The organism is Streptomyces sp. NPDC088762 (genome assembly GCF_044750905.1).
GTDB lineage: Bacteria > Actinomycetota > Actinomycetes > Streptomycetales > Streptomycetaceae > Streptomyces.
The window spans coordinates 961,143-1,016,444 of sequence record NZ_JBIVKT010000001.1 but is presented as its reverse complement, the minus strand read 5'-3'; the positions used below and the strand labels follow the sequence as shown (position 1 = coordinate 1,016,444).

The 55,302-nt window shown below is 71.7% G+C and carries 56 protein-coding genes (2 of these 56 running past the window's edge); 27 read left to right on the top strand and 29 right to left on the bottom strand.

The annotated features are described in order from the left end of the window. The 5 genes from ACIP5M_RS04695 to ACIP5M_RS04675 form a co-directional block, all read left to right on the top strand. Window positions 1–291, top strand: the 3' portion of a protein-coding gene (locus ACIP5M_RS04695; protein WP_385331266.1) for a SigE family RNA polymerase sigma factor. 270 nt of this gene lie to the left of the window's left edge; 291 of the gene's 561 nt are visible here — the last part of the coding sequence; its start codon lies off the left edge, out of view; its stop codon occupies window positions 289–291. Window positions 292–329: 38 nt separating this feature from the next. Continuing rightward, window positions 330–992 (top strand): hypothetical protein, encoded by a 663-nt coding sequence (locus ACIP5M_RS04690; protein ID WP_401191889.1) that lies wholly within the window; start codon window positions 330–332, stop codon window positions 990–992. 44 nt (window positions 993–1,036) lie between these two features. Next, window positions 1,037–1,750 carry a two-component system response regulator CseB gene (gene cseB / locus ACIP5M_RS04685; RefSeq protein ID WP_401191772.1) on the top strand — a complete coding sequence of 238 codons (714 nt, stop codon included), beginning with the start codon at window positions 1,037–1,039 and terminating at the stop codon, window positions 1,748–1,750. Next, the gene (gene cseC / locus ACIP5M_RS04680; RefSeq protein ID WP_401191770.1) at window positions 1,747–3,063 is read left to right on the top strand and encodes a two-component system sensor histidine kinase CseC; all 1,317 of its coding nucleotides are present in this window, start codon (window positions 1,747–1,749) and stop codon (window positions 3,061–3,063) included. Before cseB ends, cseC begins: the two co-directional genes overlap by 4 nt. Before the next feature lie 103 nt (window positions 3,064–3,166). Next, window positions 3,167–4,387 carry a LamG-like jellyroll fold domain-containing protein gene (locus tag ACIP5M_RS04675; protein WP_401191768.1) on the top strand — a complete coding sequence of 407 codons (1,221 nt, stop codon included), beginning with the start codon at window positions 3,167–3,169 and terminating at the stop codon, window positions 4,385–4,387. Between the two features lie 52 nt (window positions 4,388–4,439). On the opposite strand, the gene ACIP5M_RS04670 is transcribed toward ACIP5M_RS04675, so the two are convergent. Together ACIP5M_RS04670 and ACIP5M_RS04665 are read right to left on the bottom strand one after the other, a co-directional pair. Beyond that, a complete protein-coding gene (locus ACIP5M_RS04670) occupies window positions 4,440–5,081 on the bottom strand; it encodes a M23 family metallopeptidase (protein WP_401191765.1) in 642 nt (213 codons plus the stop codon). Between the two features lie 412 nt (window positions 5,082–5,493). Further along, complete coding sequence (locus ACIP5M_RS04665; protein ID WP_401191763.1) at window positions 5,494–8,019, bottom strand: ATP-dependent Clp protease ATP-binding subunit; 2,526 nt, start codon at window positions 8,017–8,019, stop codon at window positions 5,494–5,496. 463 nt (window positions 8,020–8,482) lie between these two features. On the opposite strand from ACIP5M_RS04665, the gene ACIP5M_RS04660 reads away from it, so the two are divergent. Beyond that, window positions 8,483–9,079 (top strand): SCO3374 family protein, encoded by a 597-nt coding sequence (locus ACIP5M_RS04660; protein ID WP_401191761.1) that lies wholly within the window; start codon window positions 8,483–8,485, stop codon window positions 9,077–9,079. On the opposite strand, the gene ACIP5M_RS04655 is transcribed toward ACIP5M_RS04660, so the two are convergent. The 7 genes from ACIP5M_RS04655 to ACIP5M_RS04625 form a co-directional block, all read right to left on the bottom strand. Beyond that, window positions 9,058–9,393, bottom strand: a complete 336-nt coding sequence (locus tag ACIP5M_RS04655; RefSeq protein WP_215018699.1) for an Lsr2 family protein — start codon at window positions 9,391–9,393, stop codon at window positions 9,058–9,060. The two genes, ACIP5M_RS04660 and ACIP5M_RS04655, sit on opposite strands and share 22 nt — an antisense overlap. Before the next feature lie 165 nt (window positions 9,394–9,558). Next, window positions 9,559–10,089 (bottom strand): amino-acid N-acetyltransferase, encoded by a 531-nt coding sequence (locus ACIP5M_RS04650; protein WP_401191759.1) that lies wholly within the window; start codon window positions 10,087–10,089, stop codon window positions 9,559–9,561. 11 nt (window positions 10,090–10,100) lie between these two features. Further along, window positions 10,101–10,553, bottom strand: a complete 453-nt coding sequence (locus tag ACIP5M_RS04645) for a BlaI/MecI/CopY family transcriptional regulator (protein WP_401191757.1) — start codon at window positions 10,551–10,553, stop codon at window positions 10,101–10,103. A 107-nt stretch (window positions 10,554–10,660) separates the two neighbouring features. Beyond that, entirely contained in the window at window positions 10,661–10,828 is a 168-nt protein-coding gene (locus ACIP5M_RS04640; protein ID WP_401191756.1) for a hypothetical protein, read from the bottom strand. Between the two features lie 13 nt (window positions 10,829–10,841). After that, window positions 10,842–11,513 (bottom strand): hypothetical protein, encoded by a 672-nt coding sequence (locus ACIP5M_RS04635; protein WP_401191754.1) that lies wholly within the window; start codon window positions 11,511–11,513, stop codon window positions 10,842–10,844. Between the two features lie 104 nt (window positions 11,514–11,617). Further along, the gene (locus ACIP5M_RS04630) at window positions 11,618–11,803 is read right to left on the bottom strand and encodes a DUF397 domain-containing protein (RefSeq protein ID WP_393826452.1); all 186 of its coding nucleotides are present in this window, start codon (window positions 11,801–11,803) and stop codon (window positions 11,618–11,620) included. A gap of 804 nt (window positions 11,804–12,607) precedes the next feature. Continuing rightward, a complete protein-coding gene (locus tag ACIP5M_RS04625) occupies window positions 12,608–13,741 on the bottom strand; it encodes a threonine aldolase family protein (protein ID WP_401191752.1) in 1,134 nt (377 codons plus the stop codon). A 97-nt stretch (window positions 13,742–13,838) separates the two neighbouring features. Here ACIP5M_RS04625 and ACIP5M_RS04620 point away from each other — a divergent pair, with 97 nt between their 5' ends. The 5 genes from ACIP5M_RS04620 to ACIP5M_RS04600 are packed head-to-tail and all read left to right on the top strand — an operon-like array spanning window position 13,839 to window position 19,262. After that, window positions 13,839–14,744 carry a Rossmann-like and DUF2520 domain-containing protein gene (locus ACIP5M_RS04620; protein WP_401191749.1) on the top strand — a complete coding sequence of 302 codons (906 nt, stop codon included), beginning with the start codon at window positions 13,839–13,841 and terminating at the stop codon, window positions 14,742–14,744. After that, the gene (gene panC / locus ACIP5M_RS04615) at window positions 14,741–15,733 is read left to right on the top strand and encodes a pantoate--beta-alanine ligase (protein WP_401191747.1); all 993 of its coding nucleotides are present in this window, start codon (window positions 14,741–14,743) and stop codon (window positions 15,731–15,733) included. Before ACIP5M_RS04620 ends, panC begins: the two co-directional genes overlap by 4 nt. Continuing rightward, on the top strand, window positions 15,730–17,478 hold the full coding sequence (locus ACIP5M_RS04610) for an L-aspartate oxidase (RefSeq protein ID WP_401191745.1): 1,749 nt from the start codon (window positions 15,730–15,732) through the stop codon (window positions 17,476–17,478). The genes panC and ACIP5M_RS04610 overlap by 4 nt, the downstream gene beginning before the upstream one ends. A gap of 2 nt (window positions 17,479–17,480) precedes the next feature. Beyond that, window positions 17,481–18,449, top strand: a complete 969-nt coding sequence (gene nadC, locus ACIP5M_RS04605) for a carboxylating nicotinate-nucleotide diphosphorylase (RefSeq protein WP_401191742.1) — start codon at window positions 17,481–17,483, stop codon at window positions 18,447–18,449. A 3-nt stretch (window positions 18,450–18,452) separates the two neighbouring features. Continuing rightward, window positions 18,453–19,262, top strand: a complete 810-nt coding sequence (locus ACIP5M_RS04600) for a type III pantothenate kinase (protein WP_401191739.1) — start codon at window positions 18,453–18,455, stop codon at window positions 19,260–19,262. On the opposite strand, the gene ACIP5M_RS04595 is transcribed toward ACIP5M_RS04600, so the two are convergent. Then, window positions 19,263–19,475, bottom strand: a complete 213-nt coding sequence (locus tag ACIP5M_RS04595) for a hypothetical protein (RefSeq protein ID WP_401191736.1) — start codon at window positions 19,473–19,475, stop codon at window positions 19,263–19,265. 197 nt (window positions 19,476–19,672) lie between these two features. Here ACIP5M_RS04595 and ACIP5M_RS04590 point away from each other — a divergent pair, with 197 nt between their 5' ends. Next, on the top strand, window positions 19,673–20,797 hold the full coding sequence (locus tag ACIP5M_RS04590) for a DUF5937 family protein (RefSeq protein ID WP_401191733.1): 1,125 nt from the start codon (window positions 19,673–19,675) through the stop codon (window positions 20,795–20,797). A 140-nt stretch (window positions 20,798–20,937) separates the two neighbouring features. Then, a complete protein-coding gene (locus ACIP5M_RS04585) occupies window positions 20,938–22,488 on the top strand; it encodes a M20/M25/M40 family metallo-hydrolase (RefSeq protein ID WP_401191731.1) in 1,551 nt (516 codons plus the stop codon). An 84-nt stretch (window positions 22,489–22,572) separates the two neighbouring features. Here the strand turns inward: ACIP5M_RS04585 and ACIP5M_RS04580 are convergent, their stop codons facing one another. After that, the gene (locus ACIP5M_RS04580; RefSeq protein WP_401191728.1) at window positions 22,573–23,568 is read right to left on the bottom strand and encodes an SAM-dependent methyltransferase; all 996 of its coding nucleotides are present in this window, start codon (window positions 23,566–23,568) and stop codon (window positions 22,573–22,575) included. Window positions 23,569–23,674: 106 nt separating this feature from the next. Between ACIP5M_RS04580 and ACIP5M_RS04575 the strand changes: the two genes are divergently transcribed. Together ACIP5M_RS04575 and ACIP5M_RS04570 are read left to right on the top strand one after the other, a co-directional pair. Then, window positions 23,675–24,877, top strand: a complete 1,203-nt coding sequence (locus ACIP5M_RS04575; RefSeq protein WP_401191725.1) for a sensor histidine kinase — start codon at window positions 23,675–23,677, stop codon at window positions 24,875–24,877. A 68-nt stretch (window positions 24,878–24,945) separates the two neighbouring features. Then, window positions 24,946–25,620 carry a response regulator gene (locus ACIP5M_RS04570; protein WP_401191722.1) on the top strand — a complete coding sequence of 225 codons (675 nt, stop codon included), beginning with the start codon at window positions 24,946–24,948 and terminating at the stop codon, window positions 25,618–25,620. Between the two features lie 7 nt (window positions 25,621–25,627). Here the strand turns inward: ACIP5M_RS04570 and ACIP5M_RS04565 are convergent, their stop codons facing one another. Then, entirely contained in the window at window positions 25,628–26,962 is a 1,335-nt protein-coding gene (locus tag ACIP5M_RS04565) for a PH domain-containing protein (RefSeq protein ID WP_401191720.1), read from the bottom strand. Beyond that, window positions 26,959–27,450 (bottom strand): PH domain-containing protein, encoded by a 492-nt coding sequence (locus tag ACIP5M_RS04560; RefSeq protein ID WP_401191718.1) that lies wholly within the window; start codon window positions 27,448–27,450, stop codon window positions 26,959–26,961. The genes ACIP5M_RS04565 and ACIP5M_RS04560 overlap by 4 nt, the downstream gene beginning before the upstream one ends. 86 nt (window positions 27,451–27,536) lie before the next feature. On the opposite strand from ACIP5M_RS04560, the gene ACIP5M_RS04555 reads away from it, so the two are divergent. Together ACIP5M_RS04555 and ACIP5M_RS04550 are read left to right on the top strand one after the other, a co-directional pair. Further along, window positions 27,537–28,679 (top strand): NADH-quinone oxidoreductase subunit D, encoded by a 1,143-nt coding sequence (locus ACIP5M_RS04555; RefSeq protein WP_401191716.1) that lies wholly within the window; start codon window positions 27,537–27,539, stop codon window positions 28,677–28,679. A gap of 136 nt (window positions 28,680–28,815) precedes the next feature. Beyond that, window positions 28,816–29,661, top strand: coding sequence for an arylamine N-acetyltransferase (locus ACIP5M_RS04550; RefSeq protein WP_401191713.1), 846 nt, complete (start codon window positions 28,816–28,818; stop codon window positions 29,659–29,661). Window positions 29,662–29,705: 44 nt separating this feature from the next. Here the strand turns inward: ACIP5M_RS04550 and ACIP5M_RS04545 are convergent, their stop codons facing one another. Further along, on the bottom strand, window positions 29,706–30,566 hold the full coding sequence (locus ACIP5M_RS04545) for an NAD(P)-dependent oxidoreductase (protein ID WP_401191711.1): 861 nt from the start codon (window positions 30,564–30,566) through the stop codon (window positions 29,706–29,708). 117 nt (window positions 30,567–30,683) lie between these two features. Between ACIP5M_RS04545 and ACIP5M_RS04540 the strand changes: the two genes are divergently transcribed. Further along, entirely contained in the window at window positions 30,684–31,322 is a 639-nt protein-coding gene (locus ACIP5M_RS04540; RefSeq protein ID WP_401191708.1) for a TetR/AcrR family transcriptional regulator, read from the top strand. Here the strand turns inward: ACIP5M_RS04540 and ACIP5M_RS04535 are convergent. The 4 genes from ACIP5M_RS04535 to ACIP5M_RS04520 form a co-directional block, all read right to left on the bottom strand. Beyond that, the gene (locus tag ACIP5M_RS04535) at window positions 31,319–32,347 is read right to left on the bottom strand and encodes a hypothetical protein (protein ID WP_401191705.1); all 1,029 of its coding nucleotides are present in this window, start codon (window positions 32,345–32,347) and stop codon (window positions 31,319–31,321) included. The genes ACIP5M_RS04540 and ACIP5M_RS04535 overlap by 4 nt on opposite strands. A 98-nt stretch (window positions 32,348–32,445) precedes the next feature. Then, entirely contained in the window at window positions 32,446–33,429 is a 984-nt protein-coding gene (locus tag ACIP5M_RS04530) for an ABC transporter substrate-binding protein (protein ID WP_401191702.1), read from the bottom strand. 62 nt (window positions 33,430–33,491) lie between these two features. Further along, window positions 33,492–34,160, bottom strand: a complete 669-nt coding sequence (locus ACIP5M_RS04525) for an ABC transporter permease (RefSeq protein WP_401191700.1) — start codon at window positions 34,158–34,160, stop codon at window positions 33,492–33,494. 4 nt (window positions 34,161–34,164) lie between these two features. Continuing rightward, on the bottom strand, window positions 34,165–34,905 hold the full coding sequence (locus tag ACIP5M_RS04520) for an ABC transporter permease (protein WP_401191696.1): 741 nt from the start codon (window positions 34,903–34,905) through the stop codon (window positions 34,165–34,167). A 154-nt stretch (window positions 34,906–35,059) separates the two neighbouring features. Here ACIP5M_RS04520 and ACIP5M_RS04515 point away from each other — a divergent pair, with 154 nt between their 5' ends. After that, entirely contained in the window at window positions 35,060–36,028 is a 969-nt protein-coding gene (locus ACIP5M_RS04515; protein WP_401191694.1) for an ABC transporter ATP-binding protein, read from the top strand. Between the two features lie 67 nt (window positions 36,029–36,095). Here the strand turns inward: ACIP5M_RS04515 and ACIP5M_RS04510 are convergent, their stop codons facing one another. Then, a complete protein-coding gene (locus tag ACIP5M_RS04510) occupies window positions 36,096–37,205 on the bottom strand; it encodes an alpha/beta hydrolase (RefSeq protein ID WP_401191692.1) in 1,110 nt (369 codons plus the stop codon). Window positions 37,206–37,359: 154 nt separating this feature from the next. Between ACIP5M_RS04510 and ACIP5M_RS04505 the strand changes: the two genes are divergently transcribed. From ACIP5M_RS04505 to ACIP5M_RS04480, 6 genes are all read left to right on the top strand, one after another. Continuing rightward, window positions 37,360–39,219 (top strand): phosphatidylglycerol lysyltransferase domain-containing protein, encoded by a 1,860-nt coding sequence (locus ACIP5M_RS04505; protein ID WP_401191689.1) that lies wholly within the window; start codon window positions 37,360–37,362, stop codon window positions 39,217–39,219. 110 nt (window positions 39,220–39,329) lie between these two features. Then, window positions 39,330–40,202, top strand: coding sequence for a dihydropteroate synthase (gene folP, locus ACIP5M_RS04500; protein WP_401191686.1), 873 nt, complete (start codon window positions 39,330–39,332; stop codon window positions 40,200–40,202). A gap of 25 nt (window positions 40,203–40,227) precedes the next feature. Then, window positions 40,228–40,671 carry a nuclear transport factor 2 family protein gene (locus tag ACIP5M_RS04495; protein WP_401191684.1) on the top strand — a complete coding sequence of 148 codons (444 nt, stop codon included), beginning with the start codon at window positions 40,228–40,230 and terminating at the stop codon, window positions 40,669–40,671. A 130-nt stretch (window positions 40,672–40,801) separates the two neighbouring features. Then, window positions 40,802–41,161: a dihydroneopterin aldolase gene (folB, locus tag ACIP5M_RS04490; protein WP_030010912.1), complete on the top strand. Its 360-nt coding sequence runs from the start codon at window positions 40,802–40,804 to the stop codon at window positions 41,159–41,161. Further along, on the top strand, window positions 41,158–41,766 hold the full coding sequence (folK, locus tag ACIP5M_RS04485; protein WP_401191683.1) for a 2-amino-4-hydroxy-6-hydroxymethyldihydropteridine diphosphokinase: 609 nt from the start codon (window positions 41,158–41,160) through the stop codon (window positions 41,764–41,766). Before folB ends, folK begins: the two co-directional genes overlap by 4 nt. Window positions 41,767–41,820: 54 nt before the next feature. Beyond that, window positions 41,821–42,306: a DUF3180 domain-containing protein gene (locus ACIP5M_RS04480; protein WP_401191681.1), complete on the top strand. Its 486-nt coding sequence runs from the start codon at window positions 41,821–41,823 to the stop codon at window positions 42,304–42,306. 49 nt (window positions 42,307–42,355) lie between these two features. On the opposite strand, the gene folE is transcribed toward ACIP5M_RS04480, so the two are convergent. The 6 genes from folE to dacB all read right to left on the bottom strand — a co-directional run bounded on the left by folE (window position 42,356) and on the right by dacB (window position 49,796). Beyond that, window positions 42,356–42,964 carry a GTP cyclohydrolase I FolE gene (folE, locus tag ACIP5M_RS04475; protein ID WP_401191679.1) on the bottom strand — a complete coding sequence of 203 codons (609 nt, stop codon included), beginning with the start codon at window positions 42,962–42,964 and terminating at the stop codon, window positions 42,356–42,358. A gap of 111 nt (window positions 42,965–43,075) precedes the next feature. Next, window positions 43,076–45,106, bottom strand: coding sequence for an ATP-dependent zinc metalloprotease FtsH (ftsH, locus tag ACIP5M_RS04470; protein WP_401191677.1), 2,031 nt, complete (start codon window positions 45,104–45,106; stop codon window positions 43,076–43,078). Between the two features lie 205 nt (window positions 45,107–45,311). Continuing rightward, window positions 45,312–45,872 carry a hypoxanthine phosphoribosyltransferase gene (gene hpt, locus ACIP5M_RS04465; RefSeq protein WP_243339812.1) on the bottom strand — a complete coding sequence of 187 codons (561 nt, stop codon included), beginning with the start codon at window positions 45,870–45,872 and terminating at the stop codon, window positions 45,312–45,314. A 65-nt stretch (window positions 45,873–45,937) separates the two neighbouring features. Beyond that, window positions 45,938–46,981, bottom strand: a complete 1,044-nt coding sequence (tilS, locus tag ACIP5M_RS04460; protein ID WP_401191674.1) for a tRNA lysidine(34) synthetase TilS — start codon at window positions 46,979–46,981, stop codon at window positions 45,938–45,940. 212 nt (window positions 46,982–47,193) lie between these two features. Next, window positions 47,194–48,333, bottom strand: a complete 1,140-nt coding sequence (locus ACIP5M_RS04455; RefSeq protein ID WP_401191671.1) for a zinc-dependent metalloprotease — start codon at window positions 48,331–48,333, stop codon at window positions 47,194–47,196. Between the two features lie 38 nt (window positions 48,334–48,371). Beyond that, complete coding sequence (gene dacB, locus ACIP5M_RS04450; protein WP_401191668.1) at window positions 48,372–49,796, bottom strand: D-alanyl-D-alanine carboxypeptidase/D-alanyl-D-alanine-endopeptidase; 1,425 nt, start codon at window positions 49,794–49,796, stop codon at window positions 48,372–48,374. A gap of 136 nt (window positions 49,797–49,932) precedes the next feature. Here dacB and ACIP5M_RS04445 point away from each other — a divergent pair, with 136 nt between their 5' ends. Continuing rightward, complete coding sequence (locus ACIP5M_RS04445) at window positions 49,933–50,427, top strand: inorganic diphosphatase (RefSeq protein WP_030031597.1); 495 nt, start codon at window positions 49,933–49,935, stop codon at window positions 50,425–50,427. Window positions 50,428–51,200: 773 nt separating this feature from the next. Beyond that, the gene (locus ACIP5M_RS04440) at window positions 51,201–52,850 is read left to right on the top strand and encodes a threonine/serine exporter ThrE family protein (protein ID WP_401191666.1); all 1,650 of its coding nucleotides are present in this window, start codon (window positions 51,201–51,203) and stop codon (window positions 52,848–52,850) included. Window positions 52,851–52,957: 107 nt separating this feature from the next. Here ACIP5M_RS04440 and ACIP5M_RS04435 read toward each other — a convergent pair whose 3' ends face one another. The 4 genes from ACIP5M_RS04435 to mrdA form a co-directional block, all read right to left on the bottom strand. Beyond that, entirely contained in the window at window positions 52,958–53,653 is a 696-nt protein-coding gene (locus ACIP5M_RS04435; RefSeq protein WP_401191664.1) for a VTT domain-containing protein, read from the bottom strand. A 130-nt stretch (window positions 53,654–53,783) separates the two neighbouring features. After that, window positions 53,784–54,542: a MerR family transcriptional regulator gene (locus ACIP5M_RS04430; RefSeq protein ID WP_401191662.1), complete on the bottom strand. Its 759-nt coding sequence runs from the start codon at window positions 54,540–54,542 to the stop codon at window positions 53,784–53,786. Window positions 54,543–54,627: 85 nt separating this feature from the next. Then, window positions 54,628–55,140 (bottom strand): DinB family protein, encoded by a 513-nt coding sequence (locus ACIP5M_RS04425; protein ID WP_401191660.1) that lies wholly within the window; start codon window positions 55,138–55,140, stop codon window positions 54,628–54,630. Between the two features lie 90 nt (window positions 55,141–55,230). After that, on the bottom strand, window positions 55,231–55,302 hold the final stretch of the coding sequence (gene mrdA, locus ACIP5M_RS04420; protein ID WP_401191657.1) for a penicillin-binding protein 2. The gene runs 2,016 nt beyond the window's last position; the window shows 72 of its 2,088 coding nt (coding positions 2,017–2,088); its start codon lies beyond the right edge, outside the window; its stop codon occupies window positions 55,231–55,233.

Genomic DNA, 55,302 nt, shown 5'->3' with positions numbered 1-55,302 from the left:
TCCGTCGAGGACGGCTCCGACCAGCGCGCCGACCGCGCCCTGCTGATGGACATCCTCAAGGTGCTCGCGCCCAAGCAGCGCAGTGTGGTCGTGCTGCGACACTGGGAGCAGATGAGCACCGAGGAGACCGCCGCCGCGCTCGGAATGTCGGCGGGTACGGTGAAGAGCACTCTGCACCGCGCGCTGGCCCGTCTCCGCCAGGAACTGGAGAGCCGGGACCTGGACATGCGGGCGCTGGAGCGCGGTGACCACACCATCCGGTACGAGGGGCGTGAGCGGTGCGCGGCCTGAACGGCCAAGGACTGACCGGCAGACGTTCGCTGGTCCTGATGTCGGCGGGGACGGTCGTCCTCGTCGGCACCGCTGTGTTCGCGGTCGGTTGCGCCACCGGCGGCACCGGTCTGCGCGACGGCGGCCCCGCCCGTACCGAGGCGGTGGCCAAGACCACCCCCACCGCTCCCGCGGCCGCCTCCCGCGACGCCTCCTCCTCCGAGGGGTCGCCGCCCTCGGCGGCCGCCTCCGGCCGGCCGCTGAAGAAGGTCGACCCCGTCGCGCTGCTCAAGGCGGACCCCAAGGTCAGCGCCGAGATCAAGCGGGACCTCAAGCCCTGTACGGGCAAGGAGTACCCCGTGGACGTCAGCTACGGGAGGGTCACCGGCAGCCCCGTCGTGGACATCGTGGTCAACGTCCTGTCCTGCGCGGACGCGCTGGGCCGCGGTTCGTACGTGTACCGGGCGGACGGCGCGAAGTACGAGAACGTGTTCTCCGACGAGCAGCCGCCCGTCTACGCGGAGATCGACCGGGGTGACCTCGTGGTGACCAAGCAGGTCTACGGGAAGAGCGACGCGCTGTCCTATCCGTCGGGCGAGGACGTGATCACGTACCGCTGGGACGGGGAGAAGTTCACCGAGCAGGACCGGGTCCACTCGGAGTACAGCAACGTGGTCGACGGCGGGAGCCAGCCCGCCCCGGCCACGAGTCAGAAGAACTGAGCACCGAACAACCGAGTACCGAGGAACCGAGGCGAGGCTTCCGCATGGCCGAAACCCATGTCCTGTTCGTGGAGGACGACGACGTCATCCGTGAGGCCACGACCCTGGCGCTGGAACGCGACGGGTTCGTGGTCACCGCCATGCCCGACGGCCTGTCCGGACTGGAGTCCTTCCGCGCCGACCGGCCCGACATCGCCCTGCTCGACGTGATGGTCCCCGGCATGGACGGCGTGAGCCTGTGCCGCCGCATCCGCGACGAGTCCACCGTCCCCGTGATCATGCTGTCGGCGCGCGCCGACTCCATCGACGTGGTGCTGGGCCTGGAGGCGGGCGCCGACGACTACGTCACCAAGCCCTTCGACGGCTCCGTGCTCGTGGCCCGCATCCGCGCGGTGCTGCGCCGCTTCGGGCACGCCGGCGGCCCGCAGAACGGCGGCTCCGGCACCTCCGACGACGACCGGGACGGCGAGCGGGGGGTGCTCTCCTTCGGCGACCTGGAGGTCGACACCGAGGGCATGGAGGTGCTCAAGGCGGGCGCACCCGTGGCCCTGACCCCGACCGAGATGCGGCTGCTGCTGGAGTTCTCCTCCGCGCCCGGCACCGTACTGTCGCGCGACCGCCTGCTGGAGCGGGTCTGGGACTACGACTGGGGCGGCGACACCCGTGTCGTCGACGTCCACGTCCAGCGGCTGCGCACCAAGATCGGACAGGACCGCATCGAAACGGTCCGGGGCTTCGGATACAAACTCAAGGCATGAGACGGTTCACCCTGCGTACGGGGATCCGCTGGAAGATCGCGCTGGCCATCGCGGCCGTGGGCACCCTCATCACGGTCGCGCTCAGCCTGGTGGTGCACAGTGCTGCCCGCACGTCGATGCTGGAGAGCGCCCGCGAGACGCAGCTGGACCGGGTGCAGTTCATCTCGCGCAACGCCGAGGCGGGGCGCAAACCGCCGATGGGGGCCAAGCTCAACGACCCCGACCTGCCGGGCGAGCTGCGCGAGAAGGCGCGGTCCGGGCGGCGCGGGACGTACATCCAGGAGAACCCGCGCGGGCTGCCCGAGGTGTGGGCCGCCGTACCGCTCGGCAACGGGCAGGTGCTGTCGCTGCACACCCAGTTCCGGGAGAGCGCCAACATGGTGCGCGACCTGGACCGGGCCCTGGTCGTCGGCTCCCTCGCCGTCGTGATCGCCGGCTCGGCGCTCGGCGTGCTGATCGGCGAGCAGATCTCGCGCCGGCTGCGCAAGGCCGCGGCCGCCGCGCAGCGGGTGGCGCACGGGGATCCCGACGTACGGGTACGGGACGCGGTCGGGGGCGTCGTACGCGACGAGACGGACGACCTCGCGCGGGCCGTGGACGCCATGGCCGACGCCCTCCAGCAACGGCTGGAGGCCGAGCGGCGGGTGACCGCGGACATCGCGCACGAGCTGCGCACGCCGGTGACGGGCCTGCTCACGGCGGCGGAACTGCTGCCTCCGGGCCGGCCGACCGAGCTGGTGCGGGACCGGGCGCAGGCGCTGCGCGTACTGGTCGAGGACGTGCTGGAGGTGGCCCGGCTTGACAGCGCGTCCGAGCGGGCGGAACTCCAGGACGTGGCGCTCGGCGAGTTCGTGAGCCGCCGGGTGACCTCGCTGATGCCGGAGGCGTCGGTACGGGTCGTCGCGGACGAGATCGTCAGCACCGACCCGCGACGGCTGGAGCGGATCCTGGGGAACCTGCTGGCCAACGCCGCCCGGTACGGTCGGGCGCCGGTCCAGGTCGACGTCGAGGGCCGGGTCGTACGGGTCCGGGACCACGGGCCGGGCTTCCCGGAGGCGCTGCTGCGCGAGGGCCCGAGCCGGTTCCGGACGGGGTCGACGGACCGCGCGGGCGTCGGGCACGGGCTGGGGCTGACCATCGCGGAGGGCCAGGCCCGGGTGCTGGGCGCCCGCCTGACCTTCCGCAACGTGGCCGCCCCGGGCGGTGTGGACCGCGAGGGCGCGGCGGCGGGCGCGGTGGCGGTGCTGTGGCTGCCGGAACACGCCCCGACGGCCACGGGGAGCTTCCCGGTCATCCAGGTGCCGCAGGGCTGAGGCCGGCGGGGACGCGCGGCCGCGGGCCGCTCCTGATCTCGGGGGGATACCGGATCGGTACCGGGCCGTACGTCCCGCAGGTGCGTGACTTAGCATCCGTGGCATGACCGACGGCACGAATCCCCCGAGCAACCCGCAGCCCGAGCCCGCCCCCGGGAGCGGCGGCTACGGGTTCCCGCCGGGCCCGCCGGCGTCCGGCGGCTACGGCTTCCCGCCCGGCCCGCCCGCGCAGGGCGGTTACGGCTTCCCGCCCCAGCCCGCGCCGGGCGCGCCCGCGCCCGCGCCCGACCAAGGCGGTTACGGCTACCCGCAGTTCGGTCAGGCACCGACCCCGTTCGGCCCGGGCCCGGGCATACCCGGCGGCCCGTTCCCCCCGCAGGGCGGGCCGTTCCCGCCCCCGGCCGACCAGCCGGACTGGGAGGCCATGGCCGACCGGTCGGCGAAGGAGCGCCGCCGCAAGAAGATGCTGGTGATCGGCGGGTCCGTGGTCGTCCTCGCGCTGCTCGCCGCCGGCGGATCGTTCCTGCTGATGGGGAAGGACAAGGACGGCCCCGGGCCCGAGGCCCAGGACAAGCCGTCGACCTCGACGTCCTCCTCCACGAGCCCGGGGCCCAGTGGCAGCGGCTCCAAGAGCAAGGCCCCGGCCGACGACTCCGCCACGGTGCCGGGCGACCCGACCCAGATCCGGGACCGCACGGGCAAGGCCCACCTGAAGATGGGACCGGACGCCGGTGTCTTCCCGGTGGACAAGCGCAACGAGATCCGGATGAAGGAGACCCCGAACTCGTACGCCCAGTCCACCGATCCGGTCGTCGACGTCTCCAAGAGCTTCACCGTCTCGGCCCGCGTCTACAGCGTGGCGCAGAAGGGACAGAGGGTGGCCGTCAGCCAGGGCGACGGCGACTCGTTCTCCTTCGCTCTGGGCGCCGAGGAGGTGAACGGCAAGATGGCGTGGGTCTTCAAGGTGCAGACCGGCGACCAGGGCGCCGACGCCACGGTGACGACCGTCGTGGCGCAGAACATCAAGGTGGAGCGCTCGATGACGGCGCTGGCCGGGACCTACGACGCCGAGAAGAAGATCGTCACCCTGTACGTGAACGGCAAGAAGGCCGGGGAGTCCCAGGTCGGCCAGGTCTTCAAGGCCCCCGGCCCGCTCCAGCTGGGCCGGGTGCGCCAGCACGGCAACTGGGCGGGCTCGTGGAACGGCTCGCTGGACAGCCTGCGGACCTACGGAGTGGCCCTTACCGCCGACCAGGTGGCCGCGCTGCGCTCGGGCAAGCTGAGCGCCTCCATCAAGCCGACGGGCTCGTGGCTGTTGGTCTGACGGGCGGGGCCACTGAGGGCGACGCCGGGAACGCCGCCGAGGGGCGCCGGCGTCAGACCGTGACGCCGGCGTTGCGCAGGAAGGCGACCGGGTTGACGGCCGAGCCGTAGTTCGGCGTGGTGCGGATCTCGAAGTGCAGGTGCGGGCCGCTGGAGTTGCCGGTGTTGCCGGACAGGGCGATCCGCTGGCCGGCGGAGACCTTCTGGCCGATCCTGACCTGGATCTTCGAGAGGTGCGCGTACTGCGAGTACGTGTTGTTCGCGTGCTTGATCACGATGGCGTTGCCGTACGCGGGGCCGTCGCCGCCGCCGTTCGGGCCCGCCTTGACGACGGTGCCGGCGGCCGCGGCCTTGACCGGGGTGCCGGTGGGGACGGCGAAGTCCTGGCCGGAGTGCTTGTGCGACCACATGCTGCCGCCCTTGCCGAAGGTCGCGGACAGCGTGTACTTCTCGACCGGCTTGCTCCACAGGCCGCCCTTGGTGGCCCCGGCCTTCGCGTTCTTCGCCGAGTCCGCGGCCTTGGCGGCCTGGGCGGTCGCCTGCGCGGCCACCAGCTGGGCGGTGCCGGACAGGGCGGTCTGCGTGGTGTCGGCGAACGCGGCGGTCGTCCCGGCCCCCAGGGCCAGCACCGCACCGAGAGCGGTGGCGCCGACGGCGGTACGGGTACGACGGGTGCTGACGCGCTTCGCGAACATGAATGCAGACCTCCGGGCCGGGAACAAGAGCGGTGTCATGCCTGCCACGGGCATGAAGTGACCCGGCACGGTGAGGCGTGTGCCGGGTGGGCTCATCCTTGGTAACCCGGGTCCCCGTACTTCCCCAAACCTGCGCATTACTAGCCGAACTCGTAGTCCGGGCGAGTGTGACGCAACCGGTTGACCGGGGGACCACCAGGTCACTACCGGACCGTCGGGTGACAAACCGGGTGCATGCACCTACGAAACCTACTAGTAGGTCCGATTTGTCCTGTGCGGCTTGTCACCGCCGAGAGGCCTCCGTCCGCCAGGTGGGGGACCTCGGACCTTCGGACGGGCAACAGAAAAGGGGCGGCCCCGGAACCTTCCGGTTCCGGGGCCGCCCCTTCGTACCGCTACCGCCCGGCGGCGGTCACGCGCCCTTCGACAGGTCCGGGCCGGAGCCCGTGGCCTCGATCGGGGGGAGGTCCGGCAGGGCCGACTTCTCCTCGCCGCGGAAGGTGAACTTGGCTTCCTCGCCCTCACCCTCCTTGCCGACGACCACGATGTGACCGGGACGCAGCTCGCCGAAGAGGATCTTCTCCGACAGCACGTCCTCGATCTCGCGCTGGATGGTCCGGCGCAGCGGCCGGGCACCCAGGATCGGGTCGTAGCCGCGCTTGGCGAGCAGGAGCTTGGCGTCGCCGCTCAGCTCGATGCCCATGTCGCGGTCCTTCAGGCGCTCGTCGACCTTCGCGATCATCAGGTCGACGATCTGGATGATGTCTTCCTCGGTGAGCTGGTGGAAGACGACCGTGTCGTCGACACGGTTGAGGAACTCGGGCCGGAAGTGCTGCTTGAGCTCTTCGTTGACCTTCGCCTTCATCCGGTCGTATCCGGTCTTGGTGTCACCCTGCGCCGCGAAGCCCAGGTTGAAGCCCTTCGAGATGTCCCGGGTACCCAGGTTGGTCGTCATGATGATGACCGTGTTCTTGAAGTCCACGACCCGGCCCTGGGAGTCGGTCAGACGACCGTCCTCCAGGATCTGGAGAAGGGAATTGAAGATATCCGGGTGGGCCTTCTCGACCTCGTCGAAGAGGACGACGGAGAACGGCTTGCGGCGCACCTTCTCGGTGAGCTGGCCGCCCTCTTCGTAGCCCACGTAGCCGGGGGGCGAACCGAAGAGGCGGGAAACCGTGTGCTTCTCGCTGAACTCCGACATGTCGAGGGAGATCAGCGCGTCCTCGTCACCGAAGAGGAATTCGGCGAGCGTCTTGGACAGCTCGGTCTTACCGACACCGGACGGGCCGGCGAAGATGAACGAGCCACCGGGGCGCTTCGGGTCCTTCAGACCCGCACGGGTACGGCGGATGGCCTGGGAGAGCGCCTTGATGGCGTCCTTCTGGCCGATGACGCGACGGTGGAGTTCGTCTTCCATGCGGAGCAGTCGCGAGGACTCCTCCTCGGTGAGCTTGAAGACGGGAATGCCGGTCGCGGTCGCGAGGACTTCGGCGATGAGCTCGCCGTCGACCTCGGCGACGACGTCCATGTCGCCGGCCTTCCATTCCTTCTCGCGCTTGGTCTTCGCCGAGAGCAGCTGCTTCTCCTTGTCGCGGAGCGAGGCTGCCTTCTCGAAGTCCTGGGAGTCGATGGCCGACTCCTTGTCGCGGCGCACGGCCGCGATCTTCTCGTCGAACTCGCGGAGGTCCGGCGGCGCGGTCATCCGGCGGATGCGCATCCGGGAGCCGGCCTCGTCGATCAGGTCGATCGCCTTGTCCGGGAGGAAGCGGTCCGAGATGTACCGGTCGGCCAGCGTCGCCGCCTGGACGAGGGCCTCGTCCGTGATGGAGACGCGGTGGTGGGCCTCGTAGCGGTCGCGCAGCCCCTTGAGGATCTCGATCGTGTGGGGGAGGGAAGGCTCCGCCACCTGGATCGGCTGGAAGCGGCGCTCGAGGGCCGCGTCCTTCTCGAGGTGCTTGCGATACTCGTCCAGCGTCGTGGCACCGATGGTCTGGAGCTCGCCACGGGCCAGCATGGGCTTGAGGATGCTGGCGGCGTCGATCGCGCCCTCGGCGGCGCCCGCACCCACGAGGGTGTGGAGCTCGTCGATGAACAGGATGATGTCGCCGCGGGTGCGGATCTCCTTGAGCACCTTCTTCAGGCGCTCCTCGAAGTCACCGCGGTAGCGGGAACCGGCGACCAGGGCACCCAGGTCAAGCGTGTAGAGGTGCTTGTCCTTGAGGGTCTCGGGGACCTCGCCCTTGACGATCGCCTGGGCCAGGCCCTCGACGACGGCGGTCTTGCCGACGCCGGGCTCGCCGATGAGGACCGGGTTGTTCTTCGTACGGCGGGACAGCACCTGCATGACCCGCTCGATCTCCTTCTCGCGCCCGATGACCGGGTCGAGCTTGGATTCGCGGGCAGCCTGGGTGAGGTTGCGGCCGAACTGGTCCAGGACGAGCGAGGTCGAGGGCGTGCCCTCGGCCGGGCCGCCGGCCGTGGCCGACTCCTTGCCCCCGCCGGTGTAGCCGGAGAGCAGCTGGATGACCTGCTGCCGGACTCGGTTGAGATCGGCGCCCAGCTTCACGAGGACCTGGGCGGCGACGCCCTCGCCCTCGCGGATCAGGCCGAGCAGGATGTGCTCGGTGCCGATGTAGTTGTGGCCGAGCTGGAGGGCCTCTCGGAGCGAAAGCTCCAGGACCTTCTTCGCCCGCGGAGTGAAGGGGATGTGGCCGGACGGGGCCTGCTGCCCCTGACCGATGATCTCCTCAACCTGCTGGCGAACAGCCTCGAGCGAAATCCCGAGGCTCTCCAGGGCCTTAGCGGCGACACCCTCACCCTCGTGGATCAAGCCCAGGAGGATGTGCTCGGTGCCGATGTAGTTGTGGTTGAGCATCCGGGCTTCTTCCTGAGCCAGGACGACAACCCGCCGCGCGCGGTCGGTGAACCTCTCGAACATCGTTTATCGCTCCTCAGAGCGGTCGGGCAGTTCGGGGTCGGTCCCCGCCCTGTCCTTCCGCATGCTAGTCCCGCGGGGCGGGACAGCTCATTCCAACTGCCGACATCCGTCCACGGCTCACCCCCACGTCGGTGAGGAAAACCGGCCTGAACAGCCGACAACTGCTCCAACCCGATAGTGGGAGACGATGTTCCCGCAGGCCAGGCAGATACCCGTCATGCGTGTACGCCGATGGCGAACGGGCGCCGCTCAAATCAGCGTGTCGCCCCGATCCACTAGGAATGTCTTACCCGTAAGGTCCGACACTCCATGCCGGTGGCACCGGTCCCCTCCGCTAAGGGCGAACACGGTTCGCTCCCGAATGCGGGACGTGCGCCCCGCGGACGTTTACGTTCCGCAGGGGTTCGGGTGCGGTGCGTCACGGCGGCCGTAACCCCGGGACGTTTCGGGAGTTGCTCCGGGCATGGTCGCAACCGCCGTGTCCCCCGCGCCCGCCGTCACCGTCCCGCTGCCCCGCCCACCGGCCGGGGAGGAGGACGCGTACGTCTCCTGGTACGAGCAGGTGCTCGGCTGGACCCTCACCGGCGGTCCGCCGGCGCAGCTCGTCACGGGCCTGCGGTTCGACGTGCTGGAGCTGCCGTCCGACGCGGGCGCGGCCCTGCTGCGCAGGCCGGTCGCCACGGGCCCGGTGGCGCTCATGGGCCGCCGCATGCGGTTCCTGGTGGCCGCGGGGAGCGCCGACGAGCTGGAGGGGCTGCTCGACTGGCTGGAGTGGGGCGGGGTCGCCCTGGATCTCGCCGCCCTGGGTGTGGGTGGCCGGATCACCGCCCCGGCTCCCCCGGGGACGCCCCCGAGCCCTCGGGGAGCCGCCGTGTGGCTGCGGCCCCCCGAGCAGGGGTGTGAGGCCCTGCTTCCCGCCCTGCCGGGTCCCGGCCGGGGCGACGGGCCCGGCCGCGGGCCCGATCTCGTACGCCTCGTGGCCGCGGCGGCGACGGAATGCCACCGCGCGCGCCTGCGGCGCGGTACGGCTCGGACCGGTCAGCCCTTGGCCTTCTCGTAGGCCTCGCGGATCTCGGCCGGGACACGGCCGCGGTCGTTCACGTTGTAGCCGTTCTCCTTCGCCCATGCGCGGATCTCGGCGGTGTCCGGGTTGCCGGCGGAGGCGGCGCGGCCCTTGGCGCGGGCTGCGGTCGCGCGTCCACCGGTACGGCGGCCGCCCTTGGTGTACGGGTCGAGCAGACCGCGGAGCTTTTCAGCGTTGGCGGTGGTGAGGTCGATCTCGTAGGTCTTGCCATCCAGAGCGAACGTCACCGTCTCGTCCGCCTCGCCACCGTCGAGGTCGTCGACAAGAAGGACCTGAACCTTCTGTGCCACCGGGATTTCCTTTCATCGAAAAGCAGTACGCGGAAAGGAAACCGCTTTTGCCTGGAAAACACAAACCCCCCGGGAGAGGTTCGAGACCGCAACGGGGCGGGAAACGTGCGCGATTCGGACATAGGCCACAGGCGTGCGGCGTACGGGAAAAGCCGCGGTGATCGATCAGAGGTGCAGAAGCATCCGACTGTTGCCCAAGGTGTTCGGCTTCACTCGTTCGAGACCGAGGAACTCTGCTACGCCCTCGTCATAGGAACGCAGGAGCTCCATGTAGACATCGGTCTCCACCGGGGTCTCGCCGATCTCGACGAAGCCGTGCTTCGCGAAGAAGTCCACTTCGAAGGTCAGGCAGAAAACCCGGCTCACCCCGAGCTCCCGGGCGGTCCGCAACAACTGCTCCAGCACGCGATGGCCGACGCCGACGCCCTTCAAGTCGCGGTCCACGGCGAGAGTGCGCACTTCGGCGAGGTCTTCCCACATCACGTGGAGAGCGCCGCAGCCGACCACCTGGTGGTCGGAGTCCCGTTCCGCGACCCAGAACTCCTGGATGTCCTCGTAAAGGACGACCGGGGCTTTGTCGAGCAGGATCCGCTGCTGCACGTACTGGTCGAGCAGGCGGCGCAGCGCGGGAACATCACCGGTGCGGGCGCGGCGGATCGTCACTGTTTCTGCATGTGCAGCGGAAAACTCTCCCATGCGACCGGACGCTATCGCCCCGGCTCCTGTGGGCGCTCGGCGGACTCCCCTTCGGCAGCCGGGGTCTCCGCTTCGGCGGCCGGGGTCTCCGCGGGCGACTCGTCGCCGTGCTGGACGACCCTTACGGCGTCCCGGAGGGCTTCGCGCTGTTCCGCGGACATCATGCCGAAGAAGGCGACGAGGGCCGCCGCGGGGTTGTCGCTCGTCGACCAGGCTTCGTTCATCAGTGCGGCCGAGTAGGCGGCGCGGGTGGAGACCGCCGTATATCGATAGGCGCGGCCTTCCGCCTCGCGGCGGACCCAGCCCTTCTGATGAAGATTGTCCATAACGGTCATGACCGTGGTGTACGCGATGGACCGTTCCTGCTGGAGGTCTTCGAGCACTTCTCGAACGGTGACCGGGCGGTTCCACTGCCACACCCGCGTCATGACGGCGTCTTCGAGTTCTCCCAAGGGGCGAGGCACAACAGCACGATAGTGCGGCTTGTGGGTAATTGCCCGACTATTCGACCGACAACGCGCAACAAAATCGGGCGCACGGCCGGTGCCGTGCGCCCTTCGTATCCGGGTGCCTACTTCTGGTGCTGGCGGGCGGCTTCGGCCCGGGCGATCACGGCGTCGACCGCCGCGTCCTCCTTGGCCTTGTTGGCGCCGCCCTGGCTCTTCACGATCGTCACGACGAGAGCGATGAAGAACGCGGCCATCACGACGGGGGGCACGAGCGCGGAGACGTAGTCCATGCCCCCAGCGTAGCTAGCCGACGGCCAGCCCCGCGGCGGGGGGCGGGGTGGGCTTGCGGCGTGGCGGGAACACCTCGCCCGGGGTCGGGACGGGGCGCGGGGGCTGCTCGGGGGCCGCGGGGTCCTTGGGCTGCGGTTTCGGGGCGCCGGGGGTGGGGGCGCCGGGGGTGGGGCGGCGCTCCTGGCCGCCGCCGCTGCCCGTGCCGGTGCCGGTACCTGCGCCCACGTCGGCCCGGACGCCGCCCGCCAGGGCGAGCAGGCGGGTCCGGGGGGCCGGGGTGGTCGTCAGGCGGCGGCGCAGGGAACGCTCCGCGACGGTCTGGGCCCGGTCCAGGAGGGCGGCCGCGAGCGGGTTGGCGCGCAGGGCGCGCAGGGCGGCGAGGTCGTCGGGTACGGGCTCGTAGCCGGCGGCCAGGGCGTCCTGGAGCAGTTCGAGGTATCCGGAGAGGCTGCCGGGCAGGGCGGCCCGGTAGCGGCCCAGATCCTCCAGGAGGAAGGCTCTGAGCCGGCCCGCCTCCTGGACCACGTCGTCCACCGACTGCGCGAGGCGCAGGCAGTCCTGGACCTCCGCGGCCGCGAGGGGGGCCGGGGAGGGCTGAAGGGCGTGGGCGAGCGAACGCCTGAGCACGAGCAGCTCAGCTGCGCTGAACGCCATGCCGCCGCGGGATCCGTAGGGCGTGGGCATGGGCCGAAGATACGCGCTAATCGGACAAAATCCCCTGAGGGTGATCGCTTTCGGCGTTTCGGCGTTTCGGCGTTTCGGTGGCGGGTGGGGTGGGGCGAGGCGGGTCAGCCGGTTTCCTTGACCGCGCGGAGGAAGGCGGTCCAGGCGGCCTGGGTGGTGGCGAGGACGAGGTGCGCGGGGTCCGCGTGGTCCGCGACGCGGACGAGGGCGCCGGGGGCGGCGGAGACGTAGACGCAGGCGTCTCCCTCACCGCAGAACGAGGACTTCTGCCACGTGGGCTGAGCGGTCATGGTCTCTCCTCCGGGCACGGTTGCCGGTATTTCCCGTCGGGGGACGGTAACTCCATGGAGGCGGCCGGCCACAGCCTTTCCGAGAATTTCGGCGATTCGCACGGCCCCGGCCCGGTTGCGGGCTGCCGCTGCGCGGGGCCATTCCCCCACCCCGCCCCTTCCCGAAACCGGGCTCTGCCCGGACCCGGTCCTCAAACGCCGGACGGGCTGGATCGCGCCCGCCTGTCTGCACAGGCACAGCCACCGACCACCCAGGGGGCGCATCCAGCCTCGCCGGCGCTTGAGGCGCGGGGTACGGGGCGGAGCCCCGGGCCTGTAGCCGCACCCAACCACCCAAGCGGGTGCCACAAACCAGCCCCGCCGGCGCTTGAGGCGCGGGGTCTGGGGCGGAGCCCCGGGCCTGTAGCCGCACCCCACCACCCAGGGGCGCAGTCCAGCCTCGCCGGCGTTTGAGGCGCGGGGTACGGGGCGGAGCCCCAGGCCTGTAGCCGCACCCCACCACCCAGGGGGCGCAGTCCAGCCCCGCCGGCGCTTGAGGCGCGGGGTCTGGGGCGGAGCCCCAGGCCTGTAGCCGCACCCCACCACCCAGGGGCGCAGTCCAGCCCCGCCGGCGTTTGAGGCGCGGGGTACGGGGCGGAGCCCCGGGCCTGTGGCCGCACCCGACCACCCAGGGGCGCAGTCCAGCCCCGGCGATTGAGGCGCTGGGGTACGGGGCGGAGCCCCGGGCCTGTAGCCGCACCCGACCACCCAGGCGGGTGGCCAATCCAGCCTCGCCGGCGATTGAGGCGCGGGGCGGGGCCCCGGTTACAGGCGGGTCGCGAAGGCGCGCACCGCTTCGCGTACCTCCGCCGGCGTCCACGACAGGCCGGGCTCCGTGACCGTCACCTCCGTGACCGACAGGCCCGGCGGGCCGCCGGGGGACCAGCGGTGGAAGAGGGCCGTGGAGGTTTCCTCCGCCTGGCGGAGGGCGGCCTCGCGGAGACGGGCCGGGTCGTACGGGAGCCAGAGCTGGAACTGGTGGGTGTGCGGGGGCTCCGGGTGGACGCGGAACCAGGGGATCGCCGAGTCCGTGAGCGCCGACCGCAGGGCGTCGGCCACCAGGCGGGCCTGCGCCACGTAGGACGGGAGCCGGGGGAGTTCCCGGTCCAGGCCGGTCAGGGCCGCCAGGGCCTGGGGGAACTGGCGGAAGACCTCACCGCCGTACCGGTGGCGCCAGGCGCGCGTCTCCTCCACGAAGTCCGCCGGGCCCGCCAGGCAGGCGCCGCTCAGGCCGCCCAGCGACTTGTAGAAGGACACGTACACCGAGTCCGCCAGCGCCGCGATCTCCCTCAGCGGGCGGCCCAGGTGGACCGTGGACTCCCACAGCCGGGCCCCGTCGAAGTGGACCACCGCATCCCGTTCGCGGGCGGCCTCCACCAGGGCCTCCAGTTCCTCCCACGACGGCAGCAGGAAGCCCGCGTCGCGCAGCGGGAGCTCCAGCATCAGGGTGCCGAAGGGTTCCGGGAGGGCAGTGATCTCCTCCGGGAGCGGCTGGCGGGGTTCCGTCGTCGGGTGGACCGTCCGCAGGCCGGAGAGCGCCGACAGCGCGCCGCCCTCCCACCGCTCAGGGTGGCTCTCCGGGTGCAGGGCGACCACCGGGTTCCCGGTGCGGCCCGCCCAGCAGCGCAGCGCGACCTGCTGGGCCATCGTCCCGCTCGGGAAGAAGGCCGCGTCCTGCGTCCCCAGCAGGTCCGCGACGCGCCGTTCCAGCTCGGCGACCACCCCGTCGCCGTACACGTCGGCCGGCTGGTCCAGGTCGTACGGGGCTTCGGCGAGCGGCGCCAGCAGCTCCGCCACCGTCGGCTCGCGCAGGCCCCGGGACAGGGTGCGTTGCGCCCCCCGCCAGGCCGCCACCAGCCGCTTCATGTCCTGCGCGTCGTCCGCCGCCTCGTCCGTCATGCCCGCATCATCGCCGACCCGCCAGAACCCCCAGGAGCTAGCATGGCGGCGTATCGTCCGGTACCCCCCGCGGACTGGAACGGAAGGCCCTCCCCGCGTGAACCCATCTCAGCAGCCCCGCCCTGCCCGGCTCGCCGTCGGTGTCGTCGGCGCCGGCCGGGTCGGTCCCGCGCTCGCGCGGGCGCTCCAGCAGGCCGGGCACCGGCCCGTCGCCGTGTCCGGCGTGTCCGACGCGTCCGTGCGCCGCGCCGCGCGGATGCTGCCCGACGTACCGCTCGTCCCGCCCGCGCAGGTGCTGGAGCGGGCCGACCTGGTCCTGCTCACGGTCCCCGACGACGCGCTGCCCCGGCTGGTCGAGGGGCTGGCCGAGACCGGCGCCGTGCGACCCGGCCAGTTGCTGGTGCACACCTCCGGCCGGTACGGGACGGCCGTGCTCGACCCGGCGCGCCGCGCGGGCGCGCTGCCGCTGGCCCTGCACCCCGCGATGACCTTCACCGGTACCGAGGTCGACGTGCAGCGGCTGGCCGGCTGCTCCTTCGGTGTCACCGCCCCCGACGAGCTGCGGCTGGCCGCCGAGGCCCTGGTCATCGAGATGGGCGGGGAGCCCGAGTGGATCGCGGAGGAGAACCGCCCGCTCTATCACGCGGCCCTCGCCCTCGGCGCGAACCACCTGGTCACCCTGGTCGCCCAGTCGATGGAGCTGCTGCACAAGGCCGGGGTCGAGCACCCCGACCGGATGCTCGGCCCGCTGCTCGGCGCGGCCCTGGATAACGCCCTGCGCTCCGGTGACGCGGCCCTGACCGGCCCGGTGGCCCGCGGCGACGCCGGTACGGTCGCCGCGCACGTCTCGGAGCTGCGCCGGCACGCCCCGGGCACGGTCGCCGGGTACCTGGCGATGGCCCGCACCACCGCCGACCGGGCCCTCGCGCACGGTCTGCTCAAGCCCGAGCTCGCCGAGGACCTGCTCGGCGTCCTCGCCGATCCCGAGGGTGGGGACCAGTGACCGAGCTGCTGCTGCACACGGCCGAGGAGCTGTACGCGCTCCCGCGCGCCGGCCGCCGGGCGGTCGTGATGACGATGGGCGCCCTGCACGAGGGCCACGCCACCCTCGTCCGCAGCGCCCGCGAGCAGGCCGGCCCCGGTGGGCAGGTCGTGGTCACCGTCTTCGTCAACCCCCTGCAGTTCGGGGCGAACGAGGACCTCGACCGCTACCCGCGCACCCTCGACGCCGATCTCGCGATCGCCCGGGAGGCGGGAGCCGACGCCGTGTTCGCGCCGGCCGTCGACGAGGTCTACCCGGGCGGCGATCCCCAGGTGCGGATCAGCGCCGGTCCCATGGGCGGGCGCCTCGAAGGGGCCACCCGTCCCGGCCACTTCGACGGGATGCTGACCGTCGTGGCGAAGCTGCTCCACCTCACCCGGCCCGACCTGGCGCTCTTCGGCCAGAAGGACGCGCAGCAACTGGCCCTGATCCGGCGCATGGTGACGGACCTGAACTTCCCCGTCGAGGTGGTCGGCGTACCGACCGTCCGCGAGGAGGACGGGCTCGCGCTGTCGTCCCGCAACCGCTACCTCTCCCCCGTCGAGCGCCGCACCGCGCTGTCCCTGTCACGCGCCCTGTTCGCCGGGCGCGACCGGCTCGCCGCGCAGGCGGCGCTGCGCGCCCGGGCCGAGGCCGCCCCGGCCAGCGACGAGCGGGCCACCGCCCTGGCCAGGCTCGGGGAGATCCGCGCCTCCGCGGACGCGCACGCCGTCTCGGCGGCGGGCGCCGGTCTGCCGGACGCCGTACGGGCCGCCGCGCAGCACGTCCTGGACGAGGCGGGCCGCCACGACCCTCCGCTGGAGCTGGACTACCTGGCGCTGGTGGACCCGCAGGACTTCACCGAGATCGGCCCCGACTTCACGGGGCACGCCGTGCTGGCCGTCGCCGCGAAGGTGGGCACGACCCGGCTGATCGACAACATCCCACTGGAATTCGGAGCACACTCGTGAGCACCCCAGGCAGAGACCTCCCGTCGGGCGGCGCAGGCACCGGCATACGGCTGCACGCTCCGGCCCCCGGCTGGTCCGTCGACGCCGATGTCGTGGTCGTCGGATCGGGCGTCGCGGGGCTGACGGCCGCGCTGCGCTGCGCCGCCGCGGGCCGCAGTACGGTCGTGGTCACCAAGGCGCGGCTCGACGACGGCTCCACGCGCTGGGCCCAGGGCGGGATCGCCGCGGCCCTCGGCGAGGGCGACACCCCCGAGCAGCACCTGGACGACACCCTGGTGGCGGGCGCGGGCCTGTGTGACGAGGCCGCCGTCCGGCTCCTGGTCACCGAGGGCCCCGGCGCCGTCCGGCGGCTGATCGACACCGGCGCCGTCTTCGACACCTCCGCGGAGACCGGGGAGATAGAGCTGACCCGCGAGGGCGGCCACCACCGCCGCCGGATCGCGCACGCGGGCGGTGACGCCACCGGTGCGGAGATCTCCCGGGCGCTGGTCGAAGCCGTGCAGGCCGCGGGGATCCGTACGGTCGAGAACGCGCTCGTACTGGACCTCCTCCAGGACGCGCAGGGCCGTACCGCCGGGGTCACGCTGCACGTCATGGGCGAGGGCCAGCACGACGGCGTCGGCGCCGTCCACGCGCCCGCGGTGATCCTCGCGACCGGCGGCATGGGCCAGGTCTTCTCGGCCACCACCAACCCGTCGGTGTCCACCGGCGACGGCGTGGCGCTCGCACTGCGGGCCGGGGCCGAGGTCTCCGACCTGGAGTTCGTGCAGTTCCACCCGACGGTGCTCTTCCTCGGCCCGGACGCCGAGGGGCAGCAGCCGCTCGTCTCGGAGGCGGTCCGCGGGGAGGGCGCCCACCTCGTCGACGCGGACGGGGTGCGGTTCATGGTCGGCCAGCACGAGCTCGCCGAGCTGGCCCCGCGCGACATCGTCGCCAAGGGCATCATGCGCCGCATGCAGGAGCAGGGCGCGCAGCACATGTACCTGGACGCCCGGCACTTCGGCTCCGAGATGTGGGAGCAGCGCTTCCCGACCATCCTCGCCGCCTGCCGCGCCCACGGCATCGACCCGGTGACCGAGCCGATCCCGGTCGCGCCCGCCGCGCACTACGCGTCGGGCGGCGTACGGACCGACCTGCACGGGCGGACCACCGTCCCCGGCCTGTACGCGTGCGGCGAGGTCGCCTGCACCGGCGTGCACGGCGCGAACCGGCTGGCCTCCAACTCGCTGCTGGAGGGCCTGGTCTTCGCCGAGCGCATCGCCGACGACATCACGGCGCAGGCCCGTACCGGCAACGGCCCCGGCATACCGGTCCCCTCCACGGGACCGCTGCAGCCCGCCGGCGCGCGGTACGAGGTCCAGCGCATCATGACGGAGGGCGCGGGCGTGCTGCGCTCGGCCGAGTCGCTGCGCACGGCGGCCGAGGCCCTGGAGGGCCTGTACGCCACCGCCCTGAACGACCTCGAAGCGCACGGCAAGACCGCCGAACCGGGGGTGGACACCTGGGAGGCGACGAACCTGCTGTGCGTGGCCCGGGTCCTGGTCGCCGCCGCCCGGCAGCGCGTGGAGACCCGCGGCTGCCACTGGCGCGAGGACCACCCGGAGCGGGACGATGCCGCCTGGCGACGCCATCTCGTCGTCCGGCTCTCGGCGACCGAGAAGCGAGCCCTGGTCGTCGTCCCCACCGACTCCGCGGACTTCCCGTCCGTGCGCGAACCCCTCAGCACCCAGAGCCTGGAGCAGTGACCGTGAGCACCCCCGAACTTCCCCTGATCGACCAGAACGACGGCGGCTGCGGCGACGACTGCGCCTGCGGCGACGGCGAGGAGACCGGTCTGGACCCGGCGCTGGCCCAGCTGCTGGCGGACGCGGGCCTGGACCCCGTCGAGGTCGAGGACATCGCCCACATGGCGCTCTCCGAGGACCTCGACGGCGGGGTCGACGTGACCACCGTCGCCACGATCCCCGAGGACGCGGAAGCCGTCGCCGACTTCGTCGCCCGCGAGGACGGCGTCGTGTCCGGGCTGCGCATCGCCGAGGCCGTCTTCTCCGTGGTCTGCACGGAGGCCTTCGAGGTGGAGCGCCACGCGGAGGACGGCGACACCGTCCGGGCCGGGCAGGTGCTGCTCTCCGTGCGGGCGCGTACCCGCGACCTGCTCACGGCGGAGCGCAGCGCCCTGAACATCCTGTGCCGCCTGTCGGGCATCGCGACCGCCACCCGCCGCTGGGCGGACGTGCTGGAGGGCACGGGGGCCAAGGTCCGCGACACCCGCAAGACGACCCCGGGCCTGCGCGCCCTGGAGAAGTACGCGGTGCGCTGCGGCGGCGGCGTCAACCACCGCATGTCGCTGTCGGACGCGGCGCTGGTCAAGGACAACCACGTGGTCGCGGCCGGCGGGGTCGCGCAGGCCTTCAAGGCCGTACGGGACGCCTTCCCGGACGTGCCCGTGGAGGTCGAGGTCGACACCCTGGAGCAGATCGGCGAGGTGCTGGAGGCCGGCGCCGACCTGATCCTGCTGGACAACTTCACGGTCGAGCAGACCGCGCAGGCCGTGGCCCTGGTGGCCGGTCGCGCGGTGCTGGAGTCCTCGGGCCGGCTGACCCTGGACACGGCCCGCGCGTACGCGGAGACCGGGGTGGACTACCTGGCCGTCGGCGGCCTGACCCACTCCTCCCCGATCCTGGACATCGGCCTCGACCTGCGCGAGGCGGTGTAAGCCGTGCTCCTCACCATCGACGTCGGCAACACCCACACGGTCCTGGGCCTGTTCGACGGTGACGAGATCGTCGAGCACTGGCGCATCTCGACCGACCCGCGGCGCACGGCCGACGAGATGGCCGTGCTCATGCAGGGCCTGATGGGCATGCACCCGATGCTCGGCAACGAGCTGGGCGACGGCATCCACGGCATCGCGATCTGCTCGACGGTGCCGTCGGTGCTGCACGAGCTGCGCGAGGTCACGCGGCGCTATTACGGGGACGTGCCGGCGGTGCTGGTGGAGCCCGGCATCAAGACGGGCGTGCCGATCCTCATGGACAACCCGAAGGAGGTCGGCGCCGACCGCATCATCAACGCGGTCGCGGCCGTCGAGCTCTTCGGGGGCCCGGCGATCGTGGTCGACTTCGGTACGGCGACGACCTTCGACGCGGTGTCCGCGAAGGGCGAGTACGTGGGCGGGGTGATCTCCCCGGGCATCGAGATCTCGATGGAGGCCCTCGGCGTGCGGGGCGCTCAGCTGCGGAAGATCGAGCTGGCGCGGCCGCGCAACGTGATCGGCAAGTCCACGGTCGAGGCGATGCAGTCGGGCGTGGTGTACGGCTTCGCGGGGCAGGTCGACGGGATCGTGGGCCGGATGGCCAAGGAGCTGGCGGGACCGAACGGCGACCCGGACGACGTCCGCGTCATCGCCACGGGCGGGCTGGCCCCGATCGTGCTCGGCGAGTCCTCGGTGATCGACGACCACGAGCCGTGGCTGACGCTCATGGGGCTGCGGCTGGTCTACGAGCGCAACGCGCCGAACTTCGACTGATCATCTCCGGGGGGCGGCGGGAGCCAGCAGCCGGCGCAGCGCCGCCCACCAGGGGTGCCGGGCCGGCCGGCCGTCCAGGACGGCCCGGAACTGCTCGTAGGACCGGGCGGCGCGCAGGACGGCGACGTCGTCCCGCCCGGGCGGGGGCGGCACGGGGGTCGCGAGCTGGGCCGCGCGGTACGTGTCGACGAGGTACTGCTCGATGGCGGTCATCCCTCCACGGTGCTCCCGTCGCCCGGCCGCCGCACGACGATTGACGGGCAGCGTCAATCGGGGCCAGTGCTGAGCGCCGCTCGTCAGGGCCCGAGGCGCGGCCGAACGCCGAGGGAGGCAAAATCCGGCCTCGCCGGCGTTCGAGGCGCGGGGGTCCGGGGGCGGAGCCCCCTGGCGGCGGCGGGGAGAATGGGGCGATGAGCGTCACCATCGACATCGCCGGCCTCCCCGCGGAGCGGATCTCCTTCGCGCCCTCGCCGCTCGCAGAGCTCTGCATGGCCCTGCACGCGCTCTCCCAGCCCGCCCACCACCCCCGCCTCGCCTCCTGGACCTCCGCCACCGCCGCCGCCCTCGATCCGGGCCTCGCGGACCGGCTGCTGGAGGCCGATTTCATGTGGCGGAGCTCCTTCTCCGACATCTTCATGGCCTTCGCCGCCTCCCCCGCCGGGAGCGGCCGCCCCGCGGGGACCCTGGCCGGGGAACTCGACGTCCTCGACCGGATGGAGGACGAGAAGTTCGTGATGGCCGCGCTGGAGCACTGCTGGCTGGCGCTCTACAACGAGGGTGGCGGTCCCTCCCCGCTCACGGACCCGGCGGCCCGGGCCAGGGCCCTGGAGACGGCCGCCGCCCGCGGCCCGCGCCAGCTGGACTTCTCCGTCCGGCTGCTGGACGACCCCGGCGCCGTCCGGGTGTGGATGCGCCGCCTCCTGGAGGACTGCGACGAGGCCTTCTTCGCCGAGACGTGGAAGCGCATCGAGCCCGGGCAGAGCGCCGACGCCCGGCACAAGACCGAGGTGCTGCGCCGCAAGGGGCTGCCGGCCGCGCTGAAGGAGGTCTCGTCCGCGCTCAGCGTCGACGAGGACCTCACCACCATCACCGCCGACAAGATGGTCAACGGTTCGACGACCGCCACCGACCCCCGCACGGGCACCGGCCTGGTCTTCGTACCGACCAACTTCGGCTGGCCCCACCTGCTCGTGCTGCACGCCCCGGGTTGGCGGCCCGTGGTCCACTACCCGCTCGACACCCCGGAACCGGCCTCCGCGCCCGGCTCGGTGCAGCTGCTCCAGCGGCGTATGGAGGCGCTGGCCCACCCCATGCGGATGAAACTGTGCCGGAGCCTGGCCCGGGCCCCGTACACGACGAGCGAGCTGGCCGCCGTGTACGGGATCACCGCGCCGGAGGTGTCCCGCCATCTGGCCGTCCTGAAGAAGGCCGGTCTGATGCACACGCGACGCCAGGGCCGTTACGTACAGCACCAGTTGGACCTGGCGGCGGTCGCCCGCATCGGCTCCGACTTCATCGAGGGCATCCTGCGCTAGGCGCGCCACCAGCAGCCCCACATCGCCGATATCCGGAATTCGGGTGCCGGAATCAGTTAAAACTCTGGCCAGAGTGGCTCCTTGCTGCTTAACGTGCGTCCACCGCTCCTCCCTGCTCCATTGCCGTGGAAGGAACCTGCATGCCCTCACGCCGTATAGCCGCTGCAACCGCCGCCCTGGCGGCAGCGGCCCTGGTCTCCCCGCTGCTGCTCGCCGGGCCGGCCGGTGCCACCGGGAGCCCGCAGAGCGACGCCGCCCGAGGTGACGCGCTGGCCAGGAAACTGGTCAAGGACGCGACCGGCAAGGGTGCGTACAACCACCTGAAGGTCCTTCAGTCCATCGCGGACTACAACAACGGCACCCGCGTGGCCGGTTCGAAGGGCCACGTGCAGTCCGCCCAGTACGTCGAGGCCGTGATGCGGGCGGCCGGCTACAAGGTCACGAAGAACGAGTTCGACTTCGTGTACGTCGAGACGATCTCCGAGAAGCTCACGGTCAACGGCCCGGCCGGGCGCGACGTGCCGATCCACCTGATGACCTACACGGCGAGCACCCCGCCGGAGGGCGTGACGGCCCAGGTCGCCGTCGCCCCCGTCGACGCGGACGGGACGAACGGCTGTGAGCCCGGTGACTTCGCCGCCGGCGCCTTCACCGGCAAGATCGCCCTGGTCAAGCGCGGCGGCTGCACCTTCGCGGCCAAGCAGGCCAACGCGGCGGCCGCCGGAGCGGTCGGCGCGATCATCTACAACAACACCGCGGGCGCCCTCAACGGCACCCTCGGCGACGCGAACGCGGGCAAGGTCCCCACCGGCGGCATCACCCAGGAGGACGGCGAGAAGCTCGCCGCGCAGGCCGCGGCAGGCCCGGTCGAGGTCACCCTGGACATCCGCCAGCTGCGCGAGAACCGCAAGACCTACAACGTCGTCGCGGAGACCCGAGGGGGCGACGAGGACAACACCGTCTTCCTCGGCGCGCACCTCGACTCGGTGGCGGCGGGCCCGGGCATCAACGACAACGGCTCCGGCTCGGCGGGCATCCTCCAGGTCGCGCAGCGGCTGGCGAGCAGCCAGACGAAGATCAAGAACAAGGTCAAGTTCGCCTGGTGGTCGGCGGAGGAGTACGGCCTGCTCGGCTCCGAGGCGTACGTGGCGGGCCTGAGCGACGCGCAGAAGAAGCAGATCAAGCTCTACCTGAACTTCGACATGATCGCCTCGCCGAACTCCGCGTACTTCGTCTACGACGGCGACGACTCGGACGGCGTCGGCGCGGGCCCCGGCCCGGCGGGCTCCGCCCAGCTGGAGAAGGGGATCAACGACTTCCTCGACTCCAAGAAGATCCCGCACGCGGGCACGGACTTCTCCGGCCGCTCGGACTACGGCCCGTTCATCGAGGTCGGCATCCCGTCCGGCGGTACGTTCACGGGCGCCGAGGGCATCAAGACGCCCGAGGAAGCCGCGAAGTTCGGCGGTCAGGCGGGCGTCGCCTACGACGTGAACTACCACGCCAAGGGTGACGACATCACCAACATCGACCAGAAGGCACTCGACATCAACGTCGACGTCATCGCGGACGCGGTCGGCCACTACGCCTACGACCTGGCCCCGCTGTCGAAGCCGGTCGTCTCGCAGCCGACCCCGGGCGGCGGCAGCGGCGGCGGCCTGCACGAGGGCCACGACGAGGTGACGCAGTAACACGCACTCCCCGGCGGGGCTGGTGGATCCAGCCCCGCCGGCGTTTGAGGCGCGGGGTCCGGGGCGGAGCCCCGGCAGCGGCGCTCAGCCGGTACTCGTCGCCCCCGGCCACGCCGCCATCCCGACCGGCTGGACCAGCCACCCGAAGTCCCCGAGCCCGCCGCGGGCGGTGAGTTCCGCCGCCTCCCCCGCCGAGGCCAGGGCCCGTACGTAGGCCACCGGGTCCGCGGAGGCCAGCGCCAGCGGGGGGCGGGCGCCCGAGACCCCGAGACGGGTCAGCGCCTCGCGCTGCGTCAGCAGTACCGAACCCGGCCCGGCGCAGGAGTCCAGCGCCACGTGAGCGGTGACATCGCAGCTGCCGTCCGGGACCGGCGGCACCTCCCGGCCCCCGCGGAAGCCCGTCAGGGTGCCGTACGGGGGCCGCGCGTCGCGGGTGTGGGCGTAGTCCACCGCCACCGCCAGGCCCCGCTCCAGGCTCGCCACGGCCGCCGCCCAGGCCTCGTCGCGGGCCCGGCCGATCTCGGCGCGGCCGCCGCCCGGCCACCAGCGCTCCAGCCACGCCCGGTCCGGCCCGTCCACCACGCCGCCGGGCGTCTCCGTGCCGTCCGGCGCGACCAGCACGTAGCGCCCGTCCTCGGCGACCTCCAGCGGCACGTTGTCCAGCCACTCGTTGGCGAAGAGCAGCCCCGTCGTCCCTTCCGGCGGGGCGGCGACCCAGCGGATCCGCGGATCGGTCCCTTGCGGCCGCTCCGCCCGCTCCACGGCGTACGGACGCACCCGCGCGGCCACCTCCGCGGGCAGCGCCGCGAGCACCCCGGCCAGCAGTTCCCCGCGTCCGGCCCCGACGTCGACCAGGTCCAACCCTTCCGGGTGCCCGAGCTGCCCGTCCACCCACCGCAGGAGCCGGGCCACGGCGCCCGCGTACAGCCGAGAGGCGTGCACCGAGGTCCGGAAGTGCCCGGCGGGCCCCGGGCCGCCCGGGCGCACGTAGAAGCCGCCGGGACCGTACAGCGCCGCTTCCATCGCCCCGCGCCACCGCACCGGGGTCACCGGAGTCACGCTTTCACCCTGAGCACTCATCGCCCCAAGGCTAAGCTCGGCTCCACCTTGGGGAGTACACCCCCCGTGCGAGGTTCGCACCTCTGGTTGACTCCAGCACCTATCACCGTTCCCTACTCTGGGTTACGTGCAGCGCCTCTACGACTTCCTCCGCAGACACCCGACGGGCGTCGACAGCTTCTGGGCTGTCCTCCTCTTCGGGGTCTCGATGCTGAACGTCGCCGACGAGTCCGCACTCAGCACCCCCCTGAAGCTCGCCGCCGTCCCCGTGGTGCTCGCGCTGAGCACGGCCGTGGCCCTGCGCCGCAGGTGGACGCAGGCGATGTTCTGGCTCACGCTCGGGGCCGGCGTCTTCCAGCTGGGCACGGGGATCGTCGCCGGGGTCTGGGACCTCGCCATGTTCGTGATCCTCTTCACCGTCGCCGCGAGCGAGGTCCCCCGCTGGGTCTCGCGCACCGCGCTGGGCTGGGGCCTGGCCGCCGCACCGCTCTACTTCGTGCGTTTCGGCGTGGACAAGGGCACCAGCACCTTCGACAACGTCCTCTTCACCCTCTTCATGATCATCCCCTTCGTGCTCGCCTGGGTCCTGGGTGATTCCCTGCGCACCCGCCGCGCCTACTACGCCCAGCTCATCGAGCGCAACCAGCGGCTGGAGAACCAGCGCGAGGCCCAGGCCAAGGTGGCCGTGGCCGCCGAGCGGGCCCGGATCGCCCGCGAGCTGCACGACGTCGTCGCGCACAACGTCTCGGTGATGGTCGTCCAGGCGGACGGCGCCGCGTACGTCATGGACGCGGCCCCCGAGCAGGCCAAGGAGGCCCTGCAGACCATCTCCGGCACCGGCCGCCAGGCCCTCGCCGAGATGCGCCGGCTGCTGGGCGTCCTGCGCACCGGCGAACCCCAGGAGTCCGAGGACTACGTACCGCAGCCGGACGTCGAGCAGATCGAGGTCCTGGTCGAGCAGGTACGGGCGGCGGGGCTCGCGGTGGACTTCGAGGTCGAGGGCGCCCCGCGGCGGCTGCCCAGCGGCGTGGAGCTGACGGCGTACCGGATCGTGCAGGAGGCCCTGACGAACACGCGCAAGCACGGCGGCCCCGACGCGCGGGCCAGCGTGCGGCTGGTCTACTTCGACGACGGCCTCGGCCTGCTCGTCGAGGACGACGGGCGGGGCGCGGCGCACGAACTGTACGAGGACGGCGGCGCCGACGGCGCCGGGCACGGGCTGATCGGCATGCGCGAGCGGATCGGCATGGTCGGCGGAACCCTCGACACCGGTCCCCGGCCGGGCGGCGGCTTCCGGATCAGCGCGCTGCTTCCGTTGAAGAAGAGTTGACGAAGACGAAGACGAACGCGAACACGAACGCGAACACGAAGACCAAGAAGACGAGGTCGAGGTAACGCATGTCCATCAGGGTGATGCTGGTCGACGATCAGGTGCTGCTGCGCACCGGCTTCCGGATGGTGCTCGCCGCCCAGCCGGACATGGAGGTCGTCGCCGAGGCCGGCGACGGCCTGGAAGCGCTGGAGGTGCTGCGGGCCACCAAGGTGGACGTGGTGCTGATGGACGTGCGCATGCCGAAGCTGGACGGGGTCGAGGCCACGCGGCGGATCTGTGAGCCCGAGGAGCACCCGAAGGTCATCATCCTGACCACCTTCGACCTGGACGAGTACGCCTTCTCCGGGCTGAAGGCGGGCGCGAGCGGGTTCATGCTGAAGGACGTGCCGCCGGCCGAGCTGCTCGCGGCGATCCGCTCGGTGCACAGCGGCGACGCGGTCGTGGCGCCCTCGACCACGCGCCGGCTGCTGGACCGGTTCGCCCCGATGCTGCCGACGACCACGCAGGAGCCGCAGAACAAGGAGATCGAGCGGCTCACGGACCGCGAGCGCGAGGTCATGCTGCTGGTGGCCCAGGGGCTGTCGAACGGGGAGATCGCGGCCCGGCTGGTGCTCTCCGAGGCGACGGTGAAGACGCACGTCGGCCGCATCCTGACGAAGCTGAACCTGCGCGACCGCGTGCAGGTGGTGGTCCTGGCGTACGAGACGGGCCTGGTCCGGGCCGGCGGCGGGGCGGGGTAGGGCCGCTTCAGGTCATCCAGCGGTCCGGGCGGGCCGTGGCCCGCGAGGTGCGGGAGCGGGCCGCCTGGGCGTGCAGGAGCGCCGCGGCCTCGGGCGCAGCCCGCAGCCGGGCCGTGACCGTGCCGTTGGCGCCGGTGTCCACGTGGACGTCGGCCAGGCCGCGGGCGCGCTCCCAGGGGCCCTGGGTGAGGCGGACGCTCTGCACCTTGGCGTGGGGGACGATCTCCGTACGGCGGCACAGCCGGCCGTGCCGGGCGGCGAACACGTCCGGGGAGACGGCCAGGCCGTAGCCCTTCCACCACACCGGGACCACCCACCGCGAACCGGCGCCCGGGGAGCCGGAGAAGGACAGCGCCGCCAGGTCCACCCCCGGCAGGACCCGGCCGATCACGCCGTACGCGGCGGCCCGCGAGGCCACCGGCACCAGCACCTCGTTCTTCGAGCCCGCCACGGCCAGCTCGACGCGGACCCAGCCGCGCCGCCGCCACAGCAGCGGCTCCACGATCCGTACGGTCTGCACGCGCCCCGGCGGCACGGTCTCGTGGGCCCGGTCCAGCAGCCCGTGGTCCAGGCGCAGCCCGTCGGGGGATTCGGCGACCGTCCAGTCGTACTCGGCGAGGAAGCGGCCGGCGCTGCCCGCCCACACGCCGCCGAGCATCGGGAGCAGGGTGGCGAGCGCCGCCCACGGGTTGGAGCTGACCCACCAGACCACCACCGGCGCGGTGAGCCCGCCGGCCACGGCCGCCAGGACTCCGAGGTTCAGCAGCAGGGAGACGGCGAGGTCACGCGGGCCGACGCGGAGCAGTTCGCGTTCGGGGGCCTCCCCCAGGCGCACCGCCTCCGCGGGCGCGAAGCCGGCGGCCCGGGCGAGGAGCTCGGCGCGCAGGGCCACCGCCTCCTGCTCGGAGAGGTAGGCGAGCTGGTCCTTCTCCTCGGTGCCGATGACGTCGAGGCGCAGGCTGGCGACACCGGTCAGCCGGGCCAGCAGCGGGCGGGTGACGTCGACCGCCTGGATCCGGTCGAGGCGGATGTGGGCGGTGCGCCGGAAGAGCAGACCGGTGCGGATGCGCAGCTCGGTGTCGGTGACGGCGTAGTGGGTGAACCACCAGCTCAGGAACCCGTACAGGCCGAACACCAGCACCAGCCCCGCGAGCGCGGCCACCCGCAGCAGGGCGGACAGGGAACCGATCCACTCCCCGGCGCGGTCCCCCTGCTGCGCGACCACGCCGACGGTGGCGGCGATCGGCACCCAGGCCCGGCGCAGCGGCGTGAAGGGATGCAGCCGCCGCTCGCCCGCGGGCGCGCCCGGGTCGGGACCGGCGGCGGCCGGGCCGGGGGTCACAGGCCCGCCGACCTTGCCTCGCCCAGCGCGGTGAGGCGGTCGCGCAGGCGCTCCGCCTCGGCCGGTGCCAGGCCCGGGATCTTCGCGTCCGTCGCCGCCGCGGCCGTGTGCAGCTGTACGGAGGCCAGCCCGAAGCGCCGCTCGAGCGGCCCCGAGGTCACCTCGACCAGCTGCATCCGCCCGTAGGGGACCACCGTCTCCTCCCGCCACAGCACGCCCCGGCTGATCAGCAGGTCGTCGGCGCGCTCGGCGTACCGCCAGGACCGCCAGTTCCGGCCGAGCAGTACCCAGCCCCAGGCCAGCGCGCCGAGCCAGAGCAGCCCGAGGGCCGCCCACGGCGGGCCCGCGAACACGCCCAGCACGACCCCGGTCACCACCGTGAAGAGGCCCAGCCAGCCCACCAGGAGCAGCCGCCGCAGCGTGAGCAGCCCGCCCGGCAGGCCCACCCAGGCGGGTCCGCCCGTCTCACCCGTCGTCCCCGTTTCCATCCCTCCACCCTAGGGTGGCGGCTTGCCGGTCAGGCCGGGCTCGGCCCGATCGACGAGCCACTGCCTCCTGCTGAGACAATGCCCGCATGACGGAGACCACGGTCGGCATCGGCGGCGCGGCGGAGAGCACCGACATGGTGCTCAACATCGGCCCCCAGCACCCTTCCACGCACGGCGTGCTGCGCCTGCGCCTCGTCCTGGACGGCGAGCGGATCGCCAGCGCCGAGCCGGTGGTCGGCTATATGCACCGGGGCGCCGAGAAACTCTTCGAGGCCCGCGACTACCGGCAGATCGTGATGCTCGCGAACCGCCACGACTGGCTGTCCGCGTTCTCCAACGAGCTCGGCGTGGTCATGGCCGTCGAGCGGATGCTCGGCATGGAGGTCCCCGAGCGGGCCGTGTGGATGCGGACCCTGCTGGCGGAGCTGAACCGGGTGCTGAACCACCTGATGTTCCTCGGGTCGTACCCGCTGGAGCTGGGCGGGATCACCCCGATCTTCCACGCGTTCCGCGAGCGCGAGGAGCTCCAGGCCGTCATGGAGGAGATCTCCGGCGGCCGCATGCACTACATGTTCAACCGCGTCGGCGGCCTCAAGGAGGACCTCCCGGCGGGCTGGCTGGGCCGCGCCCGCGCCGCGATCGCCGACGTGAACACCCGCATGGACGTCTACGACAAGCTCGTCCACGGCAACGAGATCTTCCGCGGCCGCACCCGCGGCGTCGGCGTCCTGTCCCCCGAGGCGGTGCACGCGTACGGGGTCTCGGGGCCCATCGCCCGCGCCTCCGGCGTCGACTTCGACCTGCGGCGCGACGAGCCCTACCTGGCGTACGGCGAGCTCCAGGACGTCCTCAAGGTGGTCACCCGCACCGAGGGCGACTGCCTGGCCCGCTTCGAGGTGCTGCTGGAGCAGACGCACAACGCGCTCGACCTCGCCGTGGCCTGCCTGGACCGCCTGGCCGAGCTGCCGCCCGGCCCGATCAACCAGCGCCTGCCCAAGGTCCTGAAGGCCCCCGAGGGGCACACGTACGCGTGGACCGAGAACCCCCTCGGCATCAACGGCTACTACCTCGTCTCCAAGGGCGAGAAGACCCCGTACCGGCTGAAGCTGCGCAGCGCCTCGTACAACAACATCCAGGCCCTCGCCGTGCTCCTGCCGGGGCAGCTGGTCGCGGACATGGTGTCGATCCTCGGCTCCCTCTTCTTCGTGGTCGGCGACATCGACAAGTAGCCGCGCACCGGCGCCCGGCTCGGGAGGGCTGATGCCGGTGCGGCGCGATTCCCCCTGCGTCGGCAACCTCAGGAAATGACCTGACACGGCACCAGATCGATGGAGAGTACAGGGATGTGACGCTTAGTGTGATCGCATGACTTCTGGCATATTCGACGCCTATCTGCGACGGCTGGGCGTCCCCCGCCCCTCCGCGCCCTCCGCCGAAGGGCTGTTCGCGCTCCAGCGGGCCCATCTGGAGCGCGTCCCCTACGAGAACATCGACATCCAGCTCGGCCGGCCGCCCGGCATCGACCCCGAGCTCTCCGCCCGGCGTTTCGCCGCCGGGCACGGCGGCTACTGCTTCCATCTCAACGGGGCCTTCGCCGCCCTCCTCGCCCACCTCGGCTACGACGTCTCCCTCCACGTGGGCGCCGTGTACGAGGACGCCGGGGTGCGGGACGTCAACGGCAACCACCTCGCGCTGACCGTCCGCGTCGACGGCGGCGAGTACCTCGTCGACGTGGGTCTCGGCGACGGCCCGCACGCACCGCTGCCGCTGCGGGAAGGCGCCTACGAGCAGGGCGGCTTCTCCTACGCGCTGGAACCGCTGGCGGCCGGGTCGGTGACGGGCTGGACGTACCGCAATCCGTTCGGCCCCTTCCCGGTGATGAACTTCCTGTCCGCGCCGGCCACCATGGCCGACTTCGACGCGGAACACCTGCGGCTGTCCACCGCCGAGGACTCGCCGTTCGTGCGCACGCTGGCCCTGCTGCGCCGGGACGCCGAGTCCATCGACCTGCTGCGCGGGCGGGTCCTGACGCGCATCGACCCGGCGAAGGGGCCGAGCGAGCGGGAGCTGACCACCCCGGAGGAGTTCTACGAGGCCATCGCCACGGTCTTCGGGCGCGAACTGGGCGACCTGACCCCGGCGGAGCGGGACGCGCTGTGGACCCAGGTGGACCGGGCCCACGAGGAGTGGCTGGCCTCCCGGGAGGACTGAAGGCCCCGCCGCCCGGGTCGGTCGCCACTGCTCCGGGCGGTTGGCTAATTCTGCGTCAGCAGCTGGACCAGGCGGGGGGTGCCGTCCGCGCCGAAGCCGGCGTCGACGGCGCGCCGGTACAGCTCGGCGTGCGCGGCCAGGATGCCCGTGTCCACGCCGGAGTCGGCGGCGGTGTGCAGGACGTGCTCGACGCTCGCCGCGCACATGGCGAGGCGGGCGTCGGCGCCGCCGTGGTCTCCCGCGTCGATCGCGGGCGTCGTGTGGGTGTAGAAACCGCGCATGCTGTCGGCCGTGTAGCCGGCGTACGGGAGGACGTCGGCCGCCGTCAGGCCGTTGGCGCGGGCGACGGCGAGCGCCTGGTACCAGCCGGTGTAGGCGGTCCAGAACATGATCATGTTGAGCTGGTAGTAGAGCTGGGCGTAGCCGGGGTCGGCGCCCCGGTAGTCGGTGGCGGCCAGCACGTCGAGCGCGGCGCGGTGCTCCTCGTAGACCTCCTGAGGGCCGCTGACGAAGATCGAGGAGCCCTCCTGGCCGATGCCCGAGGGCGGGACGTTGACGCCGCCGGTGAGATAGGCGGCCCCGCGGGCGCCGGCCCAGCGGGCGGCCTTGCGGGCCTTGTCCGGCACGTCCGAGGACAGGTTCACCAGGACCCGGCCCTCGAGGGCGGTGTCGCCGAGTGCGCTGTACATGGCGTCCACGTCGATGAGGCTGAGGACGGTGAGGTCGCTCGCGGCGACGGCTTCGGTGATGCCGGCGGCGCGGTGCGCACCGCGTGCCACGAGGTCGCCGTCCTTGCCGGCGCTGCGGTTCCAGACGGTGACCCGGTGGCCGGCGTCGAGGTAGGCGGCGGCCATGGCCCGGCCCATGGGGCCGAGGCCGACGATCGTGATCGAAGCCTGGTTCATGACGGAGTTCTCCCCACGACGAAGTTCTAGAACGAACGCTCTATCCAGCGCTCAGCGGCGACCGTAGCATGATCTAGAACGAACGCTCTATCCAGAACTCCGGGTAGGATCCACCCCATGGCATCAGCAGCGACGACGAAGGCGGCACCGGAGGCGAAGACCGCGCCGGGCACGCGGGAGCGGCTGGTCCGCACCGCCTCCCGCCTCATGCAGCACGGCGGTTACGAGAACACCCCGGTCAAACAGCTCGTCCGCGAGGCCGAGGCCACCCTGGGCTCGCTGTACCACTTCTTCCCCGGCGGCAAGCAGGAGCTCGCGGTGGCCGCGATCCACTTCGGGGACGAGGAGTTCGCGGAAGCGCTCCGCGCCGGCCTGTCCTCGCACGAGGACCCGGCCCGGGCCGTCGAGGCCGTGGCCGCGCTCCTCGCGGACGCCCTGGCGGCCTCGGACTGGCGGGACGGCTGCCCGGTGACGGCGACCGCCCTCGAAACGGTGGGCCGCCTCCCGGAACTCCAGGCGGCCTGCGCCCAGGCCTTCGCCAACTGGCAGCACCTGGTGGCCGCGAAGCTCCTCGCCTCGGGCCACCCGGAACCGGATGCCCGCGACCTGGCGGTGACGGTCATCGCCACGCTGGAGGGCGCGGAGATGACCTCACAGGTCACCCGCAGCCGCACCCCGCTCCTGCTGGCGGGCCGCCACCTGGCCCGCCTGGTGGCCTCGTACGCCAACCAGGGGGGTCGTGCGGATCAGGCCTAGGAGATGGCGGTGCGGAGCCGGGCCACGTCGATCGGCTCGGTCTCGTCGTGGGCCGTCAGGTCGATGACCTGGCCGACCGCGCGCATCTCGGGGGTGGCCGGCTTGGTCTGCGCGGACTCCGCCTTGTGGAGCGCGAGGGCCTCGGCACCGACCACATCGGCGAGGTCCTCGTTCTGGACCGACTCGATCGCCGCACGCGCCTGCGCCGTGCTCTTGGTACCGAAGAAGTCGAAGCCGCCCTCGACCCGCGACGCGGTGCGCTGCTGCGCCGCGTACGGCGCCACGGCGGCCGCCGGACGCCGGGCCGGGACCCCGCCGGGCGGACGCCCGTGACCGCCGTCGCCCCCGGAAGGCGCGGTCGGGGAAGCGGGCGCGGCGGGCAGCGCCCGCGCCTCCCGCTGCGGCTGCGCCGGCAGCTGTGCCTGTGCCTGCGCCTGTCCCTGCGCCCTGCGGGCCGCCAGCGCCTCCAGGGCCGCATGGGCCCGGGCGTAGCCGACCGCGGTGGGCGCGCCCGCCGAGGTGCGCTCCTCGGTGACCGGCGGAAGCTCCTTCGGCGCGGCGGGGGCCGCGGCGGCCTCGATGGCCAGCAGCCGGCGGCCCTCCAGTGCGCTGGCGCGCTCGGTCTCGGCGGTCGCGTACCGCCGCAGCAGCGACGCGTGCTCGCCGCGCAGTCCGGCCAGTTCGACCCGCTTGGCGCGCAGCTTGCCGTCCAGCCTGGCGCGCAGCAGGCGCGCCTCTTCGAGGTCGGATTCGAGCTCGGCTATCCGCTCTTCCGTCCTCCACTCGTCCTTGACCCGCTCGCGCGCGAGTTCGGCGACGCGCCGGCCCGCCGAACGGTCCCAGGCGCGCATCACGACGGCGCCGGCCACCCCGGCGCCCGCCGTGAGGGCCACGAGCAGCCGTAGCGCCACGGGTTCCGCGAGCAGCCAGGCCGCTCCGGCGCCGGCGATGGACACACCGGCCACGCTCGTCGGCGTGAGCAGCCGGTGCAGGGGTTCGGGATTGCGGTGGCGTCCACGGGGCATGGCCTGAAATTTACAGGGCGTGGACCCCGTGTGGGGTACCCGCCCGGCAAATCTCTTCCGGACGGTTACCCCACATTTCTCCACCAACCGCGTCACTGCTACTTCTTCAACAGCCCCTTGGATTCCAGGTAGGCCTTCGCGACGTCCGCCGGCTTGGCGCGCTCCGCGTCGACCTTGCGGTTCAGGTCGACGAGGTCGGCCGTCGTGAGCGTCTTCGTCAGCTTGCCGAGGGCCTCGGCGACCTCCGGGGCGCCGGCGTCCTTGGCGTTGACCACGGGAAGCACGTTGTCGGCGTTCTGGAGCTTCTTGTCGTCCTCCAGCAGGACCAGGCCGTAGGTGTCCAGCGTGGCGTCCGTGGTCGTGGTCAGCACCAGCTGGGCGGTGCCGTCCTTGACCGCCTGCTTGGCCTGCGGGGTGCCGACGCCCTTCGGGTCAATACCGGAAACCTGGATTCCGTACGTCTTCGTCAACCCGGGTGCGCAGAAGGGGCGGACCGCGCATTCGTCGCCCGCCGCGATCTTCACCTTCAGACCCGACTTTCCAAGATCGGAAAGGGACTTGAGATTGTTCTTCTGGGCGAATTCCTTCGTCACCGCGAAGGCGTTCTGGTCGACGGCCTCTCCCGGCGCCAGCGCCTTGAGGCCGAGCGGGGCCGCGAGCTTCTCCAGGCCGGCCACCGTCGCCGCGACGTCGCTCGACGCGACCGGCTTGTCCTCCGGCGCCTTCGGACCGTTCACCTTGGCGTTGAGGAACTCCGCGAGCGTGGCCGCGTACTCCGGGGCGACGTCGATCTCGCCCTTCTCCAGCGAGGGCTCGTACAGCTCCCGGTTGTTGACCGTCTTGATCGACGTGCTGTAGCCGGCGTCCTTGAGGAGCTGCGCGTACAGCTCGGCCAGGACGTTGGACTCGGTGAACCCGGCCGCGCCGATCACCAGGCTGCCCTTGGCACCGCCCGAGGCGGCGGCGGAGGACGAACCGCCGTCCTTGCTCTTCTCCAGGCTGTCGCCGCCGCACGCGGCTAGCGACACCGTCAGGGCCAGGGTGCCCAGGGACGCGCCGAGGACGCGCGTGGTCTTGGTCATGGAGGTACTCCGTTCGAGGCGAGGAAGAAGCGGGGAGGAAAAGAGGGCGGGGGCGGCGCCGATCAGCGGTGGGCCGCGGCCCGCGGCAGCAGCCGGTCCGCGGCCACCAGGGCCCCCTCCACCAGCAGGGCCAGCGCCGCCACCAGCAGGGCGCCCGCGACGACCTGCGCGGTGTTGTACGTGTTGAAGCCGGCGGTGATGATCCGGCCGAGGCCGCCCTGCCCGACCATCGCCGCGATCGTGGCGGTGGCGATGACCTGCACCGCGCCCGAACGCAGACCGGTCATCACCAGCCCGCGCGCCAAGGGCAGTTCGACGCGGAAGAAGAGCTGGCTGCCGGACATCCCCATGCCGCGGGCCGCCTCCACCACCGAGCGGTCCACCTCGCGCATGCCCACGTACGCGTTGGTCAGCAGCGGGGGGACGGCGAACAGCACCAGCGCGGCGACGGTGGGCAGATAGCCCGCGTTGCGCAGCGGGGAGACCATGAACAGCGCGAGCACGGCGAAGACCGGCACGGCGCGGCCGATGTTGGAGATGTTCACGGCGAGGGCGCCGCCCTTGCCGAGGTGGCCGAGGTACAGGCCGACGGGCAGGGCCACCGCGCAGGCGATCGCGAGGGCGACCGCGCTGACGTAGACGTGCTCGCCGAGCCGGTGCCAGACACCGCTCTCCCCCGCCCAGTTGGCGCCGTTCGCCAGCCAGTCCCAGGCTCCTCCGAGAACGCCCATGGCCTCAGACCGCCTTTCCCGTGGCCGGCGCAGCGATCGGATCCGGCACCGGCGCCGACCGGACCGCCGGCCGTCCGGAGGCCCGGGTCCACGGCGTCAGCAGCCGCTGCAGGCCGAGCAGCAGCAGGTCGGCCACGAGCGCGAGCAGGACGCACAGCACCGAGGCGGTGAGCACCTGGGCCTTGAAGGAGCTGGTCACGGCCGGGGCGATGAGGTTGCCGAGGCCGCCCTTGCCGACGATGGAGCCGACGGTGGTCAGCGCGACGGTCGACACGGTGGCGATCCGGACCCCGGCCAGCAGCGCGGGCAGCGCCAGCGGCAGTTCGACCTGCCAGAGCAGCCGGCCGGGCCCGTAGCCCATGCCGCGCGCGGCCTCCCGTACGTCCTCGGGAACGGCTTCCAGACCGGCGATCACATTGCGGACCAGGATGGTCAGCGAATAGAGCACCAGTCCGGTCACCACCAGCGCCGCCGAGAGCCCGAAGAGCGGCAGCAGCAGCGAGAACATGGCGAGCGAGGGGATCGTGTAGAGCAGGGTGGTGAAGGCGAGCACGGGCGCCGCCCAGCGCCGGCCGCGGCGGGCCAGCAGGGCGAGCGGCAGGGACACGACGAGGCCGATGAGGACGGACGCGGCGGTGATCCAGACGTGTTCGACGGTGGCGTCGGTGAGCTCCTGGGAGCGCGAGGTGACGTACTCCCAGCAGATCCAGTCGTTCGCCACCAGGCAGCTGCCCCGGCCGGCCATGCACCTCACCCCCCGTCACCGAACGTACGTGTCAAGACGTCCCGTCGACCTTAACCCCCACCGCCGTCAATGGCCGGAACCCTTCACAGTCGCGCAACACACACCTGACGAAGTCTTCGCCGAAACGGGCGCACCGGTAGGGAAGGATGGAGAGGTGATCCGATTCGAGCATGTGTCCAAGCGCTACCCCGACGGGACGACGGCCGTCGAGGACCTGTCCTTCGAGGTGGCCGAGGGTGAGCTGGTCACGCTCGTGGGCCCCTCGGGCTGCGGCAAGACGACCACGATGAAGATGGTCAACCGGCTGATCGAGCCGACCTCCGGCCGCATCCTGCTCGCCGGCGAGGACATCGCGGCCGCCGATCCGGTCGAGCTGCGCCGCCGGATCGGCTACGTCATCCAGCAGGTCGGGCTCTTCCCCCACAAGACGGTGCTGGAAAACACGGCGACCGTGCCGCAGCTGCTCGGCACCCCGAAGGCCAAGGCCCGCGCACGGGCGGCCGAACTGCTCGAACTGGTGGGCCTGGATCCGGCCGTGTACGGCGGCCGGTACCCGGAGCAGCTGTCGGGCGGGCAGCGCCAGCGCGTCGGCGTGGCCCGCGCGCTCGCCGCCGATCCGCCGGTGCTGCTGATGGACGAGCCGTTCGGCGCGGTGGACCCCGTGGTGCGCGAGCGCCTGCAGAACGAGTTCCTGACGCTCCAGAAGACGGTGCGCAAGACGATCCTGCTGGTCACGCACGACCTGGAGGAGGCGATCCGGCTCGGCGACCGCATCGCCGTCTACGGCGCGGGCACCATCGAGCAGTTCGCGAGCCCGGCCGCGGTCCTCGGGGCGCCCGCCACCGAGTACGTGGCCTCCTTCGTCGGCGCCGACCGGGGCCTCAAGCGGCTCGCGGTCACTGCGGTGGAGGCGGCCGACCTGGCCCCGGCCGACGACCGGTCCCCCGCCCCGGCGGCCGCGGTGGAACTGGGTGCGACGCTGCGGGAGGCCCTCTCCGCGCTGCTCCAGGAGGACTCCGGACGGATCGGGGTCACGGACCCCGGCTCCGGCGAGCTGATCGGCGTACTGACCCCGCAGGCCGTCCACCGGGCCCTGCGCCGCGCCCAGTTGCAGGAGGCGTAGCGGAAAGGCCGGAAACGTGCGGAAGGGCCCGACCGGAGTCGGGCCCTTCCGCCGCTGCGCGCACGGCTCACGCCTGGATGCGGCCGCTCATCCACACCAGCATCGGCGGGATCTCGCGGCGCCACGTGTTGAAGTTGTGGCCGCCGCTGTCGAGGATGATCGAGGAGACCCGGTCCGGGCTCTTGACCAGCTTGACGAACTTCTTGGTGTCGCCGAGGTTCGGCTCGCCCTTCTCGCTGCTGGTGACGAGGAAGGACGTACCGGACGGCTTCTTGTGCTCGATGCTGTGCAGGACGTTCGCACGCTTCTTCAGCTTGTCGTCCCCGTGGAACAGGTCACCGGTCGTCGGGTCGTCCGGGGCCTCGTAGTACGCGGACAGACCCGCGGCGGCGCCGAAGGTCTGGGGGTAGTGCGCGGCGATCTTCAGGGCGCAGTAGCCGCCCGTGGAGTTGCCGATGAAGCCCATGTTCTGCGGCTTCTTGCCGACCCGGAACGTGTCGGTGATGGCCTGCGGGAGGTCCTGGCCGAAGAAGGTCTCGGTCTGCGGTCCGCCGGGTATATCCACGCACTCGGTGTCACGCGGGGGCGCGACGGTCGGCCGCAGCATGACCAGGATCATCGGCTTCATCTTGCCCGCTTTGGACAGGCTGAAGGCCTTCATGGGATAGTCGAGCCCTTTGATCAGGTTCTCGGCGGTGCCCGGGTACCCCGTCAGGACGATGGACGCCGGAAAGTTCTGGTCCTTGTGCTGCGGCTGGAAGTACTCCGGGGGGAGCCACACGTAGCCGGGGCTCGTTATCTTCGACTTCTGGCCGGTTATGGCAACCTTCAGGATCTGACCGCCGACCTGCGGCTTGCCTCCGCCGGGGACGTCCAGTTGCTGCTTGTCGAGGACCTTGATGTCCTTGCTGTTCATCGAGTGGTCGACGACCTTGCCGATGGACGTCTCCTGGCCGAACAGGTCGGCCCAGGACCCGTAGAAGAGGAACGACTTGTTAGCCGCGAGACCGACGGCCGAGAACAGCGCCAGCTGGGTCGCCAGCAGGAGGCCGATCCGGCCGGCCAGCGCCCGCCACGTGCGGCCGGCGAGCTTCGGCCAGAACCAGATCGTTGCCGCGAAGAGCAGCACACCGGCGATGATGGCCAGCGCCAGGACCGTATTACTGGTGAGACCCATGAGGTGTCAGTCGACTTTCTGATGGCAGGACTAGTTTTTTTCCGACGGAAGAGTGAACCCGCTCCTCCTCGATGTCGTCCTAAGGGACGCACCAACACACCGGAGGCTGTCGCGGCCTTCGGCCACATGATCTCTCGCGGAGCAACGGGAAGCGATGTCTAGCAGGATAGATGGCGATAAGTCCGGACAGGTTCCGAAGCGGGTCCGCCGAATCCTCCGCGGACCACGACCGGAGTCCGTGCCCGGCCTCGTAGGTTCGGCCGTCACGCTCGTCGGCCTTCTGGACATCGCGGCCGGGGTGTTCCCCCGGTTCCGGCACAGCCGGATCCACGCGGTCACCGAGGTGCTGCCCGGCTCCGTCGGTCCCTTCGCAGCCGCCCTCGCCATCAGCTCGGGCGTCCTGCTCCTGCTCCTGGCACACGGCCTCAAGCGGCACAAGCGGCGGGCCTGGCGGGCCGCCGTCATCCTGCTGCCCGCGGGAGCCGTCGCCCAGTTCGCGTACCGGCACTCCGTCATCGGCGTCGTCATCGCGGCGGTCCTCTTCGCCCTGCTGCTGCGCCACCAGGGTGAATTCAAGGCGCTGCCCGACCCGCGCAGCCGCTGGAAGGCCCTCGCGAACTTCGTCCTGATGAGCGCCGGCTCCATCGGCCTGGGCCTGGTCATCGTCAACGTCCACCCCGGCAAGGTGGTCGGCAACCCCGGTCTCTACGAACAGCTCAAGCACGTGGTCTACGGCCTCTTCGGCTTCGAAGGCCCCGTCGACTACGCCGGCCGGGTGTCCTGGACCGTCGGCTACTCCCTCGGCGCCCTCGGCATGCTGACCGCCCTCACCACGATCTACCTCGCCTTCCGCCCCGAGCACCCGGCCGCCCGGCTCACCGCCGACGACGAGGCCAAGCTGCGCGAGCTGCTCGCCAAGCACGGCGGCCGCGACTCGCTGGGCCACTTCGCGCTCCGCCGCGACAAGGCCGTCGTCTTCTCCCCCAGCGGCAAAGCCGCCGTCACCTACCGCGTCGTCTCCGGCGTCATGCTCGCCTCCGGCGACCCCGTCGGCGACGTCGAGGCCTGGCCCGGCGCCATCGAGCGGTTCATGGAGGAGGCCAAGGCCCACTCCTGGACCCCGGCCGTCATGGGCTGCAGCGAGACCGGCGGCGAGGTCTGGACCCGCGAGACCGGCCTCGACGCGCTGGAACTGGGTGACGAGGCAATTGTCGATGTCAAAGACTTCTCCCTCTCGGGCCGCGCCATGCGCAATGTCCGCCAGATGGTGAAGCGCATCGAACGCAACGGCTACACCACCAAGGTCCGCCGCGTGAGCGAACTCACCGAGCAGGAACTGGAGCAGGTCCGCGGCGCCGCAGAGGCCTGGCGCGGCACCGACACCGAGCGCGGCTTCTCCATGGCCCTGGGCCGGGTCGGCGACCCGGACGACGGCGACTGCTTCATCGCCACCGCCCACCGGGTGGAAGAGGGCGACACCAGCCCCTTCGGCGACCTGAAGGCCGTCCTCCACTTCGTTCCCTGGGGCACCGACGGCATGTCGCTGGAGCTCATGCGCCGCGACCGCGCCGCCGACCCCGGCATGAACGAGCTGCTGATCGTCGCCTCCCTCGAGGCCGCCCCCGCCCTGAAGATCGAAAAGGTCTCGCTGAACTTCGCGATGTTCCGCTCGGCCCTCGCCCGCGGCGAGAAGATCGGCGCCGGCCCGGTGCTGCGGATGTGGCGCGGACTGCTCGTCTTCCTGTCGCGCTGGTTCCAGATCGAGTCGCTGTACAAGTTCAACGCGAAGTTCCGCCCCCGCTGGGAGCCCCGCTTCGTGGTCTTCCGCACCACCCGCGACCTGCCCCGCATCGGCTTCGCCGCGATGCAGGCCGAGGGCTTCGTCACGCTCGCCCTGCCCCGGCTCTTCGCCAGCCGCCGCCGGCCCAAGCCGGTCCGCACCTGCGCCCACACCGACACCCACACCACCGCCAAGGTCCCGGCCCAGGCGGAGCGCGAGGTCCAGGCCGCGTAGCCCCGTCACCCGGCCGCACCGTCACCCGTACGGCCATGCGCTCACCAGGGCCCCGGCAGCCGACAGGCGCCGGGGCCCTGCCGTATCCAGCGCAGCCCTACCCTTTACCCATGAACACGAACCGCGGAGCCACCGGCAGGGGCCGGGTCGCAGGTCTGCCCGAGTGGGACCGCTGCGCGGTCATGGGCGTCGTCAACGTCACCCCCGACTCCTTCTCCGACGGCGGCCGCTGGTTCGACACCACCGCCGCCGTCAAGCGCGGCCTCGACCTCGTCGCCCAGGGCGCCGACCTCGTCGACGTCGGCGGCGAGTCCACCCGCCCGGGCGCCCCCCGCGTCGACGAGGAGGAGGAACTGCGCCGGGTCGTCCCCGTGGTCCGCGGCCTGGCCTCCGAGGGCGTCACCGTCTCCGTCGACACCATGCGCGCGACCGTCGCCGCCCGGGCCGTCGCCGCCGGCGCCGCCCTGGTCAACGACGTCAGCGGCGGACTCGCCGACCCCCGCATGATCCCGGCCGTCGCCGCCGCCGAGGTCCCCTTCGTGGTCATGCACTGGCGCGGCTTCAGCGACACCATGAACCGCCTCGCCGTCTACGAGGACGTGCTCGGCGAGGTCACCACCGAACTCCGGGCCCGCATCGACGCCGTCGTCGCCGGCGGGATCGCCCCCGAGCGGATCGTCGTCGACCCCGGCCTCGGCTTCGCGAAGAACGCCGAACACGACCTGGCCCTCGTGGCCCACCTGCCCCGGCTGCGCGCGCTCGGCTTCCCGCTGCTCGTCGCCGCGTCCCGCAAGCGCTTCCTCGGCCGCGTCCTGGCCGGCGCCGACGACGCCGCCCCACCGCCCGCCCGCGAACGCGACGCCGCCACCGCCGCCGTCTCCGCCATCGCCGCCCACCAGGGCGCCTGGGCCGTACGGGTCCACGAGGTACGGGCGACCGCGGACGCGGTTCGGGTGGCCCGCGCCGTGGAAGGAGCGCTGTGACCCCCGCCCCCCGAGAAGGAGCCACGTGAGCAGAACCGACATCGAAGCGGTCGAAGAGGTCAACACGGCCTTCTACGAGGCCATGGAGCGGGGGGACTTCGACACGCTGTCGGCGCTCTGGCTCGATGACGAGATCTCCTGCGTCCACCCCGGCTGGCCCGTGCTCTCCGGCCGCGGCGAGGTGCTGCGCTCCTACGCCCTGATCATGTCCCACACCGACTACATCCAGTTCTTCCTCACCGACACCAAGGTCGCCGTCATAGGTGACACCGCACTGGTGACGTGCACCGAGAACATCCTCAGCGGCGGACCCGCCGAGGACGGCGGAGAGCTCGGCCCACTGGTCGGCCAGCTGGTCGTCGCGACGAATGTGTTCCGACGCACATCCGAGGGCTGGCGACTGTGGTCCCACCACGGTTCTCCCGTCCTGACGGAGTCCGATGAGGACGAGGAGGAGGACTCCTCGTGACCCCTCCGGCAGGGTCACCGATATTTCGCAGGTAAATTCGAAGATGGACGACGCCGACCGCACTCGGCGTAGGCCCATGGTTTCGGGTAGTCCCGGACCGGAAGAACCTACGAAAGCAGGAGTGATTCGCGTGGATCGTGTCGCACTGCGCGGCCTCAAGGCTCGCGGGCACCACGGCGTCTTCCCCAGGGAGCGCGAGGAAGGCCAGACCTTCATCGTCGACCTCGTGCTGCACCTCGACACCCGCCCCGCGGCGGCCGGAGACGACCTGGCGAAGACCGTGCACTACGGCGTCGTCGCCGAGGAGGTCGTCGACGTGGTCCAGGGAGAGCCGGTCGACCTGATCGAGACCCTCGCCGAGCGGATCGCCCAGCAGTGCCTCAAGCACGAAGCGGTGGCACAGGTGGAGGTCGTCGTCCACAAGCCGGACGCACCGATCACCGTCCCCTTCGACGACGTGACCATCACGATCACCCGGAGCCGCGCATGAACAACGGACTGAACGCCCAGAGCGACCCCACCGTCCAGCCCGTACCCGCCTCGGTCGTCGAAACCGTCGACGCCGCGGACGTCACCCTCTCCAACCCCAAATGGGCCGTCATCGCACTCGGCGCGAACCTCGGCAACCGGCTGGAGACCCTCCAGGGCGCCATCGACGCCCTCGGCGACACCCCCGGCCTGCGGGTCAAGGCCGTCTCCCGCGTCTACGAGACCGAGCCGTGGGGAGTCGACCCCGGCTCACAGCCCGCGTACTTCAACGCGGTCATCTCCGTGAAGACCACCCTGCCCCCGTCCTCGCTCCTGGAACGCGGCCACGCCATCGAAGAGGCCTTCGACCGCGTCCGCGAAGAGCGCTGGGGCCCGCGCACCATCGACGTCGACATCGTCTCGTACGCCGACGTGGTCTCCGACGACCCCGTCCTCACCCTCCCCCACCCGCGCGCCCACCAGCGCGCCTTCGTGCTGGCCCCCTGGCACGACATCGACCCGGAGGCCCAGCTCCCGGGCCACGGCGCCGTCGCCGCCCTGCTGGCCGGAATCGGCCTGACCGGAGTCACGCCGCGCCCGGACCTGGAACTCCGCCTCCCCGAGTAGTCGTTACCCTGTGGACTGCCTGACGGATCAGCGCCGAAAGCGGGGAACGGGCACGTGAAGCAACTGAGGCCTGCGGTCCTGGCGGGGATCTTCGTCGTCGCCGGGATCCTGTCCTGGGCCGGCGCCCGGCTGTGGAACGCGTACGGCACGCTCCCGGGCGTCCCCCTGGCCGCACCGATCGTCCTGGCCGTGATCGCGGTGGTCCTCCTCGCGACGGCCCTGTCCATGCGGTCCCGCCTCAAGGCCCAGCGGGAGCGCCGCCCGGGCGCCAAGGGCGTGGAACCGCTGATGGCAGCCCGCGCGGTGGTCTTCGGCCAGGCCAGCGCCCTGGTGGCGGCCCTGGTCGCCGGCGCCTACGGCGGCGTGGGCGTCTTCCTGCTGATGGACTCCCTCGACGTCCCCGCCCGCCGCGACCAGACCTGGTACGCCGGCTTCTCGGTCCTGGCGGGCGCGGCCGTCATCGCCGCCGCCCTCTTCCTGGAACACGTCCTGAAGCTCCCGGAGGACGACGACCCGGACAAGGCCCACGTGACCGCCTGAGGGCGGTGGCGAGCCGCGGCCGGCGACCGGCGGCCCGGCCCCGCCGCGATCAGCGAGCCATGATCAGGGACATGGCCTCGTTGCGAGTCGCGGGGTCGCGGAGCTGGCCGCGGACCGCGGAGGTGATGGTCTTCGCGCCGGGCTTGCGGACACCGCGCATGGTCATGCACATGTGCTCGCACTCGATGACGACGATGCAGCCGCGCGGGTCGAGGATCTCCATCAGGGAGTCCGCGATCTGGGTGGTCAGCCGCTCCTGCACCTGCGGGCGGCGGGCGTAGACATCCACCAGGCGGGCGAGCTTCGACAGACCGGTGATCTTGCCGTCGGTGGACGGGATGTACCCCACATGGGCTACACCATGAAATGGCACCAAATGATGTTCACATGAACTCATGAGCTCGATGTCCTTCACCAGGACCATCTCGTCGTGGCCGAGGTCGAACGTCGTCGTCAGGACCTCTTCGGGCTTCTGGTACAGGCCGGCGAATATCTCCTTGTACGCCCGCGCCACGCGCGCCGGGGTCTCCAGCAGGCCCTCGCGGTCCGGGTCCTCGCCGACCGCGATCAGGAGTTCACGGATCGCCGCCTCTGCGCGCTTCTCGTCGAACTCGCCGATCGTGCCCTCGTCACCGGTCAGGGTCACTGGGTCGGTCATTTCATCCTCGTTCCTGTGTGCACCGCTCACGGGCACAAAAAAGTGCCGCGCCCCCCAAGGCTAGAACCTGGGGGGCGCGGCTTCCATTCCGGGTGGATCGGGTGCGGCGGACTACTCCGCGCGGTCCTCCGGGGCGGCCTCCGGGGCCTTCTCCACCGAGACGGCGGCCTGGGCCGCGGCCGAGGTTCCGTTGGCGGAGTTCGTCAGCTGGAGCTCCTTGGGTGAGAGCACCGGCGGACGGGTGGAGGGGGTGCGGCGGGCGGAGCCGGTCCACGCGGGGCGGGCCGGGCGCTTGACGATGGTCGAGAAGATCTCGGCGATCTCCTCCTTGCCCAGCGTCTCCTTCTCGAGGAGGGCCAGGACCAGGTTGTCGAGCACGTCGCGGTTCTCGACCAGGATCTCCCAGGCCTCGTTGTGCGCGGTCTCGATGAGCTTCTTGACCTCTTCGTCGACCAGCGCCGCGACCTCTTCCGAGTAGTCCCGCGGGTGCGACATCTCGCGGCCCAGGAACGGCTCGGTGTTGTCTCCGCCGAACTTGATCGCGCCGAGCCGCTCGGTCATGCCGTACTGCGTGACCATGGCCCGCGCCGTGGCCGTGGCCTTCTCGATGTCGTTCGCCGCGCCCGTGGTCGGGTCGTGGAAGACCAGCTCCTCGGCCGCACGCCCGCCCAGCATGTAGGCCAGCTGGTCGAGCATCTCGTTGCGCGTGGTCGAGTACTTGTCCTCGTCGGGCAGGACCATGGTGTAGCCGAGCGCCCGGCCGCGGGACAGGATCGTGATCTTGTGGACCGGGTCGGAGTTCGGGGAGGCCGCCGCGACCAGGGCGTGGCCGCCCTCGTGGTACGCGGTGATCTTCTTTTCCCGGTCCGACATGATCCGGGTCCGCTTCTGCGGGCCCGCCACGACGCGGTCGATCGCCTCGTCCAGCATGTGGTTGTCGATCAGCTTCTTGTCCGAGCGGGCGGTCAGCAGGGCCGCCTCGTTCAGGACGTTGGAGAGATCGGCACCGGTGAAGCCGGGGGTGCGGCGGGCGACGGCCGAGAGGTCGACGTCCGGAGCGACCGGCTTGCCCTTCTGGTGGACCTTGAGGATCTCCAGACGGCCCTGCATGTCCGGACGGTCGACGGCGATCTGCCGGTCGAAGCGGCCGGGGCGCAGGAGCGCCGGGTCGAGGATGTCGGGACGGTTCGTGGCGGCGATCAGGATGACGCCGCCCTTCACGTCGAAGCCGTCCATCTCGACGAGCAGCTGGTTGAGGGTCTGCTCGCGCTCGTCGTGGCCGCCGCCGAGGCCCGCGCCGCGGTGCCGGCCGACGGCGTCGATCTCGTCGACGAAGACGATCGCCGGGGCGTTGGCCTTGGCCTGCTCGAACAGGTCGCGGACACGTGAGGCACCGACGCCGACGAACATCTCGACGAAGTCGGAACCGGAGATCGAGTAGAAGGGGACACCGGCCTCGCCCGCGACGGCACGCGCGAGCAGGGTCTTACCGGTGCCGGGCGGGCCGTAGAGCAGCACACCCTTGGGGATCTTGGCGCCGACGGCCTGGAACTTCGCCGGCTCCTGCAGGAACTCCTTGATCTCGTGGAGTTCCTCGACGGCCTCGTCCGAGCCCGCGACGTCGGCGAACGTGGTCTTCGGGGTGTCCTTGGTGATGAGCTTGGCCTTGGACTTCCCGAAGTTCATGACTCGGGAGCCGCCGCCCTGCATCTGGTTCATCAGGAACAGGAAGACAACGACGATGAGGACGAAGGGCAGGAGCGAAAGCAGCACGCTCAGGAACGGGCTGGTCTTGTCCGGGGTGACGGAGTATCCGTCCGGGATCTGACCGGCTTCGTACTTGGTCTGGAGGTTCTGGGCGAGCTGGACGCCCTGATCCCCGATGTAGTTGGCCTGGAACTTGGTGCCGTCGTGCTTGCCGAGCTTCTGGCCTTGGCGCAGCTCGATCTTGATCATCTGGCTGTCGCCGGTGGTCAGCTTGGCTGTCTCCACCTGGCCAGTGTTGATCGCCTTGATGACCTCGCTGGTGTCCACCGACTTGTAGCCGCCGCCTGAGCCGACGACATTCATCAACACGACCACGGCGAGGACGGCCAGCACGATCCACATGACCGGCCCACGGAAGTATCGCTTCACGTCCATCCATACGGGGCGCCAGGCACCCCGTCCCTCCTGCCCGTAGGTAAATGCTGCTGTGTGAGTAAAGACTGTTCTTCGGAATGTACCCCTGAATTGTCACCCGCGGCCCTGTGGGACGGCTGACAGACCCGCCTTCCCCTGCTCCAACGGCGGGAATCGTCCCCAGGTTCCCCGAGGCGTGACGGGGTTCCCGGGGACGGGAGCGGGATCAGCCGCCGTAGACGTGCGGGGCGAGCGTGCCGACGAACGGCAGGTTGCGGTACTTCTCCGCGTAGTCGAGGCCGTAGCCCACGACGAACTCGTTGGGGATGTCGAAGCCGACCCACTTCACGTCGATCGCGACCTTCGCCGCGTCGGGCTTGCGCAGCAGCGTGACGACCTCGAGGGAGGCCGGCTGGCGCGAGCCCAGGTTCGACAGCAGCCAGGACAGCGTGAGACCGGAGTCGATGATGTCCTCGACGATCAGGACGTGCTTGTCCTTGATGTCGGTGTCCAGGTCCTTGAGGATCCGCACCACGCCGGAGGACTGGGTCCCGGCGCCGTACGAGGACACCGCCATCCAGTCCATGGTGAGCGGGGTGGACAAGGCGCGCGCCAGGTCCGCCATCACCATCACGGCGCCCTTGAGCACACCGACGATGAGCAGGTCCTTGCCCGCGTACTCCGCGTCGATCTTCGCGGCCAGCTCGGCCAGCTTCGCGTCGATCTCTTCCTTGGTGATGAGCACCGACTGGAGGTCGTTGCCCATGTCCTTCTCGTCCACCCGCATCACTTTCGTTGTCGGCCGGGGCTCCGGGGGTGTCCCCGGAGGACTCAGCCGTGTTTCAGCACCAATCAGCCCTGCCGGATGACAAGTCTGCCACCCTGCCGCTGGGCCTCGACCCGTCCGGGCAGGTTGATGGCGCCCTGACCGCGCCATCCGGTGATGAGCCGGTCGACTTCCTCGATGTGGCGGGCGAAGAGGGAGCCTGCGGGGGAACCGGCGGCGACCACGGCGCGGCGCAGTACCCGGCGGCGGACGGCGGGGGGCAGGGCGTAGAGCTTGGCGCACTCCAGGCGGCCGTCCTCGTCCCGTACGCCGGTCTCCGCTTCGGCGGCCCAGGCGTCCAGGGCGTCGGCGTCGTCGCGGGAGAGCTGGGCGGTGCGGGCGAGTGCCTCCACGACCCCCTTGCCCAGCGCCTTCTCCAGGGCGGGCAGTCCCTCGTGGCGCAGCCGGGAGCGGGTGTAGGCGGGGTCGATGTTGTGCGGGTCGTCCCAGACGGGGAGGGACTGGACCATGCAGGCCTTGCGGGCGGTCTGCCGGTCGATCTGCAGGAAGGGGCGGCGGTAGCGGTGGCTGCGGCCGGGGCCGCCGGGGCCGCCCGACACTTCCGGCATGCCGGACAGCGACCGGATGCCGGAGCCGCGCGCGAGGCCGAGCAGGACGGTTTCCGCTTGATCGTCCCGGGTGTGGCCGAGCAGCACGGCGGCGGCGCCCAGCCGGTCGGCGGCCTCGTCCAGGGCCCCGTAGCGCGCGTCACGGGCGGCGGCCTCGGGTCCGCCGTCGCGGCCGACGCGCACGGCGACGGACTCCACCGGGTCGAGGCGGAGGGCGGTCATGCGGGTGACGACCTCGGCGGCGCGCAGGTCGGAGCCGGGCTGGAGCCCGTGGTCGACGGTGATGCCGCCGGCCCGGATGCCGAGCTTGGGGGCCTCGAAGGCGAGGGCCGAGGCGAGGGCCATGGAGTCGGCGCCGCCGGAGCAGGCGACGAGGACGAGCGGCGGGGTGCCGGCGCCGGCGGGCGTGCCGGCGGGCAGGTTGGTGAGATCGGTGAGGACGTCGTGAAGTACGCGGCGGACCGCCAGGCGTATCGCCGCGACCGCAGGATGGGGACCCATGTCCGGTGCCCTTCGATGGTGTTCGGATGCCTCGGAGGCTTGGGGGTGCTGCCCGGTTGCCCACAAGACGGAGGGATGTCACTCAGAGTGCGTCGATGGTGACAGAACCGAGCCGTTCCCCGAGCATCGCACGCCCTTCCACGGCCCACGGTCCCTCGGACGGGTGATGCTGCTTCCCCCAAGGAGACATGTTTAGGCCTGTGGGGCCCTCCTCATTCGCTCGCTTCACTCCCCTTGCTGTGGACCCGCGCCACCCAGTCCGCGGGCTTGGCGATCTCCGCCTTGGTCGGCAGGGTGTTCGGAGAGGTCCACACCCGGTTGAAGCCGTCCATCCCCACCTGGTCGACGACGGCGCGCACGAACCGCTCCCCGTCCCGGTACTGCCGCAGCTTCGCGTCCAGGCCCAGCAGCTTGCGCAGCGCGGCGTCGAGCCGCCCCGCCCCGCTGGCCCGGCGCTGCTGGAACTTCTCCCGGATCTCGGCGACCGAGGGCACCACCTCGGGCCCGACGCCGTCCATGACGAAGTCGGCGTGTCCCTCGAGCAGTGACATGACGGCCGTGAGCCGGGCCAGCACCTCGCGCTGCTCGGGGGTCTGCACGATCTCGACGAGGGAGCGGGGCTCGTCGCCCCGCTCGGCCTCGGGGCGGGCGCCCACGAAGGACTGGGCGGCCTCGCGCAGGCGCTCCAGGACGGTCATCGGGTCCACTTCGGTGGCGCCGAGGAACGTCTGGATTTCGCCCTCCAGGTGGTCGCGGAGCCACGGGACGGCCGTGAACTGGGTACGGTGCGTCTCCTCGTGCAGGCAGACCCACAGCCGGAAGTCGTGCGGGTTCACCTCCAGCTCGCGTTCGACGTGCACGATGTTGGGCGCGACCAGCAGCAGCCGGCCGCCGCCGGAGCCGGAGCCCGGCAGGTCGCGGGAGACCGGCGCGAAGGTCTCGTACTGGCCGAGGACCCGGGAGGCCAGGAAGCTCAGCAGCATGCCCAGCTCGACGCCGGTGACCTTGCCGCCGACCGCGCCGAGGACGGCCCCGCCGGGAGTGCCCGCGCGGCGGTCCTGCAGCTTGCCGAGGAGCGGCTGGAGCAGCTCGCGGAAGCCTGCCACGTTGGCCTTGACCCAGCCGGGCCGGTCGACGACCAGGACGGGGGTGTCGTTGACGGGCGCGTCTTCCGGCACCATCCGGGTGTACGCGCGCACGTGCCGTTCCGAGGTCCTGGCGTGCCCGCGCAGCTCCGCGACGACGGCCCGGGCCTCGCCCCGGCTGACCTCCGGGCCGGGCCGCACCAGCCGGGTCGCGGTCGCCACCGCGAGGTTCCAGTCGACCATCTCCGCACCACTGATGCTCGTCATGCGTCAACCGTACGTGGACCAGCGCTTTCGCGGACCCCCTACGCAGCGCCCGCGACGGCGGCGGCCAGCTTGTCGAGGCCCTTCTCGGCGGCCGCTCCGTCGGTGCTGTTCGCGGTCAGGAAGGCAAAGGCGAGCAGCCGCCCGGACGGGTCCACCACCGTCCCCGCCAGCGAATTGACCCCGGTCAGGGTGCCCGTCTTGGCCCGGATCAGGCCGGCGGCCGGGGAGCTGCCGGCGTTGCGGGTGCGCAGCGTCCCGCTGAATCCGGCGACGGGCAGCCCGGTCAGCACCGGCCGGAGCTCGGGGTGCGCGGGGTCGGCCGCCTTGGTGAGGAGCCCGGTGAGCAGGCCCGCGCTGACCTTGTCGGCCCGGTTGAGGCCGCTGCCGTCGGCGAACCGCGAACCGGCCACGTCGACCCCGAGAGCGGCGAGCCGCGCGGCCACCGCCTTCTCGGCGCCTTCGAAGCCGGCGGGCTGCCCGGAGGCGAGGGCGGTCTGCCGGGCCAGGGCCTCGGCGATGTCGTTGTCGCTGTTGGTCAGCATCCGCTCGACGAGCCCGGCCAGCGGGGTGGAGAGCGTACTGGCCAGCGTCTGCGCTCCTGCGGCGGCCTTCGCCCGTACGGGTTCGCCGGTGACCTTGACCCCGCGCTCGGCCAGCAGGTCCGCGAAGGCGCGGGCGGCGGCCTTGGACGGGTCCTCGGTCCGTTCGACGGGCCCGGAGGTGGAGTCGTCGGGGCGTCCCTCGTCGGCCGTGAGGGCGGTCACGAGGGCGATGTTGGGGTTGGCGCCGATGGGATGGCGGGCGGGGCCGGTGTAGAGGCTGTCGTCGTACGCCAGCGTCACGCTCGCGGTGCCGGCGGCCTTGAGCGCCTGGGCGGTGTCGGCGGCGAGTGCGACGAGACTGCCGCCGGACCCGGCCGGACTCTTCTTCTTGGCGGTCAGGGAAGGATCACCGCCCCCCACGAGGACGACCTGCCCGGGCCCGGCGCCGGCCACGACGGTGGTCTTGATCCGGTGCTCGGGCCCCAGCGCGGCCAGGGCCGCGGCAGCGGTGGCGATCTTGACGGTCGACGCGGGGGTCATCGCGTCCCCCGCCCCGGACTCGTACAGCACCTGGCCGGTGGCGGTGTCCACGACGCAGGCGGTCCGCACGGTGCCGAGGGCGGGATCGGCGAGCAGGGGCTTCAGCGCGGCGGCGAGCCCGTCGGAGGCGGCCGCGGCCTGCCCGCGCGGAACACCCGGGCCGATGGCACCGAGCACCCCGGGAGCGCTGGGCGCGGCCTGCGGCACCGCCCCTCCGCCGTGATCTGCGCCACCCGTACGGCCCCAGGAGGCGACCCTGTCCCGCTCGGCCTTACGCTGGCCGGAGTCCCATGGACCGGCGGCGGCCACCACTGCCACCGACAGGGCCAGGCCGGAGACGGCCGACCCCGCGATGAGCTGCCACGTCTTGACCAATGGCACCTCGGACCAGCCCCTTTCGCGATCACACATATGCGTGAGGGACACTTAATCACTGCGTCTTGCCGCGAGCATGGCACCCCACCCGGCAGGGCTGGGCCGGACGCGCTATCACTCGAAGCATATGGAGGAGCAGGACGTGGAGTTCGACGTCACCATCGAGATCCCCAAGGGTTCGCGGAACAAGTACGAGGTGGACCACGAGACCGGCCGGATCCGTCTGGACCGTCGCCTCTTCACCTCGACCAGCTACCCGGCCGACTACGGCTTCGTCGAGAACACCCTCGGCGAGGACGGCGACCCGCTGGACGCGCTGGTCATCCTTGACGAGCCGACCTTCCCGGGCTGCCTCATCAAGTGCCGCGCCATCGGCATGTTCCGCATGACGGACGAGGCGGGCGGCGACGACAAGCTGCTGTGCGTGCCGGCCTCCGACCCGCGTGTCGAGCACCTGCGCGACATCCACCACGTCTCCGAGTTCGACCGCCTGGAGATCCAGCACTTCTTCGAGGTCTACAAGGACCTGGAGCCGGGCAAGTCCGTCGAGGGCGCGAACTGGGTCGGCCGCGCCGAGGCCGAGGCCGAGATCGAGGCCTCGTACAAGCGTCTCGAGGCCCAGGGCGGCCACCACTGACGCTGCGCTTGCAGCAACGGCCCGGGGCTCAGCCCCCGCGCCCCAGGTGACTACGCGGGCGGCACCCCCTCGGGGGTGCCGCCCGCCCCCCGTTTCCCGCCCCCGGCGCCGCCCTCCTGGGGCTCCGCCCCAGACCCCGCGCCTCAAACGCCGGCGAGGCTCGTATTCGCCCCCCATCACGTGCGGGTCCACCCTCCCGGGCGGCGGACGCCCAGCCCCAGACGGCGGCAGGCCGCCAAGCCGCGAGAAGCGCGTAGCGATCTGACGCGCTCACGGGTCCGGAGGGGCTTGTCGCCGCCGTTTGGTGCAGGCAGAGCCGCCCCCGGCCCGGAATCCGATGCCTGTGGGCCCGGGCGGAGGCTGTTGCCCGGGATCGGCGCCGTCCAGCCCTCCCAGGTGGCCTTGGCCGGATTGGGGGAGCGGGGTCGTCGGCTCCCTGGCGGGACCGCACATGGGCATGGACCCGTGGATCGTTCTTTTGGGGGCTTCCCGGCAGTCTTTCGGCTTTCCGGTTCGGGCCGGTCGGTCAAGGGTGGCCGAAGGCCATCGCGAAGCGACGCGACGACGAAGGAGGAGCGCCCTTGAGGGACCGGCCCGAACCGGAGAGACGATGGGACTGACGGGAAACCCCCAAACCCTCACCACTTCCGGTACGCAGGTCCCGCCCCCGAAGCCCCGCCCAGCGCCCCACCCCCACCCCACCCCACCCCACCCCGCGCCCCCACCCCACCCGTTCCGCATACTGATACCGGGCTGCCAGGACTGGAGGACGTGTGGCGGAGGCCGAAGGATCCGGGGCCGAGGACCGGAAGCCGAAGTCCGACGAGGCGCACAGCGCCTTCTCGGTGCCGCCGGGGGTGGAGCCGGAGGTTCCGGAGGATGACCAGCCGACCTCCGAGTTCGCGCGGCCGGCCGGTGCCGAGCCGCCCGCCGCCGAGCCAGAGGGTTCCGCTTTCGCCGCCCCGGCCACCTACAGCGCCCAGCACTCCCCGCCCGCCTACACCCCCGGCCAGGGTTTCCCCGTAGCGCGGATGAAGGAGTCCCCCTGGCAGGACCGGATGCGCACGATGCTGCGCATGCCGGTCGACGTGCGTCCGGTACCGGACCTGGTGCAGAGGCCGACCGAGACCGGGCCCGCCGTGGGCCGCGTGCTCGACCTGACCCTGCGCATCGGCGAGCTGCTGCTCGCGGGCGGCGAGGGCGCCGAGGACGTGGAGGCCGCGATGTTCGCGGTGGCCCGCTCGTACGGGCTGGACCGCTGCGAGCCCACCGTCACCTTCACGATGCTGTCGATCACGCACCAGCCGTCCCTCGTGGGCGACCCCGTCTCGGCGAACCGGACCGTGCGCCGCCGCGGCACCGACTACAACCGCCTGGCGGCCGTGTACCGGCTCGTGGACGACATCAGCGCCCACGAGATCGACGTGTCCCTGGAGGAGGCCTACCGCCGGCTGGCGGAGATCCGCCGCAACCGCCACCCCTACCCCGGCTGGGTGCTCACGACCGCCGCCGGGCTGCTCGCCGGGGCCGCCTCGACGCTGGTCGGCGGCGGGGTGCTCGTCTTCTTCGCCGCCGCCCTCGGGGCGGTGCTCGGCGACCGGCTGGCGTGGCTGTGCGCCGGGCGCGGGCTGCCGGAGTTCTACCAGTTCGTGGTCGCCGCGATGCCGCCGGCCGCCTTCGGGGTGGCGCTCAAGCTGGCGGAGATCGAGAACATCAAGGCCTCGGCCGTGATCACCGGCGGGCTGTTCGCGCTGCTGCCAGGGCGGGCCCTGGTCGCGGCCGTCCAGGACGGCCTGACCGGCTTCTACATCACCGCCTCCGCCCGCCTCCTGGAAGTCATGTACCTGTTCATCGGCATCATCATGGGCGTGCTGGTCGTGCTCTACCTCGGGCTTCAGCTCGGCGCCTCGCCCAAGCCGGAGGAGGTCCTCCAGATCACCCAGCGGCCGCCGATCCAGATCGCGGCCTCGATGGTGCTGGTCTTCACGTTCGCGATCCTCCTCCAGCAGGAACGGTCCACCGTGTGGATCGTGACGCTGAACGGCGGGGTCGCCTGGGTGACCTTCGGGGCGCTGCACTACGCGGGCGGCATCCCGCCGGTGCCCTCCACGGCCGTCGCCGCCGGGCTGGTGGGCCTCTTCGGGCAGCTCTTCTCCCGCTACCGCTTCGCGTCCGCCCTGCCGTACACGACCGCGGCCATCGGCCCGCTGCTGCCCGGCTCGGCGACGTACTACGGACTGCTGCTGATCGCCGAGAACCGGCTGAACGAGGGGCTCGCGTCGCTGGTGAACGCGGCGGCCATCGCCTTGGCGATCGCGATCGGGGTCAACCTCGGGTCGGAGACCTCGCGGCTGTTCATGCGGATTCCGGGGGCGGCGAGCGCGGCCAAGCGACGCGCCGCCAAGCGGACGCGCGGCTTCTAGGGCGGGCCCGCTCCAGGGCGGGCCGTACGAACGCCTACGCCCCCGCAGGCTCAGCTTGCGAGGGCGTAGGCGTTCGTACGAGGTCGTACGGGATCCGGCAGCGCGATTTACCGCCTCGCGTGCCGCCCGCGCTGGCCCGGAGCCTGGGGGCCGTCCGCCTCGAAGGGGGCCTCGGCGGCCAGGGCCTTCTTCTCCTTGCGGGCCTTCAGTACCTCGAAGATCACCGGGATGAGCGAGATGAGGACGATCAGGACGAGGATCGCCTCGATGTTGGTCTTGATGAACTCGATCTGGCCGAGCCAGTAGCCCGCGATCGTGATGCCCGCGCCCCAGCCGATGCCGCCGATGACGTTGTACGTGAGGAAGGTGCGGTACTTCATGGAGCCGGCGCCGGCGACCATCGGCGCGAAGGTGCGGATGATCGGTACGAAACGGGCGAGCACGATGGCCTTCGGGCCGTGCTTCTCCATGAACTCGTGCGCCTTGTCCAGGTTCTCCCGCTTGAAGACCTTGGACTTGGGCCGGTTGAACAGCTTGGGCCCGAAGACCTTGCCGATCATGTAGCCGACCTGGTCACCGATGATCGCGGCGGCCACGATCAGGGTGCAGACGAGCCACAGCGGCTGCTTGATGTACTCGCCGTTCGCGACCAGCAGGCCCGCCGTGAACAGCAGGGAGTCACCCGGCAGGAACGCGAAGAGTCCCGATTCCGCGAAGACGACGACCAGGATGCCGACCAGTCCGAAATGCGAAATCAGATAGTCCGGGGACAGCCACTCTGGGCCGAGCGCAAGCGTGTACACGGTTTCCGGACTCCTGGATGAGGGGGCGACTGCAGGGGCGGGCGGTCTCAATTATCAACGCACACGACCCCCGCCCGGTTCCAGAGGCCGGAGGGGGGTCGTGGCAGGGGTCTCACACGGGGCGGTTCGGCTACGCCTTGCGCACCGCGTTGGCCAGGATCGCGTCCCGCAGGTGCTCGGCGAGGCCGGGCTTCATGGAGTCGTAGAACTCCTTGAACCGCTCGTCCGACACGTACATCTCACCGAGGCCCGTGTGGATCTCGTACGTGCAGTCGTAGTACCACTCGACGATGTGCCGGCGGTGCTCCTCGGCCAGGTCCATGGCCGCCTCGCCGTCCGCGGGCTCACCGGCGTCCATCAGCGCCGCGTACCGGGCGCCCCAGTCGGCGACCTGGTCCTGGACCCGCTTCCAGTCGTCCTTGGTGTAGGTGGCGACCCGGCGCTGCGACTCGGCGTAGGCCTCGGTGTGGCCCCAGCGCCGCTCGGCCTCCTCCGCGTACTGCTCGGGGTCCTTGTCCCCGAAGACCTCGAACCGCTCCTCGGGCGTGAGGTTGATGCCCATCTTCTTCGCCTCCATGGCGTGCTCAACGGCCTTGGCCATCTGCTGGAGCCGGGCGATCCGGTCGGTCAGCAGGGCATGCTGCCGGCGCAGATGCTCTCGCGGATCCGTCTCCGGGTCGTCCAGCAGGACCGCGACCTCGTCGAGCGGGAAGCCGAGCTCCCGGTAGAACAGGATCCGCTGCAGCCGGTCCAGGTCGGCGTCGTCGTACCGCCGGTGTCCTGCGTGGCTGCGGCCGCTCGGGGAGAGCAGGCCGATCTCGTCGTAGTGGTGCAGCGTGCGCACCGTGACTCCGGCGAAACCGGCGACCTGGCCCACGGAGTAGCTCATTGCCTTCCGCTCCTCTGGTTGGGTACGCCCTTCACTGTGGGTCCTCACGCCACGTGAGGTGCAAGTGCGGGTCGGCGTCCCTCCGCTATCCCATGGCCTTGGTCCCGTCGAGGGACTCGCGGAAGATGTCCGAGTGGCCCGCGTGCCGGGCGAACTCCTCCACCAGGTGCAGGAGCATCCAGCGCATCGAGACCCTGTGGTCCTGGGGGAACCAGGGCCGCGGCGGCAGCGGGAAGGTGTCGTCCAGGCTCGGGACGGAGGCGATGAAGGCCTCCATCTCCTGCGTGACCTTCTCCCAGAAGGCCAGGATCGACGGGATCGACTCGCCCTCGACGAGGACGAAGGAATCGCCCCAGGTCTCCGGGGTGCGCTGGATCTCGTTCGGCAGCTGCTGAGCCATCCGCAGCCAGCCGAGCTCGACCTCGGCCGCGTGCTTGAGCACCCCGGACAGGGACAATGCGCTGACGGTGGGGCGGCTCGCGGCCTGCTCCTCGCTCATCCCCAGCAGCGTTTCGCGGATCGCCGCGCGCTGGGACTCGACGAACGCGAGGAGCGTGCCGCGCTCGTCGCCCGGGACCTCGGTGGAAATCTGAGCCATGACCAACCGCCTTGTGCGTGTGGGGTTCTTCTGCCTTACAACCCCCACGCTACGGAGCAATGAGGTCAGATTCCGTCCTCATTGCCCCTCTCACCGGGACGGGATTTCCGCGTCCGGCCGCAGCGCGGGCAGCGCGGTGGCCGGCTGCGGCAGCAGGGCCTT

Coding starts and splice junctions, on each gene's coding strand:
- cseB (WP_401191772.1), top strand. CDS start 1,037: ATGGCCGAAACCCATGTCCTGTTCGTGGAGGACGACGACGTCATCCGT.
- ACIP5M_RS04510 (WP_401191692.1), bottom strand. CDS start 37,205: ATGGGTCTCACCAGTAATACGGTCCTGGCGCTGGCCATCATCGCCGGT.
- ACIP5M_RS04530 (WP_401191702.1), bottom strand. CDS start 33,429: ATGACCAAGACCACGCGCGTCCTCGGCGCGTCCCTGGGCACCCTGGCC.
- ACIP5M_RS04595 (WP_401191736.1), bottom strand. CDS start 19,475: ATGACCGCCATCGAGCAGTACCTCGTCGACACGTACCGCGCGGCCCAG.
- hpt (WP_243339812.1), bottom strand. CDS start 45,872: ATGCGGGTGGACGAGAAGGACATGGGCAACGACCTCCAGTCGGTGCTC.
- ACIP5M_RS04540 (WP_401191708.1), top strand. CDS start 30,684: ATGGCATCAGCAGCGACGACGAAGGCGGCACCGGAGGCGAAGACCGCG.
- ACIP5M_RS04635 (WP_401191754.1), bottom strand. CDS start 11,513: ATGCCCACGCCCTACGGATCCCGCGGCGGCATGGCGTTCAGCGCAGCT.
- folP (WP_401191686.1), top strand. CDS start 39,330: ATGAACACGAACCGCGGAGCCACCGGCAGGGGCCGGGTCGCAGGTCTG.
- ACIP5M_RS04555 (WP_401191716.1), top strand. CDS start 27,537: ATGACGGAGACCACGGTCGGCATCGGCGGCGCGGCGGAGAGCACCGAC.
- ACIP5M_RS04590 (WP_401191733.1), top strand. CDS start 19,673: ATGAGCGTCACCATCGACATCGCCGGCCTCCCCGCGGAGCGGATCTCC.
- ACIP5M_RS04690 (WP_401191889.1), top strand. CDS start 330: ATGTCGGCGGGGACGGTCGTCCTCGTCGGCACCGCTGTGTTCGCGGTC.
- ftsH (WP_401191677.1), bottom strand. CDS start 45,106: ATGGACGTGAAGCGATACTTCCGTGGGCCGGTCATGTGGATCGTGCTG.
- ACIP5M_RS04630 (WP_393826452.1), bottom strand. CDS start 11,803: ATGACCGCTCAGCCCACGTGGCAGAAGTCCTCGTTCTGCGGTGAGGGA.
- ACIP5M_RS04525 (WP_401191700.1), bottom strand. CDS start 34,160: ATGGGCGTTCTCGGAGGAGCCTGGGACTGGCTGGCGAACGGCGCCAAC.
- ACIP5M_RS04675 (WP_401191768.1), top strand. CDS start 3,167: ATGACCGACGGCACGAATCCCCCGAGCAACCCGCAGCCCGAGCCCGCC.
- ACIP5M_RS04650 (WP_401191759.1), bottom strand. CDS start 10,089: ATGGGAGAGTTTTCCGCTGCACATGCAGAAACAGTGACGATCCGCCGC.
- ACIP5M_RS04520 (WP_401191696.1), bottom strand. CDS start 34,905: ATGGCCGGCCGGGGCAGCTGCCTGGTGGCGAACGACTGGATCTGCTGG.
- ACIP5M_RS04570 (WP_401191722.1), top strand. CDS start 24,946: ATGTCCATCAGGGTGATGCTGGTCGACGATCAGGTGCTGCTGCGCACC.
- ACIP5M_RS04640 (WP_401191756.1), bottom strand. CDS start 10,828: ATGGACTACGTCTCCGCGCTCGTGCCCCCCGTCGTGATGGCCGCGTTC.
- ACIP5M_RS04455 (WP_401191671.1), bottom strand. CDS start 48,333: ATGACGAGCATCAGTGGTGCGGAGATGGTCGACTGGAACCTCGCGGTG.
- ACIP5M_RS04670 (WP_401191765.1), bottom strand. CDS start 5,081: ATGTTCGCGAAGCGCGTCAGCACCCGTCGTACCCGTACCGCCGTCGGC.
- ACIP5M_RS04535 (WP_401191705.1), bottom strand. CDS start 32,347: ATGCCCCGTGGACGCCACCGCAATCCCGAACCCCTGCACCGGCTGCTC.
- ACIP5M_RS04505 (WP_401191689.1), top strand. CDS start 37,360: ATGTCTAGCAGGATAGATGGCGATAAGTCCGGACAGGTTCCGAAGCGG.
- ACIP5M_RS04665 (WP_401191763.1), bottom strand. CDS start 8,019: ATGTTCGAGAGGTTCACCGACCGCGCGCGGCGGGTTGTCGTCCTGGCT.
- tilS (WP_401191674.1), bottom strand. CDS start 46,981: ATGGGTCCCCATCCTGCGGTCGCGGCGATACGCCTGGCGGTCCGCCGC.
- ACIP5M_RS04585 (WP_401191731.1), top strand. CDS start 20,938: ATGCCCTCACGCCGTATAGCCGCTGCAACCGCCGCCCTGGCGGCAGCG.
- ACIP5M_RS04425 (WP_401191660.1), bottom strand. CDS start 55,140: ATGGCTCAGATTTCCACCGAGGTCCCGGGCGACGAGCGCGGCACGCTC.
- folE (WP_401191679.1), bottom strand. CDS start 42,964: ATGACCGACCCAGTGACCCTGACCGGTGACGAGGGCACGATCGGCGAG.
- ACIP5M_RS04580 (WP_401191728.1), bottom strand. CDS start 23,568: ATGAGTGCTCAGGGTGAAAGCGTGACTCCGGTGACCCCGGTGCGGTGG.
- folK (WP_401191683.1), top strand. CDS start 41,158: ATGAACAACGGACTGAACGCCCAGAGCGACCCCACCGTCCAGCCCGTA.
- cseC (WP_401191770.1), top strand. CDS start 1,747: ATGAGACGGTTCACCCTGCGTACGGGGATCCGCTGGAAGATCGCGCTG.
- ACIP5M_RS04625 (WP_401191752.1), bottom strand. CDS start 13,741: ATGACGGACGAGGCGGCGGACGACGCGCAGGACATGAAGCGGCTGGTG.
- ACIP5M_RS04660 (WP_401191761.1), top strand. CDS start 8,483: ATGGTCGCAACCGCCGTGTCCCCCGCGCCCGCCGTCACCGTCCCGCTG.
- ACIP5M_RS04545 (WP_401191711.1), bottom strand. CDS start 30,566: ATGAACCAGGCTTCGATCACGATCGTCGGCCTCGGCCCCATGGGCCGG.
- ACIP5M_RS04550 (WP_401191713.1), top strand. CDS start 28,816: ATGACTTCTGGCATATTCGACGCCTATCTGCGACGGCTGGGCGTCCCC.
- ACIP5M_RS04560 (WP_401191718.1), bottom strand. CDS start 27,450: ATGGAAACGGGGACGACGGGTGAGACGGGCGGACCCGCCTGGGTGGGC.
- ACIP5M_RS04430 (WP_401191662.1), bottom strand. CDS start 54,542: ATGAGCTACTCCGTGGGCCAGGTCGCCGGTTTCGCCGGAGTCACGGTG.